The organism is Citricoccus sp. K5, from assembly GCF_902506195.1.
Classification (GTDB): Bacteria; Actinomycetota; Actinomycetes; order Actinomycetales; family Micrococcaceae; genus Citricoccus.
The window spans coordinates 3,684,915-3,742,585 of the sequence record NZ_LR732817.1; the positions used below are offsets into that span (position 1 = coordinate 3,684,915).

Here is a 57,671-nt window from a genome sequence, read left to right on the forward strand (position 1 = left end):
CCGACGCCCAACCCGACCAGCTCGGGTTCGTGGGCTTCTTCCTGCCGACTTCTTATACGGGAGAGGACGGGGTGGCCGTCTCGATCGACCCCGAGCTGTTCAACCCGGAGCTGAACCTGAACTCCTACCACGGGGACCTGGGCCTGGACGAGGGGAAGCCGCAGAACGTCTACGTCCTGGACACCGAGAACCTCACCGAGCTGAACAACCGCGATCTCGACACCGGGGGAGTCACCTTGTCGGTGGGGGAATCCTACGAGCTACCCGAAGGCAAGGGCTCGATCTCCTTCGACGGGGTCAAGCCCTATGTCGGCCTGGACATCCTCTACGATCCGGGCAAGTGGGGCGTGGGTGTGTTTGCCGTGCTGGCCCTGATCGCCCTGGTGGTGAGCCTGTTCGTGCGCCGCCGCCGGGTCTGGGTCCGGGGCGCCACCGGGCCCGACGGTTCCACCGTGGTCGAGTACGGGCTGCTGGCCCGCGGCGAGGACTTCAGGTTGCGCGAGGAGAACCTCGCCCTGCGCCGGAAGTTCGAACAGCTCTGGCCCGTCACCGCGCCACAGGAACCCGGGCCGTCCTCATCCTCCACCGCCTCGACGCCCACGGCCTCCAGCACGTCGTCCACCACTGCCTCAGCCACCGCAGGGAGTCCCAGCACCACCCCGGACCACCCCGCCCGTGCCGTTCAGAACCGACCGGAGTAACCCATGCAACCCATTAACTATCAGTTGGCCGGCTACAGCGACCTGTTCATGCTCATCGCCGCGCTGGTCTACGCCGCCGCCTTCATCCTCTTCGCCCTGGACCTGGCCACCTCCTCCAAGACCATCCGCGCCCTGGAGACCGATCTGGCCCGAGAACGCGACATCGACACCACCGACACCACCGAATCCCCGGTACTCCGGGAGCACCTGGTGGGCGCCGGGGGCGGGAGTTCGGCCCGGGAGGCCGGGACGGGCTCGACGACGGTCCCCGGCGCCCGCCCGAACCGCACCGGCGCCGACACCGGTGCCGACGGGAGCGAGCTGGTGGATGAGGACATGGACTACCTGGGCACCACCGCCCGCCCGGTGGCCAACGTCGCGGTGGCGCTGATGGTCATCGCCGCCGCCCTGCACGCCTTCGCCGTGATCGCCCGCGCCGTGGCCGCCTCCCGGGTGCCGTGGGGCAACATGTACGAGTTCTGCACCACCGGCGCGATGCTGGTCTCCGTGGTGTACCTGCTGTTCCTGACCCGCAAGGACATCCGCTTCCTGGGCACCTTCGTCGCCGGGCTCGTGGTGATCATGATGGCCGCGGCCACCATCGGCTTCCCCACGCCCATCGCGCACCTGCAGCCCGCGCTGCAGTCCCCGTGGATCATCATCCACGTCTCCATCGCCGTGCTGGCCTCGGCCCTGTTCACCCTGACCTTCGCCATGAGCATCCTGCAGCTGCTCCAGCATCGCCGCGAGGCCAAGGCCCGCGCCGGCACCACCGGCGGGTTGGTCTTCATGCGGCTGGTGCCGTCCGCGCTGAGCCTGGAGAACTGGTCCTACCGCATCAACGCCGTGGGCTTCGTGATGTGGACCTTCACGCTGATCGCCGGCGCCATCTGGGCCGAGGCGTCCTGGGGCCGGTACTGGGGCTGGGACACCAAGGAGGTGTGGACCTTCGTGATCTGGGTGGTCTACGCCGGCTACCTGCACGCCCGCGCCACCCGCGGCTGGACCGGGGACCGGGCGGCCTGGCTCTCGATCATCGGCTACTCCTGCATCGTGTTCAACTTCACCATCGTCAACACCTACTTCCCGGGCCTGCACTCCTACGCCGGCCTGCCCTCGTAGGGCAGCGGCGAACCATACCGGTGAGGCCCACCCCTGTCGGGAGGCGGATCCGGTCCGGGGCCGGTCCGCTGGCGCGGCGGCCGGGACAGGATCAGCGCGGTGAGCAGGTGACCGGGGTGAAGCCGGCTAACAGCACCGAAATGGCGACTAGTTTCTGATCAGCGACGACCGGCCCCCCGGCGCGGCACCACAGGCGCCGGCCCTGGGCGGTGGGATCCGAGGACGTGCCAGTTCAGTCGTGGCGCACGGTGAAGTGCGAGGAGAACGGGCTCAGTGTGCCGGACAGCTGGCTGGTGTCCAGCGGTTCCTGGGCCGTGAAGTCGTGTTGGCGCAGCAGTTCGCCCAGCACCAGGGACGAGGTCAGCAGGACCACGTTGCGGCCCGGGCACATGCCGGGGCCGGCGCTGAAGGGCACCAGCGGCCAGTCGCTGTCCTCGCGGTCCTGAGACCACAGCTCTGGGCTGAAGCGGTGGGCTTGGGGCAGGTTCTCGTCGTCACGGTGGAAGAACGGGGCGTAGATGACCAGCGCGGTGCCCGGTGGCAGGGTGCCGTTGCGCCAGTGCGTCGCCGCGGTGCTATCGCGCAGGATCAGGGGGGTGGTCGGCCACAGCCGGAGGGACTCCAACACGGTGGCGCGCAGGAACGGCAAGTCCGGAGCGTGGGCCATCTCCGATCGTGCCGTCTCGACAGCGCCCGGATGATTGGTGAGCAACGACAGGGCCCGGAACGTGGCCCAGGCCTCGGCGTCGAAGGCGAAGAGCCACTGCGGGACCTGCTGGTGGGGGACGGCCTCGTCCGGGGCAGGGGTCTGCGCGACCAGGGCGGCCAGGCTGCCGGGCTCGGCCAGCTCGATGTAGTGCTGCAGTCGGCGCAGGAAACGTTCACGCAGGCGGCGGTTCTGCGGCATGAGGTACGAGAAGTTGCCGCGCTGACGCAACCGGCGCAGGTCGTCGGTGACCTGGTCGTCATCGCGGGCGCTGGCGCCCAGCACGATGCGCCGGACCAGGCGCCCCCACATCACCGCGAAGGCCTCCCAGTCCAGGGTGCCGGTGAAGTCCACGTGACCCAGCAGCGCGGAGACCTCTTCGGTGATGACCTTCGTCATCGCTGTGGCATGGCTGTGGACGGGGCGCGGGGTTTCCAGGACCTGTTCGTTGAACGGACGGCGTGAGAGCCGTTGCTGCGGGGTCGAGACGAGGGCGCCGGCCGGCTCGAAGTGGTTCAGCGCCCCGCGCTTTTCCAGCGTGGCCGGTGAGAAGGGGGTGGGGCTGTCGTTGAGCACGCGGTGCACATCGGCGGGGTCCAGCAGCAGCGCGATCCGGCGGCCCGGGATCCGCAGCTGGACCGGGCCGGTGCCGTAACGGGACCGCAGGCGCTGCATTTCGGCGACGCCGGCGGCATCGGTATCGAGGCGTTCGGCCAGGCCGACGGCTGTCGGCCTGCGCACGATCGGCCCCTTGACCACCGGGCCCAGGAGCACCCGGGTCAGGACGCGGAGGTGGTCTACCGCGCCCAGGGTCGGCACTTCTGCTTCATCGCCGCTCCGCGTTGTACGAGGCATGCCCCCAACCTGTCACACCGTTCCTGCCCAGACAAGACATCCCTGTAGCCCCATCCGACGCCCACGGGCTGGCTCCGTGGGGTTGCCGGCCGCTGCAGGGGGCGCAGGGGCGTCCAGTTGGCGGTTACTGTGGGGCTTCTGCGGTGTCGCGGTCGGGACTCGTGGCGGTCAGCAGGGCCACGGTCAGCATCCCGCCGACGATGAAGATGTCCGCGATGTTGCCGATGAACCAGTTCCCGTAGGCGATGAAGTCCACGACGTGGCCTTGCCCGAACGAGGGTGGGCGCAGGAGCCGGTCGCCCAGGTGGGAGGTCACCGCGCCGCCGAGGCACCCGATCACGATGGCCCAGAGCACGGTACGGACCCGGAGGGTGAACCAGATCGCCGCGGCGACTGCCACAGCTGAGATGATGGTGAAGATCCAGGTCGCGTCGGTGCCGAGTGAGAAGGCCGCGCCGGGGTTGTAGGCCAGCTGGAGCCCGAGCAGGTCCCCGAGGAGCGGGACTCGCTCCCCCGTGGACAGGTTGCTCTCCGCCCACCACTTGGTCCCCTGGTCCAGGACCGCTACGCCGGCCCCGATCGCAATGGTCAAGAGCACCAGGGGGTACCTGCGCTGGTGGTTCATTCGTGTCCTTTCGCGATGCGCCCGTTTCCCGGCGACTCAGTGGATCTGCTGCCCTCCGCGCGACCTGTGGAGTCACTGGAGGGTTCCGGATGGCCCGACATGTCAGCTCCCACCGTGCCTGCGGAGTCTCTGTTCCGCAGGCACGGTGGGAGCTCATCCCACGGTGGCGGGCTGAGCCTGCCGGTCAGCAAGGGGCTCCAGGGTGGTGCGCCGGCTGGCGGCAGCGCGCAGGCCGTTGAGGATGACGATGACCTCGGCGACCTCGTGGACCAGCACCACGGCGGCCAAACCCAGGACGCCGGTGATAGCCAGCGGCAACAGGACGGCGATGATCAGCAGTGACAGGACGATATTCTGGTTGATGATGGCCCGACCGCGGCGGGCATGCGCCAGGGCCTGGGGGATCAGGCGCAGGTCGTGGCCGGTGAAGGCGACGTCGGCGGATTCGATGGCCGCGTCCGAGCCGGTGGCGCCCATGGCGATGCCGACCTCGGCGGCGGCCAGGGCGGGGGAGTCGTTGATGCCGTCACCGATCATCGCGGTGGGGGCGGTGCCGGTCAACTGGCGGACGGCGGTGGCCTTGTCCTCGGGGCGCAGTTCGGCGCGCACGTCGCCGATGCCGGCGTCGGCGGCGATGGCCCGGGCGGTGCGGGCGTTGTCGCCGGTGAGCATCGTGATCCCGATGCCCTGGCCGGTCAGGGTGGTCACGACGGCGGGGACCTCGGGGCGCAGCTCGTCCCGGACCCCGATCGCTCCGGCCGGCGACCCGTCGCGGTGGACGATAACCACGGTCATGCCCTGCCCTTCCAAGGCCTGGACATCTTCGGCGATGGACCCAGGGTCCAACCAGCGGGGGCTGCCGACAGTGACCGGGGCCCCGTCGAGGCGGCCGGTGATGCCGTGCCCGGCGGTCTCGGTGACGGCCTCGGCCGCAGGCGCATCAGGGGCGGCGGCGGTGATGGCCGCGGCCAGCGGGTGGGTGCTGTGCTGCTCCAGCGCCGCCGCCCAGCCCAGCACATCCTGCTCAGAGGCGTCTGCGGTGGTGAGCACGGCGGTGACAGTGGGCTGATTGCGGGTCAGGGTGCCGGTCTTGTCCACGGCGAGGTGGCGGACCCCGCCGAGGCGTTCGAAGGCCGCCCCGGACTTGATGACGACCCCGAACCGGCTGGCCGCGCCGATCGCCGAGACCGGCGGAAGGAGCCTAAGCAGGTGGCTCCGAACGACAATAACGGTGGCTCCGAAGACAGCAAATGCGTCAACCGGCCACCGGCTCCCAACCCCAATACGAGTGGACCTCAGTACTCCGAATATTCATGGAGAGAGCCGTGCTTCGACGACACAGGGATTCCTGACCGGGCAGGACGCGCGATCGCAGGCCTGGGGAACGTGTCCCCGGGTGGAAGAAGGAAGAATCGATGATCCGGTTCGGTGGATACCAACGTCCTAGGGGACGGATGGGGGTGGCGCGCGCGGCGGTCTGGTCGAGCTCGTCCTCTGCGTGAGGGCCGCTGCCGGGCGCGACCAATTGCCGGCAGGGGTCGTCTGCAGCCCGCCAGAGGGGGATCCGCCGGGAATCGGGTATCCACCACCACGGACCGGATCAGCTTCGGTGTACCGGTACCTCTGTGCACCTGACTGTGGGCGCACGGGCCGCCGATCGGCATTGACCGGCGAGTGCTCCCGCCTGAACATCGCGTGGACGATCATCGGCAATCCGTGGAACTACTGGCCTGACTGGCCGATGCCTGCGCGCTGGCATGGTCCTGGAGTGGTGGCAGACGCGCGGCCAACGGGTACTCGCGTGACCGCGGCGATGCCGACGTCCGGTTGGTGCGTCCACGAGTCGAACAGCTCAACCGGAGTGGCAGTCGACACCTCGGTTCCCAGAAGCCAGGTCACTGCCTGAGAACGGCGACGTCTACGGCGGCCCCCAGCGTGACTGCCATGACCGGCCACGCAGAACTGGGGACCAAATGGCGTCTGTCCGAGCTGTGCCGTAGAACGTTCTGCCGCGACGGGAATCCCGGCGTGCGCACCCCCAAACAGGTCGGAAGCGGTGGCTTGGGACGGGTGGCCGCAGGGCGGCGGCGCTTTGGGGACTGAGCCCCGCCCTGCTGACCGATACCCCTCAGTGTGTCTCGGATCGACGCGAGCATCACGGGGCCAGGCCAGGACTGCCCCGGGGCATGACCGTGCCTGCGCCGTGGCCTAAGAGTCAACTGATCGCTTTTCCCGCGAGGGAATCGGGGGAGAAGACGGTGACGGGTTCCGGTGCGATTTCATCGCGCCGGAACCCGTCACCGGAAAAGCTGTGGTCAGCGTCCAGACCACACTGGTTTGCGCTTCTCCGCGAAGGCCTTTGGCCCTTCCTTGCTGTCCGCGGAATTCGCGTAGGCCTCGATCGGCTCGAACCGCGTCGCGAGAGCCACTTCCAAGGGGTACCCTGCTCGCTCGAGGGCAGCGTGCTTGGCGGCCTGCACGGCCAGGGGGGAGGCCGCGCAAATCTTCTCAGCCCAGGCGGCAGCAGCTGCCTCGAGCTCTTCACGCGAGGTCACCTCGTTGACGAGGCCGTACTGCAAGGCATCCTGGGCGCCCAGTCGCTCGCCGGTGAGGATCATGGCCATGGCGATGCGATGGGGCAGCTGGCGGATGGCCCGGTGCACGACCCCGCACTCCCCGATGATCCCGGCCTTGGTCTCCGGCAGCCCGAACTGGGCGGTGTCTGCGGCGACAATGATGTCGGCGCACATCGCGAGTTCGAAACCACCTCCGAGGGCGTAGCCGTGGACGGCCGCGATGAGAGGCTTCTTCAGCTTAAGCAGGGGGCCGCCGATTCCGGTGAGCCCACCCCCCAGGGCCAGGCGGGAAGCGTGCGCCTCTGGTCCACCGCCGACGTCCGCTCCCGCGCAGAAGGCCCGGTCTCCTGAGGCCGACAAAACGGCCACCCAGATATCAGGGTTGTCGTTGATCTCCTGCCACGCCTGTTGGAGCCGCAGGTCCAAGTCGTGGGAGATCGAGTTGAGGGCCTTGGGCCGGTTCAGGGTGAGGTGCGCGACGTGTCCCTTGACCTCGAAGAGCAGCTCCTGCGCGGTGTCCTGCCCCGGGGTGCCGGTGCCATCCGGTTGAGTAGTAGTCGTGGACATGTTCAGGACCTCCGCGCAATCATCGTCTGGTGCTCGGGCTTCGTGTGGAAGTCGATCGTGCCCGCATGCTGCAGCTCCCGGCGCTTGAACCGCCAGCCCTGCGGGGTGCGGACCATCACGTCGTGGTACTGCCCCAGCACGTAGCCATCCGGGCGTTCGCGCTGGTAACGGTGCCATGCCAGAAGGCCTGAGCGGACCCTCGCCGTGTCCTCGTCCTCAAAGTCGATCTTGATGTTGGAGACGTGGTGGCTGGTGCCGGTGAAGAAGGTGCCCACCCCTTCGAGCGTCTCCCGGTACGCGTCGATGCCCTCGGCTCCGAATCCGGGGCCGTAGGCGACGTAGCAGTCATCCGTGAACAGCTGGGCGAGTTCATCGGTGTAATTCATGTCCAAGAAATACGCGTAGTCGTACAGCGTGTCCTTGATCGCGTCCTTGTCCAGCAGTTGCTGGATGGCTTCCTGAGTCGGCTCCGGCCTCATGTCTTCTCCTGAGTTCTTGGGCGCCGATGCTGGGCGCCCCGGTTGTCAACGTGAGTGTAAATCTACAGTGGTGTTGATTGGGAATCAAGGCTTCGTGAATACGCGGAGGAAGGTCACCAGGTGTCGATTCGACGCCGCTGAGCGGGCTCGTCCGAGCAGTCGGCGGTGGCGGTCAGGACATGGGTGATCCACGAGCGTGTTTCGGCGGGGTCGATGACGTCGTCGATCTCGAAGACGGAGGCCGCGTTGATCGCTTGTCCGCGCTGTCGGTACTCCTCGGTGAGGCGGCGGAGTTCCGCATCGCGTTCCGATCCGGTGGGGATGGCCTGTAGCTCCTTCCGGTAGCCCAGGCGGGCGGCGCCCTCGGGTCCCATGGCGCCGATGTCCCCGGTGGGCCAGGCCACGATGGCGTCCGGGGTGCGGAAGCTCCCTCCGGCCATAGCCTGTCCGCCCAGTCCGTATGATCGCCGGATCACCACACAACAGAAGGGCACCGCGAGGTTGGGTGCGGCCACCAGGAGCCGGCTCACATGGCGCACCGTGGCGCGGGTCTCGGACTCGGGGCCCACCATGAACCCCGGGGTGTCGCACAGGCTAAGGACGGGGAGATCGTGGGCGTCGCACAGCTGGAGGAACCGGGCCATCTTGTCTGCCGCGTCGCTGTCGATGGCGCCGCCGTTCACCCGACCATCATTGGCGATGATCCCCACGGGACGGCCCTCGATTCTCCCCAGGATCGTGAGGGCGGCGCGTCCGAATCCGGCACGCAGTTCCAGGGTGGAGTCCTCGTCACAGAGCACCTCGATGAGCCGGCGGATGTCGAAGGAGCGCCGCGGCTGCTCGGGCACCAGGTCCCTCAGCAACCGCTGGTCGGCACTGGACCACCTTGTCGAGGGACCTTGGAAGTAGCCCAGGTACTTCCTGGCCGTCCTGGCTGCTTCCCGCTCGTCCTGGACGAGGACATCCACCACGCCGTTGGGCACCTGAACGGAGACGGGGCCGATCTCCTCTGCGGTGAAACTGCCCAGCCCCCCGCCTTCGATCATGGCCGGTCCTCCCAGGCCGATGTTGGCATCCTTGGTGGCGATGATGACGTCACAGGCGCCCAGCATGGCGGCGTTGCCGGCGAAGCATCGCCCCGAGGCGATGCCCACGGTCGGGACCAGTCCGTTCAGCCGTCCTAGGGCCGTGAAGGTTCCCAGGTCCATACCGGTGGCTCGCGCCTGGTTGTCCGTGTCCCCGGGGCGCCCGCCACCGCCTTCGGCGAAGATCACCACGGGGGTGCCCCGGCGTCGGGCGAGGTCGAGTATCCGCTCGGCCTTCCGGTGGCTTTGCATCCCCTGCGTCCCGGCCAGCACCGTGTAGTCGTAGGCCAGCGCGGTCACCGGGACAGGGTCCCGACCGGCAGTGGCGCCCACCGAGCCGACGGCCGTGACCAGCCCATCGGCAGGAGTGTGGGTTTCCAGGTCCTCCTGTGAACGGCGGGCCCGCTGGGCAGCGACCACGAGCGAACCGTACTCGTGGAAGGCGCCGTCGTCGAAGAGCTCGGCGAGGTTCTCCCGGGCCGTCCGTTTGCCGAGGCTGTGGCGTTTCGCCACGGCCTCGGGCCGGTTGCCGTCCGTGGTCCGGGCCCGGCGGGCGAACAGGTTCTGAAGATCATCCCGCGTGCCGGTGGCGGGAATGGCGGCGGGAACCTCCGGCTGCTCAATGGCTTCAACCCCACGTGATTCGACGGTCAGGAGATGCTGTCCTTCCCGGACCGAGCTGCCGGGGAGGACTTGAACGTCGCACACCGTCCCGTGGGCTGGTGAGGGGATCTCCTGCTCCATCTTCATGGATTCCAGGACCATCAGGGGCTGTCCCCGACGCACCCGAGCACCGGGGACCGTGAGCACGGAGACCACCGTGGCCTGGGTCGGGGAGGCCACGGTAATCCTCTCCCCCTGGTCGACATCGTCCTGGACTGGGGCCAGCAGGGCATCGAGAAAATCGGACGTCGTGGTACCGCAGCGCACCTCCTCCATGGACAGGAGGCGGTCCAGGAGGGGGAGGTTGGTGTGGGGCCCCTCGATGCGGAAACCGGTCAAGACCTCTCGAAGTTCGTCCATGACCTCATGCAGGGACGAACCCTCACGGTGCACGATGACCTTGCCCAGCAAGGGGTCGTAAACGCGGTTGACATCCATGCCCTCAAAACCGTGCGTCTCCACCCGGATCCCCGGACCCGAGGGGGCCTCGAAACGGCTCACCCGGTCGGGGCCCCCGGGCTCCACAGTGACCCGGGCCTCGACCGCGGTCCCGCGAACGGTGACGGTGTCCGCGGGGTCCAGACCGCACTCGGCCAAGGAGGCGCCGGCGGAAATCCGTAATTGGGTGCGCACCAGGTCAACGCCCGTCACCTCTTCAGTGATGCCGTGCTCCACCTGCAACCGCGGATTGGCCTCGATGAAGAAGTAGGCCCCGGGCTTGTCGAGGTCGACGAGGAACTCGACCGTGCCCAGGCCGCGGTACCCCACCGCGCGGCAGAGCTCCACGGCCGAGGCCTGCATCGCAGTGCGCAGATCCTCGGTGAGGAAGGGGGCCGGAGCGATTTCGATCATTTTCTGGTGCCGGCGCTGGATGCTGCAGTCGCGGTCCCCGAGGTGCACCACGTTCGAGCCGTCTCCCACGACCTGCACCTCCACGTGGCGTGCCCGGGGCACATAGCGCTCCACGTAGACGTAGGGTCGACCGAAACTTCGTGCGGCCTCCGACCGGCACCGTTCCAGGGCTGAGGGTAGATCCGCCGGCTCCTGCACGATGCGCATGCCTCGTCCGCCCCCGCCGGCCACGGCCTTGACGATGACCGGCGCCCCGTCCAACGAGGCCATGAACTGTTCAGCCTCCTCCACGCGTGCCACCACTGCGGTCGCGGGCAACACCGGCACCTGCACCCGCGCGGCGAGTCCGCGGGCGGTGCCCTTGTCCCCAAGAAGGTCGAGGACCTCTGGGTCGGGTCCCACGAAGGCCAGGCCCGCCTCGGCGCAGCTGCGGGCGAACAGCGGGTTCTCGCTGAGGAATCCGTAACCCGGATGCACCAGATCGCACTGAGCGTCCAGGCCTGCCTGCAGCACGGCGTCGATGTCGAGATAGGCGGCCACTCCAGCGGCACCCAGCGACCGTGCCTCATCGGCGGCGCCAACGTGGGCCGAATCTGCATCGTCGGTGGCGTAGACGGCCACGGTGCGCAGGCCCAGGCCGTGGGCTGCGCGGATGATGCGCAGGGCCACCTCTCCCCGGTTGGCGATCAGAACTGCGGGCATACCCGCCTCCTTCTGGTCGGACGGGGTGAGAGTCCCGTCCGGCTTCACTTGAGTTCGCGCGCGAGGACCCGCCCGCTTCCGGTGCGGGGGAACTCTGCGTGCACGCGCACCAGATCGGGGACCCCCCGCTTGCCCAGGTGCTCCCGGCACCATGCCAGGAAACCGTTTTCGGACCAGGCGGCGCCGGGGATGACGTGGGCCACAACGACGGCGTCCAAGGTGGGATCCTCTTGGGCGGTGATGGCGACATCGTTGACCAGCGGGCAGGCCTGTAGGTCCAGCTCCAGGGCGTAGGTCGAGAGATTCTCCCCGCCCCGCCGGATGATGTGCATCGCCCGGCCCCGGAACTCGAACCGTCCGTCGGAACGTCTCACCATGACGTCGCCGGTCCGCAGCCAGCAACCGTCAACGATGGTGCGCCCCGTTTCCTGAGGATCTGCGTGGTAGCCGAGCATCAGGGTCTCTCCCGGGATGCCTCGAACCCACAGCTCGCCCGGCTCCCCGTCCCGGGCATCGCTTCCGTCTTGAGCAACCAGCCGGACTTCGTCCACGCCGAGGAAGGGACGGCCGATAGTTGCGCGGTCGTCCGTCTCCCAGACCGCCCCGCCGAGCACACCGGTGACGGATTCCGTTTGGCCGTAGATCTGTCGGGTCTGCACGCCGGGGACCAGTTCATCCCACGCGTCCCAGTCGCTGCGGCTGAGATTCATCCCGTACTGGATCAGACGCAACTGGCCGGGATCGACCGGGCCTGCCGCGTCCATGGCCTTGTGCAGAGCCATCCGCATGGGCGGAGCCACCATGGAGCTGACGGTGCTCCCGGTCCAGCGGGCGGCGGAGAAGTAATGGGTCGCGCTGAACCGGGGAACGACGCTGATCGACCCACCGGTCACTAGGGGCGGAGCACACAGGTAGAGCTGGGCGTTCGTGTGGAAGAAGGGGGAGCACAGATAGTGCCGATCCTCGGAGGTGAAGCCCGAGTTCCGTGCCATCCGTTCACCCGACATCACATAATTGCGGTGAGTGAGTTCAACCAGCTTCTGGCGTCCACTGGTCCCTGAGGTCGGCAACCGTCCGGCAATCATCTCCGCCGTCGGGTCCTGCAATGGGAGCGTCCCCAGGCGATGGTCGGCCAGGGCCCCCGTCGGGTCCCAGAGGGCCTCTTCCGGAGTGACCACGAGTTCGGTGGGGACCCCCGTACGTCGGATGGCCTCGGCGATGATGGGGCCATTGGCGGTTGAGGCGATGGCGAGAAGCGGCTGGGTGGCGACGAGAACTCTCTCGAAGGCCAGCCGGCCAGCGTCGGGATCCATCACCTGGACGATGCCCCCGTTTCCGGGGACGGCCAACCACAGCGATATCAGCAGTGGACAGTTGGGCAGGGCTACGAAGGTGCCCGCCTGGTCGCTGATGCCTGCCGTTGCTAGGCGTCGCCGTAGCACATCGACCGTCTCGGCGAGGCCCTGCCAGGCCATGCGTCCGTAGGTAGCCGGTTGCGCGACGTCGCGCAGGAAGACCAGGGCGTCCTGGCTGGCGCGCTGGGTCGACCAATGCTCCAGGTGCTGCAGCAAAGTGCGGCCCGAGGTCAGGTCGTAAGCCCGCGCAGCGGTGGGCGCGACAGCTCCAGGTGCGTGTTTTGTCATGTCAACGGCCTTCCAGCACGTGCGATCTCCGTCGTCGATGGACCTCTGAACGACGCGATGACCGGCTTGAGACCTTCTTGGCCGATGCGTTCCCGTAGCTCCAGGACCGAGGGAGACAGATGCAGCAGGGCGTCCATCTCGCTCACCGAGGAGGCAGCCTGTCGCACCCCCATGGCTTCCATGGCCCGGTTGATCGAGAGCTTCTTGATGGCCAGCACCTCGGAAGGAACCTGCGCGATCCGCTCGGCCAGGGCCCGTACCGTCTCGAGCAACTGCTGCTCAGGCACGGCATGATTGGCCCAGCCCCACTCCACGGCGGTGCGGCCGTCGATATGGTTGCCTGCCACGAAGGCAAGTTCCTTGGCGCGCTTGGGTCCCACGAGCGGCGCCCACGTAGGGGCGATGTACCCGCCGCCGATGGCGATGGAGGGTTCGCCGATTCGAGCGTCTTCGGCCACGATGGTGATGTCGGAGTAGACGCACATCTGGGTTGCTCCGGCCAGGCAGTACCCGTGCACGGCGGTAATCACGGGTTTCGGGTGGTCCCAGATCGCCAGCCACCGCTCCAGGTTCTTCTGCAGCCGGGCTCGATCAGCCACCGGGTCGGCCGCTTTAGGCGTGCCCACCTGGCCGATGTCGAAGCCGGCGGAGAACCCCTTGCCCTCGCCGCGGATCGCCAGCACGGGTCCGCCTTCTTCACGCAGTCGTTCGAGTGCCGCGCTGAATTCCTCCAGCATCTCCTGACTCATGGAATTTGCCTGATCGGGGCGGTCCAACACGATCCATGTCAGCGGACCCTCATGTTCGATCCGGATGTGCGTCCCAGTGCTCATTTCGCTTGCTCCAGTGCTCCGGCCACGTGTCTGGCATTCGGATTAGGCCGGCGGTCATACTCGCCGGCGCTTGATTGATCTGGTGGCCCAGCCTATGGAGCCGAACCAAGGGCGTCAACCCTAATGTTGACGCCACGTCAACTCATACGTTGACGACAAGCGTGACCCATGTCATAGTAAATTCTGTGAAGGAGGCTCGCCATGAATGATGATGAAGAACTCGCCATGTGGAGTGAGGTAATGCCCCTAGGTGATCTGCTGGTGCGTTCCGCCCACCAGGCACCCGATCGTGATGCGCTGGTCCTGCCCGGGCAGCGTTACACGCATGCAGAGCTGTTCGCCCGGGCGGTCGGGGTGGCCCGCAGCCTGTTGTCTCTGGGGGTGCGCCGCGGGGACCACGTGGGGATCCTGGGCCACAACGGCATCGAATTCATCGAGAGCGTCTTCGGGGTTGCTCTGATGGGGGGAGTGGCCGTTCCTGTCAATGCTCGGCATCGGACCGATGAGCTCGACCACATCGCCGAGAACGCCGATCTGGTCGGTTTCCTTACGCTCGGCTCATCCCCCGGGGCCTATCTGGACTTCCCGAATGTCCTGGCCCAGGCCTTGGACGGCCTGGATGCACAAACCGATGTGCAGAGTCTGCGTCTCCCCCGCCATCCTCGGTTGAGGTTCGTCGTCGCCATGAACGGTGAGGCCGGACCGGGCCTGATGAGCCGGAGTGAGTTCGACGAGTTTGCGGGACGGACCGACTTGATGCAGGTCCACCGCTCCCGGGCCTCCGTGCGCGTCCGAGACGCCGCGATGCTGCTCTACACCTCCGGCACCACGGCCCACCCCAAGGGGTGCGTCCTCAGCCATGAGGCGCTCACGCGGGGTGCTGTGCACCGTGCTCGCCATCGCTACGGCGCCGGTGGCCCTGACGTTACCTGGGGCGCTGGCCCCCTCTACCACATCGGAAGCCTGAGTCCCTTCCTCGGCTCGATCGGCGCCTGCGGCACTTACGTCACGGACACGTATTTTGATGTCGACCGGGCGGTCGACCTCATGGCACAAGAGGGAGTCACGGTGGCGTTCCCGTGGTTTCCGGCCATCATGCAACCCATGCTGGATCACCCGCGGTTCGACGCCCGGGCGCTGCCGCACCTGCGGTCCATCCTCGTCATCGGCCCCCGCCCCCTCATCGAACAAGTGCAACAAACCTTTCCACACGCCGAGATGCTCGCGGCGTGCGGTATGACCGAGGCAGCTGGGATCTACGCACTCAGCGATCGGCTGGAGAGCGTTGAGGAACGCTCGGAAGCTCAAGGCAAGGCGGTCCCCGGTATTGAGCTGCGCATTGTGGACATCGCCACCGGTGAAGACCTTCCCGACGGGCAGATGGGAGAGATGCTGATCCGCGGATACTGCGTGATGACGGAGTACTACCGCGACCCCGCCAAGACGGCCGAAACCCTCAGCGCGGATGGGTGGTTACGCACCGGAGACCTCTACAGCCGCACCCCTGACGGGAGAGTGGTGTTCCACGGTCGCCTCAAGGACATGCTCAAGATCGGTGGCGAGAACGTGGCCACTATCGAGATCGAGTCCTTCCTATGTCGCCACCCCGCAGTCCGCATGGCCTCCGTGGTGGGGCGCCCGGACAGTCGCCTGGATGAAGTGGCGGTCGCCTTCGTGGAAGTGGAGCCAGGTCAGCACCTCACAGAAGACGAACTTCTCGATTTCTGCCGAGGAAAGATCTCCAGCTACAAGATCCCCGCCGAAGTGCACTTCCTCGGAAGTGAGGAGTGGCCGATGTCGACCACCAAGATCAACAAGCGAGGATTGCGCGCCCGCCTGGAAGACTCCAAGGTCGGTTCCGCATGAGTCCTGGACTTAGTCTCGAGCAGCTCAGGGAAGACGCGGAGTTCCTGCTGCAGGGGGCACCCCCCGGCAGTCCCCTGCCGCCACTGACGGCGGCATTCATCCAGTACGCCACGAGGGTGTCCGTGTCCGTGCTGGATGTGGACGCGGCCCGACCCTTCGCCGAGGAGTGCCTGGACCACGGGGCCACGCCCGAACAGCTGCACGAAGTGCTCACATTGGTGGCCGGCCTGGGAGTGCACTCCTTCATGGAAGGCTCCCAAAGTCTGGTCGAGCTCGCTCAGGAACGGGGGATCCATCCGGCCACCGAGGCTCAGGCTGCTAGCGAACTGGTGGAGACGTGGACGGGGGGAGGGGCCTACTGGGAAACCTTTGACGGGTACGTTCCCGGGTTCCTGGACGCGCTGGCCCAGAGTTCACCCTCGGCACTGGAAGGCTTCATGATGATTGGAGCCCTCCCAGGGAAGACCCGCACCGTTCCTGCCGTGACCAAGGAGCTGATCTCCATCGCCGTGGACGCCATGCCCATGCACCGGTACATGCCGGGATTGGCCCTGCACGTTCACAACGCTCTTGAACTAGGGGCTGGATCCACGGAGATTCTCTCAGCCATCGACCTGGCTAAGGCAACTCCGGGCCACCGGGGCGTCCCGGCCCGCGGCGCCGCGGCGGCTATGACTCAGCGCCCCTCCACCGCTGCTCAAGCGGCCATAACGAACAGGTAGTATCGAAATCTATGTCGAAGACAGCAACCCGGGCGGCCAGCAGCGGAATGAGCCAGAGGCGAGAGCTGGCCATCAAGGAAGGCAACTCTGCCTACCTCAAGAAGCGTGCCGAACTCCTTAGGACGGCTGCCGAGGTCTTCAATGAGCAAGGGTACGAGTCCACGACCCTGAATGACGTCGCCGATAGGTTCGGCACTGACAGGGCCAGCCTTTACTATTACGTGGCCAGTAAGGAAGAGCTCTTTCAGGAGGTCTTCCAGAGCTCGGTGCAGGGAGTTCTCGAGGACAACCTCAGGGAAGCTCAACGAATTGAACGCCTTGACGTCACCGCTCGAGAGAAGCTTTCCCTGCTTCTCCAAGTGCAGTTGAACTCCTATGCAGAGAACTATCCTTATGTGTATATATACATAAGCGAGGACATGGGGAAAGTGGCTTTTCAGTCAACCCCCTGGGCCCAGGACATGCTGGCGAAAACCAGGGCCTTCACGTCAATAGTCCGGCAGATCTTGGAGAACGGCGTCGAGGAGGGGGAATTCCGTTCGGACGTCCCCCCCGCGCTGATGTCTCGAGGGTTCTTCGGCATGATCAACTGGACTCACCGGTGGTTCAATCCCAAGACCGGTGCATACTCTGCCGAACAAGTAGCACGGGGCTTCTCGCAGATCTTCTTCGACGGCGTCGCTCCCCGCCCCGGCGACAGCCCGGCGTAGGAGAGCCCGACCGCGGCTTGATACCCGGTGCAGGGAGAAGCCCTCAGTGGGGGCACTGAGCGCTTTCGGCGAACAGGGGCATCCGCGTTGAGCCACCTCCGGTGCCCCTGTAGGGGCCACGCATTACGGGCCGTGCGCGCTTATTGCCCGGCCCCACCCCTCTGCCCCGTGTCGCAGGGGGGCTCGTCTGATTGGCCGGTCTGACAGTTGGGGCCTGACCGCCAAGCTCACGCCTACCCCTCCCATGAACACCGCAACAGACGCGCTGGCCCGCCTGCGACGCGCCCGACATGGCCACGGCATCGTCCGGTCCTGCACCCCGGCGGTCAGGTCTCATAGGCACGGGATCCTAGTGTGGCAAGCTGCGGGCCCATTGCCGACTGAGCGATTGCAGCATGCCCGGTCACTGTCGGGGACCATCTCCGTGGCCGGTCGCCGTCACCGGCTATAGAAAAATCGAGGGATGACCTCTCGATCCGGCCGCATTTGTCCGCCAGTCAACTAAAGCGTTGACAAGATGGCGGTCCGGCATCAGTATGGAACCCGACTTGGCTCACTCTTCGGTGATTCGGTCGCTTTGGGCTCATAGTTCCGCGTGATTCCGGGGTTCTTGGTCGCGGGGTGGGGCACTAGCCGGGGTGGTTCTAGGCTGTTGAGGGTGTACATCCGGCAGGTGAAGACGAGCTCCGGGGCGACCGCGGTGCAGATCGCGCAGAAGCGCCACGGCAAGCGGGAGATCCTTGAACACCTCGGGTCGGCCCACGACGAGGTGACCCTGGCCGCGCTGGAACAGGTGGCGCGGGAGAAAATCCAGGCCGGGCAGATGGCTTTCGACCTCGACCTGCACACCGATGACACCACCACGGCCCCCGCCAAAGGCGTGGATGCCGGTGGCGGGCTGGTGCTGCACGGGACCCGACCCAGGGTGCTGTGGGAAGTGCTGGAGCAGGCCTACGAGAGGATCGGATTCACCGGCGCCGTGAACGACGAGGTCCTCAAGCAACTGGTGCTGGCCCGGGTGATCGAACCAACCTCGAAGCTGGACTCTCTGCGGGTGTTGGCCGAGCTGAACGTGGAGAACGTGCCTTCCTATGCCACGCTCAAGCGCCATCTGGCCCGCTGCGTTCCTGACAACTGGCGGGACCTGCTCTCCTCGGCGGCCTACCGGTTCGCCGCAGACGGTGGCGCGGTCAGCGTGTGCCTATACGACGTGACGACCCTGTATTTCGAGGCCGACGAGGAAGACGAACTACGCAAGTCAGGGTTCTCCAAAGAACGCCGGATCGACCCCCAGATCCTCGTCGGACTGCTGGTCGACCGGCACGGGTTCCCGCTGGAGCTGCACTTCTTCGAGGGCAACAAGGCCGAGACCCGGACCATGATCCCCGTGTTGGACGCCTTCCGGGATCGCCACCAGGTGCAGGACATGCTGGTGGTGGCTGATGCCGGCATGCTCTCCTGGGCGAACATCCAGGCCCTGGAGGAGGCCGGATACCAGTACATCGTCGGCTCGAGGAACGCCAAGGCCCCCATGGACCTGGCCAAGACGTTCGCCACGACGGGCAACCACTTCGCCGATGGCCAGGTCATCGAGACCACCACTGAGTTGAAGAAGGGCACCGAGTCCTCACGGCGGCGCGCGGTCTGGCAGTACCGGCTGGCCCGCGAACACCGCGACCGGCGCAACCACACGTTGCAGGTCCAGCGGGCCGAGGACATCGCCGCCGGCCGCAAGGCCCAGCGCAAGGCTCGGTTCCTAACCACGGGCCAGCGAAAGTCCCTGACCGTGGACTATGAGGCGGCCAAGGCCGCCGAGCAGCTCTTCGGGCTCAAGGGCTACGTGATGAACACCAGCATGAAGGTACTCTCCGGGGCCGAGGTCGTGGCTGCCTATCACTCACTGTTCGAGGTCGAGGCCTCATTCCGGATGGCCAAATCCGACCTGCGGGCCCGCCCGATCTTCCACCACACCCGGGATGCGATCGAGGCCCACCTGACCATTGTGTTCTGCGCCCTGGCCGTAGGCCGACACCTCCAGACGGCCACCGGAATGAGCCTGCGCCGGATCATCAAGACACTCCAACCCCTCCGAGAGGGCCTGGTCGAGATCAACGGGACCATCGCCACCATCCCCGCAGCCCTCACCCCCGAAGCCAAGGAAATCCTCAAGACCCTGCCCGAAAAATCAGGGCACTAGGAATGAGCCAAGTCGGGAGGGATGACCTCTCGATCCGGCCGCATTTGTCCGCCAGTCAACTAAAGCGTTGACAAGATGGCGGTCCGGCATCAGTATGGAAGGCGTCAGTACCCAATCAGTACCAATGTTGCTGACTGCGGGTGAGAAGCACCGACCCGGGCGAACCAAAGCAGGACGAGGAGCCTTCGGCGTGTCCCATGCAACCCTGGCCAAGGCCACCACGACCTCGCTGGCACAGGAATCCGCCGTTGCGGGCCGGGTCCTGATGGGAGGCAATGGCATCCTGTCCGGACACGAAATGGCCCGGCTCTTCAACGACGTCAAGATCTTCTACACCTACGAGGGCACCTACGAGATCAACGCCCTCATCGTGGGCCGAGCTGTCACCGGCGTGTCTGCCTTCGTCTGAGCGCTATCCTTCCCCACCCCTATAGATAGGAACCCTTCATGGACATCAACAACTCTTCGGCTCTGGTCACCGGCGCTGCTTCCGGTCTGGGCGCGGCGACCGCTGCGATGCTCGCCGCCCGCGGCGTGCGTGTGATTGGTGTCGACCTGCCCGCGGGTATCAGCAAGGCGCCGGCCGTGGAGGGCGTCACATATGTGCCCGCGGACGTGACGGATGCTGAGCAGGTGCGTGCCGCGGTCGCGGCCGCCGGCGAGGCCGGGCCGCTGCGCATGGCGGTGAACTGTGCCGGCATCGCTCCGTCGGCCCGGATCCTAGGGCGGAATGGCTCCCACGATCTGGGAATGTTCGAGACCGTGGTACGGGTCAACCTCATCGGGACGTTCACCGTGATGACCCTGGCCGCGGAGGCCATGGCACAGACTGATCCCGTCGATGAGGACGTGCAGCGTGGGCTGATCGTGAACACCGCCTCGGTCGCCGCCTTCGAGGGCCAGGTCGGCCAAGCGGCCTACGCAGCGTCCAAGGGCGGGGTGCACAGCCTGACCATCACCGCCGCTCGCGACCTGGCCAGTTTCGGCATCCGGGTGAACACGATCGCCCCGGGCATCCTGGAAACCCCCATGCTCGCCACCGTCGGCGAGGACTACCGGGCCGGCCTGGCCGCCGGGGTGCCCTTCCCTGCCCGGCTCGGCCGGCCCGAGGAGTACGCCCAACTGGTGGGCTCGCTCCTGGACAGCGACTACCTCAACGGGGCCACCGTGCGCCTGGACGGTGCCCTGCGCATGGCCCCGCGCTGAGCCATCAGCGCCCGGCAAGACAACACACCATCACGTACCTGGAGGAATCCCATGACTGAGGCCTACATCATCGACGCGGTCCGCACCCCCGTCGGGCGGCGCGGTAAGGGACTGGCGGGCGTGCATCCGCTGGACCTGGCGGCGGCGCCGATCGCCGAGCTCGTGGGACGCCAGGACATTGACTCGGCGGAGTATGACGAGGTGATCCTGGGCTGCATCGACCAGCTGGGCCCGCAGGCCATGGACATCGCCCGTAACGCCTGGCTCGCGGCCGGACTGTCCGAACACGTCCCCGGGACGACGGTGGAGCGCCAGTGCGGGTCCGGCCAGCAGGCGATCCATTATGCCGCCCAGGCGGTGATGAGCGGGACGTCGGATCTGGTCGTGGCCGGCGGGGTGCAGTCGATGTCCGCGATCCCGCTGTCGGCGTCGAATCGGGCTGGGGCCGGGTTCGACGACCCGTTCACCGGGTCGGCGTGCTGGGCCGACCGGTACGGGGGCCAGGAGATCTCCCAGTTCCGGGGCGCGGAGATGATGGCCACCCAGTGGGGCTTCCCCCGGGATCAACTGGAGGAGCTGGCGGTGAGCTCGCACGAGCGGGCCCTGGCCGCCCAGCGGGATGGTCGCTTCGAAAAGGAGATCGTGGCGGTGCCGGGGGCCCCGCAGGTCACCGCCGATGAGGGGCCACGTGCCCCGGACCTTCAGAAGATGCGGTCGCTGGATCCAATCATCCCCGGTGGGCTGCACACCGCGGCGACCGCCTCGCAGATGTCCGACGCCGCCGCGGCCCTGCTGATCGCCTCGCCGGCCGCTGTGGAGCGGTACGGGCTCACGCCGCGGGCGCGGATCCACCACGTCTCGGCCCGGGGCGATGATCCGGTGATGATGCTCTCGGCCCCGATCCGCGCCACAAAGTACGCCCTGGCCAAGACCGGGATGTTCCTGGACCAGATGGACGTGATCGAGATCAACGAGGCCTTCGCCGCCGTCGTGCTGGCCTGGCAGCGGGAACTGGACGCGGACATGGCCAGGGTGAACGTCAACGGCGGGGCGATGGCGTTGGGGCATCCGATCGGGGCCACCGGCGCCCGGCTGATGGTCTCGTTATTGCACGAGCTCGAACGGTCCGGGGGCCGGTACGGGCTGCAGACCATGTGCGAGGGCGGCGGTCAGGCCAACGTCACCATCATCGAATGCCTCTAGGGTCTCTCGTCGGGCGCGGCAGGCGCCGCCGTCGCGGCCCCGACCGCGCGATCGACATCGACCACTTACTCGACCAGAAGAACAGCAAAGGAAGACCGTGACACAGACTGAGAACACCCTGGCCGTCCGCGTCGAACACCGTCCCGGCGTCGTGCGTCTCGTCCTTCAGCGTCCCGCGGAGGGCAACGCCCTGAACCTGCAGATGGCCCGCGAGGCACTGACCGCCCTTCGCGCGGCCGAGGCCGACCCGAACGTCTACCTGCTGACACTGACGGGGGAGGGCCGGTTCTTCTGCGGCGGTGGCGATGTCAGGAGCATGGCTGCCCGTGAGCCCGAACTGCGACCGGAGTTCCTCAGCACCCTGGCCGAGGCCGCGCACGAGCTGGCCCTGGCCATGACGCAATCCCGGCTGCTCATCCTCGCAGGTGTCAACGGCATCGTGGCCGGCGCAGGACTGGGTCTCATGCTCAACTCGGACTGGGTCCTGGTGACCGAGGACGCGCCCTTGATGGCTGCCTATGCCAGGATCGGCCTGACCCCGGACACGGGCGTGTCCTACTGGTTGCCCCGGCTCGTCGGTCACCAGCGTGCCGTCGACCTGACCCTCGGGGGACGACGGCTCACCGGCTCCGAGGCCGTCGACTGGGGACTGGCGAACCGGTCCGTGCCGGCCGCAGAGTTCGCCCAACGACTGACTGAGACGGAGGACCGCTTCCTCCATGGCGCCCGGCACGCCCTCTTCCCCACTAAGCAGCTATTGCGCAGCGAGCATGATGGGTACGAGGCGCATCTGAAGGCCGAGTCCGCGAAGATCGCCGAACTCTCTGGCCACCCAGATTCGATCGAACTTGTGGACCGATTTGCTGGGAAGTGACATCCCACCACGACGCTAACCACCTGCCACCTAACAGCACCTACGTGCGGCAACCCGGGCGGAACCATCAAGCGGCATGCCCTCGTCGAACCTGCCCAATGAGGAAGGACTGCAGTCATGTATCAGATCACCGAGGACCAGCAGGCACTGGTGGAAGCCGTCCGCGACTTCGCCACTGAGAGGATCGCTCCGCACGCGCTGGAGTGGGATGCCGAGAAGCACTTCCCGGTCGACGTCCTCGCCGAGGCCGGTGAACTCGGCCTGGGCGGCATCTACGTGGACGAGGAGCATGGCGGCGCGGGGCTGGACCGCAAGGACGCCATCCTCATCTTCGAGGAGCTGTCCAAGGCCGATCCGGCGCTGGCGGCCTACATCTCCATTCACAACATGGTCGTCTGGATGATCGACAGCTTCGGCACGGACGAGCAGCGCGCCCAGTGGGTACCCACCCTGGCCTCCATGGAGCACCTGGGCAGCTACTGCCTGACCGAGCCCGGCGCGGGATCGGATGCCGCGTCGCTCACCACCCGGGCCGTGCGGGACGGCGACGACTACGTCCTCAACGGTGTCAAGCAGTTCATCTCGGGTGCCGGCACCTCCGAGTACTACGTGGTGATGTGCCGGACCGCGGACACCGGGTCCAAGGGCATCTCCGCGCTCGTGGTCCACAAGGACACCCCCGGGCTGTCCTTCGGTCCGAACGAGAAGAAGATGGGCTGGAACACCCAGCCCACCCGGCAGGTGATCTTCGAGGACGCCCGTGTCCCGGTGGTCAACCGCCTGGGTGCGGAGGGCGACGGGTTCCACATCGCCATGAAGGGCCTCAACGGCGGTCGCATCAACATGGGGGCCTGTTCCCTCGGGGGCGGCCAGGCGGCATTGGAGAAGGCGACCGTCTACCTCAAGGAGCGCACCGCCTTCGGTGCTCCGCTGACCACCAAGCAGTCCCTCGTGTTCGACCTGGCGGACATGGCCACCGACCTGGAGGCAGCCCGCACGTTCCTGATGCGGGCGGCCGACGCCCTGGAGCGCAAGGACCCCGACACCGTGCGGTTGTGCGCGATGGCCAAGCTACTGGCCACCGACACCGGGTTCGAAGCGGCGAACAAGTCGCTGCAGCTCCACGGCGGCTACGGCTACCTGCACGAGTACGGCGTGGAGAAGATCGTCCGGGACCTGCGGGTCCACCAGATCCTCGAGGGATCCAACGAGATCATGCGATTGATCGTCGGCCGCATGCTGGTCGACGCCTGAGACAGTGCCCCGGAGAGCCGGACCGGCACCGATCCGACTCGGAGGAAAGGAAACCATGAGCATCGACGCATCGTCGCCGACGTCATCGGCGCAGCCGACCGAACCCGAGGTGATCGTCCGCAGGGCCGGTCACCTGGGCCATATCGTCCTGAACCGGCCGAAGGCCCTGAACGCCATCACCCCCGGCATGGTGGACACCGTCCGTGCCGCCCTGGACGAGTGGCGCCAGGACGACGGCGTCCGGACCGTCCTCGTCTCGGGCGCCGGCGAGCGGGGGCTGTGCGCCGGCGGGGACATCGTCAACCTGCACCGCACCGTGACGGAGGGCCACCCGCAGGACGCCGACCACTTCTTCGACATCGAGTACACGATGAACGGGGAGATCGCGGACTACCCCAAGCCCTTCGTGGCGTTCATGGACGGGATCGTCCTGGGTGGCGGCGTGGGGATCTCCGCCCACGGTTCCCACCGGATCGTCACCGAGCGGACCCGGCTGGGCATGCCGGAGACCGGCATCGGCTTCTTTCCCGACGTCGGCGGGTCCTGGCTGCTGGCCCGCGCACCCGCCGGGTTCGGCACCCACATGGCCCTGACCTCCCAGCACGTCACCGGGGCGGACGCCCTCGCCCTGAGCTTCGCCGACCACTTCGTCCCCTCGGAGTCGCTCGGGGACCTGGCCCGCGCACTGGAGACGCAGGAGGCACACGAGGCGATCACCGCCGTCGCCGTCCAGGCCCCGGCCGCACCCCTGTTCGAGCACCGTCGGTGGATCGAATCCGCTTACGCGGCGGCCACCGCGGAGGAGATCGTCGCCGCACTCGAGGCCGACGGAGACCCGGCCGCCGTCGAGGCGGCCACACAGATCCAGGCCAAGTCGCCGACGTCGGTCAAGGTCACCCTGGAACTGGTCCGCCGGGCGGCGCAGATGTCATCCGTCCACGAGGTGCTGGACCAGAACCGCCGGGTGGCCTACCACCTGATCCGCAGTGACGACATGAGCGAGGGCATCCGCGCCCAGCTCGTGGACAAGGACCGCAACCCCCGGTGGAATCCCGCCACCCTCGAGGACGTGCGCGACGAGGACGTCGCCCGGGTCTTCGCCGGGGCCGACACCGACCACTCATCCAGTACCCCCGCCGTTACGGCCCTCAAGGAGACCTTGTCATGACCGAGACCACCGACACCCCTGGCAATACCGGCGCGTTGCCGGACATCGCCTTCATCGGACTGGGCCACATGGGCGGCCCGATGGCCGCGAACCTCGTCAAGGCCGGATACCGGGTCACCGGCTTCGACCTGGTGCCGGAGGCCCTCGACCAGGCCCGCGCCGCCGGCATCGGGATCGCCGGTTCTGGGCCCGACGCCGTCCGCGAGGCCGACCTGGTGATCAGCATGCTGCCCGCCGGACGCCACGTCCTGGACGCCTACCAGGGCAAGGACCGATCCGATGGCGGAGAGCCCGTCGAGGGCCTGCTGGCCGCGGCGCGGCCCGGGACCCTGTTCATCGACTGCTCCACCATCGCGGTGGAGGACGCCAGGAGCATGCACGAGATCACGACGGCGGCCGGGCACCGGTCCCTGGACGTGCCCGTCTCGGGCGGCACCGTGGGCGCCGAGGCCGGGACCCTGGCCATGATGGTCGGTGGGTCCGCGGAGGACTATGCCGAGGCCCTGCCCGTCCTGGAGGTCGTCGGGCGCCGCGTGGTGCACTGCGGCGAGGCCGGTGCCGGACAGGCCGCCAAGGTCTGCAACAACATGATCCTGGGCGTCTCGATGATCGCGGTGTCCGAGGCCTTCGTGCTGGGGGAGAAGCTGGGCCTGAGCAACGAGGCCCTGTTCGACGTGGCCTCCAACGCCACCGGCCAGTGCTGGGCGCTCACCACCAACTGCCCGGTGCCCGGCCCCGTGCCGACCTCACCGGCCAACCGTGACTTCATGCCGGGATTCTCCGGGGCACTCATGGCCAAGGACCTCGGCCTGGCCCGGCACGCCATCGAGTCCACCGGCACCCAGAGCCGGATGGGCCTGCTCGCCGAGGAGATCTACGCGGCGTTCGGCAAGGGCGAGGGTGCCACCAAGGACTTCTCCGCGATCATCCAGCAGATCCGCGACCACTCCGACGCAGTGTCCAGCCCTCCCGGGGCCTGACCGCGACCGCGCCCGAACACACCGGAACCTGAGTCCAGGAGAACCACCATGACAGAGCAGACTGTGACCACCGAGAGGGCACCCATGATCACCGAGTACGAGACCATCCTGGCCACCGTGGAGGGCCGGGTCGCCACCATCACCCTGAACCGGCCGAAGGCCCTCAACGCGATCAGCAACCAGCTGACCCAGGAGGTCATCGACGCCGCCGTCCGCTATGACCGCGATGAGGACATCGGGGCGATCATCATCACCGGCTCGGAGAAGGCGTTCGCGGCCGGGGCCGACATCAAGGAGATGGCCACCCTTAGCTTCGCCGAGGCCTATACCGCGGACATCTTCGGCATCTGGGAGCGGTTCACCGCCCTGCGGACGCCGATCATCTCCGCGGTGGCCGGGCACGCGCTCGGCGGCGGCTGCGAATTGGCGATGATGGCCGACATCATCCTGGCCGCGGACAACGCGAAGTTCGGCCAGCCGGAGATCAAGCTCGGCATCATCCCGGGAATGGGCGGCTCCCAGCGCCTGACCCGGGCGATCGGCAAGTCCAAGGCCATGGAGATGGTGCTCACCGGCCGGACCATGGGCGCCGAGGAGGCCGAGCGCGCCGGGCTCGTGGCCCGCGTGGTCCCGGTGGCCGACCTGCAGCGCGAGGCAGCCGAACTCGCGGCCACGATCGCCGGGATGTCCAAGCCGATCGCGATGCTCGCCAAGGAGGCAGTCAATGCCGCGTTCGAGTCCAGCCTGGCCGAGGGCGTGCTGCTGGAGCGCCGTCTGAACTACGCCTGCTTCGCCACCGAGGACCAGTCCGAGGGCATGGCGGCCTTCGTCGAGAAGCGACCGGCCACGTTCACCCACTGCTGACCTGTACCAGCCGCGGCCCAGCTTCAGCCACGGCACACCCCCGGCCCCCTTCGGCCACCCCCGGACCGCTGCGGACGCCCCAGCCCCGGAACCCGATTCGACCCGAGAGAAGGACCCCATGACTGAGATCACCCTGGATTCGAGGGGCAGTGACATCCTGGCCGATGTCGAACAGTTGCTGTGGATCGACGGCCGCGCTACCGAGGCCTCGACCGGCGAATGGCGGGATGTGCGCAACCCGGCCCGGCGCGGTGAGGTCATCGGCCGGGTGCCGGCCGCCGGGGTCGAGGATGTGGACCGCGCGGTGGCCGCCGCGCGTCGGGCCTTCCCGGACTGGCGCAGTGCGCACTTCACGGGCCGGGCGAAGGCGCTGTTGGCCATCGCGGACGACATCGAGGCCGAGGCTGAGAAGTTCGCCCAGCTCACGGCCCTGGACACCGGCAACGCGTTGCGCTCCCAGGCCCGTCCCGAGGTCACCACCCTGGTGTCCCTGTTCCGTTACTTCGCCGGTGTGGCCGGTGAGGCCAAGGGCGTCACCCTGCCGGCGGGGGACCAGCAGCTGCAGTACACCCGCCGCGAACCGCTCGGCGTGGTCGCCTGCATCCTGCCGTGGAACTCCCCGCTGATGATCGCCGCCTTCAAGGTCCCGGCCGCCCTGGCGGCCGGGAACACGGTCATCCTCAAGGCCGCGGATGATGCGCCCCTGACCATCCAGTACCTGGCCCAGGTCTGCCAGCGGCACGTGCCGGCCGGCGTCGTGAACTCCCTGACCGGCCGCGGCTCCGTCATCGGCAACGCGCTGTCCACCCACCCGGGGGTGGACAAGGTCTCCTTCACGGGCTCCACCGAGGTGGGCCGCGGGGTGGCCGCGCAGGCCTCCGAGCGCCTGGCGCACCTCTCCCTGGAGCTGGGTGGCAAGAACCCGTCCATCGTGTTCCCGGACGCGGTCGAGGACGAGGGGATCCTGGACGGGCTGATGCTCTCCTCGCGCTTCGCCCGCCAGGGTCAGTCCTGCACCGCCGGCTCCCGGCTGTTCCTGCATGAGGACATCTATGACGAGATGCTGGAGAAGCTGGCCGCGCGACTGGGGGCGATGGTCGTCGGCGACCCGCTGGATGAGGCCACGGACATGGGCGCGGTCATCAACCAGTCCCAGTTCGACCAGATCTCTGGCTTCCTTCAGGACGGCAGGGACCACCCGGACCTGACCACCGTCCTCGGCGGCTCCGCACCCACTGAGGGGCCCCTGACCGAGGGCTTCTACCACGTGCCGACCATCTTCGGCGGGGCCCGGAACGACTTCCGGCTGGCCCAGGAGGAGATCTTCGGCCCCGTGCTCGTCGCGATCAAGTGGAAGGACGTGGACGAGGTCATCCAGATGGCCAACGACTCCCACTACGGCCTGGCCGCGTACGTCTGGACGCACGACCTGGACAATGCCCTGAACACCGCGCACCGGATCGAGTCCGGCTGGGTGCAGGTCAACCAGGGCGGCGGCCAGGTGGTGGGCCAGTCCTACGGCGGGTACAAGCAGTCCGGCATGGGCCGGGAGGCGTCCCTGGAGGGCATGCTGGAGGGCTTCACGCAGATTAAGCAGATCAACGTGAAGCTGCGGGGTTGAGCATGGCCGGGAACAACATGGCCGGGAACAACGCCCTGCCCGACGGCGGCGGGTCACCCGCCGCTGCCGGCGCGGCCCTGCCGCTGGACGGGATCACCGTGATGGACCTGTCCCGGGCCCTGGCGGGACCGTACTGCACGGCGCTGCTGGGTGACCTCGGAGCCGACATCATCAAGGTGGAGTCCGCCAAGGGCGGGGACTCCACCCGGTCCTGGCCACCGTTCGAGGACGAGCACTCGCTCTACTTCGACTCGACGAATAGGAACAAGCAGTCGATCGCGGTGGACTTCTACTCGGAGCAGGGACGGACGCTGCTGTGGGACCTGGCCGTGCAGGCCGACGTGCTGGTGGAGAACTTCCGTCCCGGCGTCCTGGCCACCATGGGCCTGGACCCGGACCGGCTGCGGCTGGTCAACCCCGGCCTGGTCATCGCCTCGGTCTCAGGCTTCGGCACGGTCGGCCCGCTGGCCCAGGCCGCCGGTCTGGACCAGGTGGCCCAGGGCATGTCCGGACTGATGTCCGTGACCGGTCCGGACGCCGACTCACCCACCCGGGTGGGTGTACCGGTGATGGACATCTACGCCGGCGTCTTCACCGCCGTGGGCATCTGCGCGTCCCTGGCCGGCCGGGCGGGCAACGGGGGCGAGGGCCACCAGGTGGGAACCTCCCTGCTGGAGGCCGGCCTGGCCGTCTCGGCGTTCCAGGGACAGAACTACCTCAGCACCGGTGCCGTCCCGGTGCCGCAGGGCAACAACCACCCCGTGCTCTCGCCCTATGGTGTCTTCCGGACGGCCGACATCCCGGCGATCATCGCGGTGGGCAATCAGGCGCATTGGCAGAAGTTCTGCGGAATCATCGGCGCGCCCGAGCTCGAGGAGGATCCGCGCTTCGCCCTGGGGCGTGATCGCTCGGAGCATCGGGCCGAGCTGACCGAGCTGATCGAACAGAAGCTGGTGCACCGGCCTGGGCTGGATTGGATCGAGTCCTTCCGCGCCGCGGGGATCCCCACCGGGCCCATCTACACCTATGCCCAGGCCTTCGAGGACCCCCAGGTGCAGGCCTTGGACATGGTGCAGACCGTCCAGCGGCTGGACGGCTCGGCGCTGCCACTGCTGCGTGGGCCGCTGAGCATCGACGGCACCGCCGCCGGCGTGCGCAAGGCACCACCGGCGCTGGGCGAGGACACCAGGTCCGTGCTCGAGAACCTGGGTTTGGACGAGGGGCAGATCGCCGGCCTCGTCGAGGCGGGCATCGTGCAGGAGCACGCTGTGGAGGCGGCTCGGTCATGACTGAGTCCACGGCAATCGGCGGCTCGGTGGACGTCTCCCAGTCGGGGTCCATCGCCACCCTGACGCTGTCCAACCCCGGGCGGCGCAACACCATGACGGAGGCCATGTGGCGGGCCTTGGAGCCGGCCTGCGCCCGGCTGGCCGATGACGCATCGGTGCGGGCCGTCGTCGTGCGCGGGGCCGGGACGGATTTTTCTGCCGGGGCGGACATCTCCGATCTGCGCGCCATCCTGAAGGATGAGGACTCCGGACATCACGACGGTGGCGCCGTGGCCGCCGGCGAGGCGGCCCTGGCCGGACTGCACAAGCCGACCATCGCCGCCGTCGAGGGCTACTGCCTCGGTGGCGCCTGGCAGATCGCGGCGGCCAGTGACATCCGGCTGGCCTCGTCCGACGCGACCTTCGGGATCACCCCGGCGAAGATCGGGATCGTGTACCCGACAGCCGGGATCGAGCGGCTCGTGCGCATCGCCGGGCCGGCCACCGCCAAGTACCTGCTGTTCAGCGGCGACTTCGTGGACGCCGAGCGGGCCCGCGTGCTCGGCCTGGTCCAGGCGGTCCACCCCGCCGAGACCTTCTGGGACGAGGTGGACACGTTCGTGCAGCGGCTCGCGGCCCGCTCCCAGCTGTCCATCCAGGCCATGAAGGACATCGTGGACACCGTGGTCTCCTCGGGCACCGGGGAAACCGGCGCGGGGGATCTGCAGGCCGCCAGCAACCACTGGCAGCACCTCATGGCCACCACCGGCGACGCCCAGACCGGCATCGGCGCCTTCCTGGCCAAACAGACACCCGAGTTCACCTGGAACGGGGGGCCGGGTACGTCACGCCGCAGTGCAGAGCATGGTGCCAAGGAAGGCGTCCATGCGGACACTGGCGCAGGCATCAGAACCGCGCCTGACACCGATGCCGGGCGTGGAGTCATGAGTGAGCCGTGAAATTCGACTCGGTGGCGCGGGCCCCCCGGAACAGGACCGAGCGGGGGTGGGGCGAGACCACCGACGGCATGGCCTCCGTCACTGTCCTGTTCCGGCTCCGGCAAATCATGATGGCCCGGACCATCGCCAGGGCGAAGTCCCGACCCCGCTGCTGATGCTGCATCCATCCAACACCACGCGCATCACAACGCACGACGCACCGGCAGAGACTGCGCTGGCCTGAGCCTCAACAGGGAGACTCACGGCGTTACCCGAAACCTCCACATGTGCGAGAAGTGCACATGGTTAATCTTCTACTCGACGTAATCGCGCTTAGCGGCGTCCGGAGCCGGGCATTCCGTCCCTGCTGACGCACTCGCGCTCAGCGCCCGCAAGTGACGCTAGCGGGGATGCGGGGAGAACCGATCGCCCCACCACCCTGTCGCCACCTTGGCAAGGAAGCAGCACAGGTGATCTGCACCAGCGGGGGAGTCCTCATGCGTTTGGCGTGTCGACGGTCTGTGAGTCCGACGCTGACGACAGCGATATGGCAGAGCAGGACTCAGGGTTGGTCTTCTCCAGGACATCACATGGGGGCCCTGGTACCGAGATGAATCCCACGATGGTACCATTTGGGCATGACAACACAGATTGCCGTCCGGCTGCCGGACGACGTGGTTGGATATGTCGACACCCTCGTGAAGGAGGGAGTCGGGTCCCGTGCAGCCGTGGTCACCCGCGCGCTGAGGAGGTACCAGCAGCAGCAACAGGCGGAGCGGGACGCCCAGATCCTGGAAGAGACCGGCGATTACGAGGACTTTGCGACCTTACCAGGCTACGCCTCGGTCGAGGACTGATGCGGGACATCCATGTCGCCCACCTGGACAAGGCACGCCCGGTCCTGGTGCTGACCCGCGAGGAGGTGCGCGAGGCCATGAACCGGGTCACGGTCGCGCCGATCACCTCCACGGTCAAAGGCCTGACCACCGAAGTACCCCTAGGTCCGGAGAATGGCTTGGATCACCCGTGTATCGCCAGTTGCGACAACATCATCACCATCGACAAGGCCGCCTTGGGGCACCACATCGGCTTCCTGTTCGACCGCCAAGAAGCCGAGCTGTCCAAGGCCATCATCAGTGCCTTCGCCCTCAGCGTCGACAGCGCCGGCTGAGTGCCCCAGGGCGGGGACTGAGGCAGGCCCCTGTCGGAAGGATCACCGTCAAGAACCTGCCGGACAACGGTCAAACCCGTCAGTGTCCTGTTTCGACCGCGGGCATCGACGACCGGCTGAACCAAGAAAAGCGCGGGATGGATCAACACGGACCCAAAGACAGAACGTCCACTTGATGGGAAAGTACGTTATCAGTTTCCTCGGTGATCGCCGATCGGTGGGCATGGGAGTGCGGCCTGGACGGGTAGGTCTTCCATGAGGGCATCGGCTCCGGCTTAGGGGATGGTGATCCAGCCCTGCTGGCCGCAGAACGGGCATCGTGAGGTCAGGATGTCGGCGCAGTCGTCCTGAAGGCTGTCGTAGATCGTGTGTCGGGTCATGGTCGGTCCTTTCCGAGGCCTCGTCCCGTGCTCAGCTGGTCGGGGTGATGTGGCGTAGGAGCGTGTTGGTCTTCCCCCGTTGCTTTTTTGCCTGCTGGCGACACGCAGTGAGCTGTCCTGGACGGAGCCGGCATCAACCCGCAGGGCGGTACCGACGGAAGTTTCGGAAGGAAGTAAGTGACGAAGGAGCGCCGAGTGAAAGTTCTGACGGTGCCGGCCCCGACGCAGGAGGGGCTTGTGCCGGTGGAGCCAGGACGTACTATCCGCAGGACAGCAGCAAAAAACCGTGGTCCCGGCCCGTCAGGGTCGGGGTCCTGGTCCGCCGTGGTTGTGGGGGGTGCCCCTATGTTCTTCGTCAAGCCGCGGCTGGTGCTTTGATCTCGTAGAGGGTGCCGTCGCGGAGTGGGATTGCTCGCGAGAACGTCAGTGCATTGCTCACTTGTGTCAGTAGATTTCTCACCACTGTCAGTGATCTGATTACACATGTCAGTGCATGCACGGTCGCCTGCCGACGGGGCTGGGCGCACGAGCGCAGAGGAGCCTGGGAGTTGGAAGCAGACGAGCCAGTTGTCAGTGCTGACCTGCCGCGGGAGGCGGTGGTACGGCTGCTGCTGTCCTTGGACGCCGTGGGGCGGTTAACCACTGAGGATGTGCGGTTGGCCGCGGAAGGATCCAATGTCAGCGAGAGGGCCGTGTGGCGTTGGCTCGCCCAGACACGGTCCGAGGAGAAAGTACAGTCACCTCGGGAGCGGTTTGAGGTGACTGATGAGGTCAGGGAGCGGCTGGCGTTCTGGCGTGGGAACGTCTCAGCGGTGCATCGGGAACTCGTCGCCGCCGCAGGTGAGTGCGGGAAGCGCCCGAGCCGAGCGACGATCCAGCGGGCCGTGGCTCGCGACGTTCTTCGTGGCGAGCTTGCCGGACTACGTGGTGGCGAGCGTGCCCGACGCGCACACGAAGTGTTCCTGCGCCGACCGCGCGTGCACCGCAATGAGGTATGGGAGGCCGATCACGTGGAGGCGCCGGTCGAAGTGCTCTTGCCCGACGGTCGGCTGGTCAAGCCTTGGGTGACGTGGTTCATCGACGTGGGAACTGACGCGGTGTGCGGTGCCGCGGTACCGCCGGGCCCACCGAGCCGGGAGAGCATCTTGGCTGCGCTTCGCGCGGCGATCAGTCTGGAGGAGCCCTACGGGCCGCCGGGCGGATTGCCTGGTGCCGTTCGGATCGATCGCGGCAAGGACTTCCTGTCCAAGACGGTGCACAGCGTCCTGGCCGGGTTGGCGGTGCGGGTGGTGGCACTGCCTGGGTACACCCCGCACCTGAAGGGCACCGTGGAGTCACTCAACAACGCGGCCGAGACCATGTTCTTCGCTGCCCTACCGAGGTACACCCACGCGCAGCAGGGTGCCAACGGGAAGCCGACCGATCCCGATGCACCTGCATTGCCGTTCGAGGCGTTCGTTGCCGAGTTCCTTACCTGAGTCCGCTGGTGGAACGGCGAGAACGAAGAGCACACCATAGCGGCCTTGGAGGGCCGGACGCCGTTGCAAGCCTGGGCCCAGGATCTGACCCCGCTGAGCACTGTCCCGGCTGCTGACCTGCGGCTGTTGATGCTGGAGGATGATGGCCGCGCTCGGACGATCACTCCCAAGGGGGTGTCGTGGCGCGGACGGCACTACGTGGCGGCCTGGATGACCGGCCAGGTTGGTCTGGCGGTCCGAGTGCGTCACATGCCGCACCACGAGCACGAGATCGAGGTTTTTGGCGCGACCAGCGGCAAGCACCTGGGCTCAGCAACTTTGGCCGATGCTGCCAGCGCGGAGGAGGTCGCGGCACTGCACCGGGCCCGGAGCGAGCAGCAGCGCCGCCTACGAGCCGATCTGCGGGCCGCGGAGAAGGCACGCAGGGTCCGCTACGCCGCGGCCACCGAGGCGGCGCCGCTCCAACCGGTTCAGGCGGTCACCGCAGAGGCGGCACGAGCCGAGCTCGCCACGGCCCAGAACACCCAAATGCAGGCCGCGGCCCGGGTCGATCTGTTCGCCCCGGGCCCGCCGTCGCCTGAATGGGTACTGCCCCACGCCTCCCAGACCGGCCCGAAGCCATGACCGCCTGGGCCGCCGTGGACGGGGCCGAGGACCACTACCTCGCGCTTCCCGGAGCGAACGTAGTGGCCACCGATGCATTGCTGGCACTTCGGGACAACCTGGTCGACGTCATCACGGCTCGGGCGATGATGTGCGTGCACGGTGACGCCGGACTGGGCAAGACGCTGTCAGTCAACGCCGCTCTGCGGGCGCTGGCGCCGGCCGACGTGTGCCGGGTGCAGTTCCGTGCCCGGCCAACCCCTCGCGATATCCGGCACGTGCTCTTCGAGGCACTCGGAATCGGCGGCAGCCCGCCGAGTCGTCCGATCGAGTTCGACGCGCTCCTCAAAGACGTTCTCGAAGAACGGTTCCGGGTGCTGGTCTGCGACGAAGCCCAGTGGCTCTCACGCGAATGCTTCGAGTTGTGGCGACACCTGTGGGACGACCGCCGCACCAACATCGCCATCGTCTTCGTCGGCGGCGGCGACTGCTACCGGGTGCTTCGCCGTGAACCAATGCTATCCAGCCGCGTTTATGTCTGGCAGGAGTTCCGTCGCCTCACCCCTGAGCAGGTACTCGAGGTCATCCCCGCCTACCACCCGATCTGGGCCGATGCGGACCCCGCCGATATCGCCTTCGCCGATGCTCACGCCGGGCATGGCAACTTCCGTGCTTGAGCCAAGATCACAGCCCACTCGGTGACCGCGCTCGGTCGCCTTGGCCGTCCGACCGGCACCGCGCCGGACCGGGATGTGCTGCGCTGGGCCTTCAGCCGACTCGGCGGCAGCACCTGAGAACCGGCTTCGATAATCCTCCCGCCAGAGCCGTCACGCCGAGCCGTCCGGCGGTGGTGCGGGTGCTTCTGGACCGCACCGACGATATCGCGGTCACCGCTGGCTTACTGCGACGGCATGACCCCACTGCCGGCCTCGTCGTCGTGCACCCGACCCCGGCCGGTATCACGTCCCAGGACCTGGGCCACGACCTGCTGCGCGCTCTGGGAAGACCGATCCATCGGCTCGCCGCTGAACGCCTGCAGGGCTCCCGGCCCGCGTGGCGCGCCGTGGCCGCATGGCTCCACGCAGACCAACTCTCCGATCTCATCGTGCTGCGCGCCCACTTGCTCGGCGCCGACCGCTGGAGCCAGCTCATCGAGCTCAGCCGCGGCACTGGCACCCGGTTGACCCTGGTCTGCCACACACGGTCGATCCCCAGTCCCTTGGCTCAGGCGCTTACCAAGATCGACCACCGGATCCTCACCAATCTCGAGCTCCTCGATCTGCCGGCGGGTGGGCACCGACCCAGCGCCCCTCCGGCGGCCGATCCGGGGATGGCTTCCCTGCCGCGCGTCACGTACCCCGGCGTGATCAATTTCCGCCGCTACGCTTTCGACCAACTCGGGCCGATCGAGTTCGCCCGGTTCGATACCATTTACCGGTCGGCCCAGGAGACGACCCTGGCCTGGCTTGATGGCCGCCCCGACGCGGCCACGTCCGACGACGAACGAGAAGCGGCCATGGGTCTGCTTTCGGAGCTGGTCCACGACAGTCCCAGTCGCACCCACACGCTGGCCCGGCTTCGCGGCGCGCAGGCCGCTTTCCGGTGGCACGGATTCAAGCTGACTCTGCCGGCATCCCGGGATCTGCTCGACGTCCTGGCGGGCCCGGGGCTGACCAGCCAACCAGTCACCGACCAGCTACTCGCCCAAATCCGCGCAAACGTAGCGCACAAAGCGATCGCCGCCGCGTTGGCCACGAGCTTGTTTACCGGCCTGGCGCCGACGAGCTTGATGCCCCTGACGTGGAAGTCGCTGACACCGGGCGCCGACCGTCTTCGGATCATCAATCGAGTATCGAGGCTGCAACGTCCAGCGCCGAACGTGTGGCCCCGGCGAACACTCGTTCGCGTCCCGGCCACCTTCTACGTGCCGACCGCCGTCCGGCCCCTGTTCCAAGCCGCCCGAGCATTCATCCCGCCCGACGAGAACATCCGTCATCGCCTCTTCTGGGGCGCCACACCACACCAGATCGAGGCCATGGCCTCGGAGTGCGCCATCACGCTGCCCCACCAGGAGGCCCCGGCGATCGCCTGGCAGGCGTGGATCGAGATCGAACGTGTCGACTATTTCGGCGGCCAGTACGACGTCGACTTCAGCGCCGACCAGCAGTTCCAGCCGCAGCCCGCCCCTATCGAGCCCTCAGCGACCTTGGAAAGGTGAGACCCGAACGGGATGCCCAACCCTCACCTTCCGCTTGAAGGCACTGACACAATTGAGCAATCCGCTGACAAGATCGCGAGCAATCCCAATCGGGACGAACCGGTCCGCGATCGGCACCGTCATCGAACGCAAGAGCCGCTCCACGCTGTTGGTGCATCTGCCCAGACTCGAGGGCTACGGGGAGGTTCCACGAGTCAAGAATGGTCCTGCGCTGGCCGGCTACGGGGCCATCGCGATGAACGCCGCACTGACAACGTCGATGACTCGCCTGCCGGAACAGCTGCGCAAGACACTGACCTGGGATCGCGGGAGGGAACTGTCCGCGCATGCTCAATTCACCCTCGATACGGGCACGAAGGTGTACTTCGCGGATCCGCACTCCCCCTGGCAGCGCCCCACGAACGAGAACACCAACGGCTTGCTGCGCCAGTACTTCCCGAAGGGCACCGACCTATCGCGGTGGACAGCCGCCGACCTGGAAGCCGTCGCGCTGGCGGTCAACAGCCGACCCCGGAAAGCACTCGACTGGAAAACACCTGCAGAGGTGTTCGCCGAGCAACTACAGTTACTCAAACAAGACGGTGTTGCGACGACCGGTTGAATTCGCCTTGCGATCCAGCGTCGCTGTGATGGATCAAATCCCCTGGTGAGACGGGGTGTCCTTCCCGATCACGTTGCCACAGCGCGATTCGTAGCGGGGTCATGACCAGGTCCACGCGCATGCTGGTCGATGCGTGCCAGCCCACGATCCGCTGGGCGAACACGTCCAGGACGAATGCGACGTAGACGAATGCGACGTAGACGAATCCTGCCCAGGTCCGTACGTAGGTGAAATCCGTAACCCACACCCGGTTCGGCACCGCCGCGGTGAAGTCACGATTGAGTAGGTCACCAGCACGCTTTCCATCTGCTCCGGGGATGGTGGTGCGCAGCTTCTTCGCCCGGACGATGCCCTCAAGGCCAAGGGTGCGCATGGCCCAGTCTACTGCACCGCGAGATGTTCCGGCCAAGCCTGGTCGACGTCGGAGAAGGGCGAGCATCTTGCGGCGCCCGTAGAGTCCCTCCGGGGTCATCTGACGACAACCGGTGACCTCGTTGAACTCCCAGGCGAGCTCACGGATCTTGTCTTCGACCAGGGCGTCGGTGACGGTGCGGTCGGCGATACGGGCGGGGTTCTTCCAGGCCCGATAGGTCCGTGCAGCGATCTTCAGGCCCTGCTGGCGCAGGACCCGGAGGATCGACTCGACTGCGTGGCCCTCGGCCCTCATCTCGTCGATGAACGCGACGATCAGCGGTTGCGGGGGTCGAGCTCCCCCGCGAAGAAAATCGAGGCCCGACGCAGGATCTCGTTGTCCTCCCGCAACCGCCGATTCTCGGCCTTGAGCCGCTTGACCTCGGCAGACTCCTCACTGGTGACACCAGGTCGGGTTCCGTCGTCAACCTCGGCCTGCGCGAGCCAGCGCCGCACGGACTCACGCGAGACGCCCTCCTGACCGGCGACCGCGGTAACCGCGGCGGTCTGAGTGGGGTACTCCTGCTGGTGCTCACGCACTAAGCCTTGATCCACCGATGAGCATGCTTGGTACTGGTGCGTAATTAAGAACGAAATGCCCGTCTGACCGGGAAGAATGGCACTTGTCTAAGGTTCCGTTCCACCGCGATGAGAGGGCATCTCGTAGATGCAAGTTTCCCACACCCGGTCTGCACTGTCAGTTTCCTTCGACGAGCCGAACCTCGTCGGCTCTGCTAGGCTGGTCCCGGTGATGGAACTGGCCGCCGAGGCGGGCCTTCACCAGCTGGCCAACAAGCGGTTGACGGTGCCGACCGACAAAGGCGCCAACGCCGGGGCCAAGGTCGCGGCGCTGGTTGCTGGGATGTGCGCCGGAGCGGATTCGATTGATGACATGGCCGTATTGCGACACGGGGCGATGAGGCGCGTGTTCACCGGTTGCTACGCGCCCTCAACGCTGGGGTCATTCCTGCGTTCGTTCACTTTCGGGCACGTGCGCCAGCTCGACGCGGTCGCCTCCCGGATCCTGAACGGCCTAGCTGGACGGGCTCCTCTGCTGGGCAGCCCCGGCGCAGGACAGTTCGTTTATGTTGATGTGGACGACACGATCATCGAGGTCCACGGGTACGCCAAGCAGGGCTCCGGATACGGATACTCCGGGGTCCGCGGACTCAACGCCCTGCTGGCCACGGCCACCACCGACACCACGGCCCCGGTGATCGTGGCCCAACGGTTGCGCAAGGGTGCGGCGAACTCGGCCCGCGGCGCCGGGCGACTGGTCGGCGAAGCCCTGGCCAACCTGGCACGCGTGCGCACTGGCCCTCCCGTGCTGTGCCGTTTTGACTCGGCCTACTACGGACACGGCCCGGTATCGGCGGCCCTGGCCGGCGGCGCTGATGTCTCGGTGACCGTGCGGATGGACCCGGCCGTCAAGCGCGCCATCGCCGGCATCGGCGACACCGCGTGGAGGGCCATTGAATACACCGATGCCGTCTTCGACGAGGCCGCCGGGACCTGGATCTCCAAGGCCGAAGTCGCCGAAACACCCTTCACGGCGTTCTCCTCCCGCAAGAAAAGCGAACGCATCGCCGGAAGGCTGGTAGTACGCCGCATCCCGGAGCTGAACCGGCAAGCAGGCGATGGGCAGCCGACCTTGTTCGACACGCACCGGTTCCACGCCTTCTTCACCACCGTGGACCCGGACGTGTTGGACACGGTGGCCGCGGACCGGACCCACCGGGGTCACGCGGTCATCGAGCAGGTCAACGCCGACCTGAAGGACAGCGCCCTGGCCCACCTGCCCTCCGGACACTTCGGGGCCAACAGTGCCTGGTTGGTCTGCACGGGGAAAAGCCTACAACCTCACCCGCACCGCCGGGATCCTCGCCGCCGGGGCCTTCACCAAAGCTCGCACCGGCACCATCCGGGCCAGGCTCGTGAACATCCCGGCCCGAATCGCCTCCAGCTCCCGCCGGATCCGGATCCGCCTGCCTCAGGCCTGGCCTTGGCAACAGGGACTCGATCGGCTCTTCGCCGCCATGCACCCGCCACCGCAACCGGCATAGAAATCCGTCCGCCAGCCGATACCGGCACGACCGAAGGAACAACAGTGGAACACCCCCGGCAGCGAGGCCGGCTACTTCCCCACGCCCAAAATCGACTCACCCGGCGCTTCCGAAACCACCCTCCAGCCTGAACCCACGTCGATGGATCGAGGCTAAGCGCACACACCTCGAGCGCAGCTGGGCATCAATCTTCTTCGGCATGCTGTCCATCCTTCCGGACTCAAACAGCAGCGGCATCAAACCTGGGACGGTTCAAGTTGCCTCCAGCACCTTCTGATCGGACTGCTGCCCTTCGGCCGCCAACTCATCGCGCGTACGTCGCCATAGAATGAATGCGACGATCGCGGCGATGGCGATGGGCACCACTGCGGCCACATACAGCGTGAGCGGAGTGAAAACCGTAAGCGCGTAACCGACGATGATTGGCATCAATATTGCGCCGACACGACCGAACCCGATCATAGACCCATAACCGCGCGCCCTCAGATCGAGCGGATAGAGCGGCGGCGCCATCGACGTTCCGGCGGCAACTGCCATCATCGCGAAAGTCCCGAGAATTGCGGCGGCAACCAGGGCGAGGGGTGTAGAGATGAGCAGCACGAACGCAATCAGACAGAACGCAGAAATTAATGAGGCAATCCAGGCAATCTTGGTGGCCAGCATCCGAAGCCCAACCACTGCGAAGATCAGTGCGCCAAGCATCCCGCCGAAACTGATCACCGTCCCGACGATCCCCCCGAGGTCGTTCCGTCCCGTCACATTAGAGATCAACTGCGGGGTCCACGAGGTGATGAAGTACTGGGTCGTCACCATGCCACCGAACGCCAACCAGAGAAGGATCGTCCGTTCCCTGAACCGGGGGGAGAACAAACGCGAGAACGAGGCCGTTGTAGTCGGTTCCACCTCTCGAGCCGCTGGTGTCGTGACCGGTGCATCCGTGCGGGCGGCTTCTGCCACTGCCCCGCCGATGCGATCGAGGATCGCAGCAACCCGCTTTCTGGAGTCTTCGGTGTCCTTGGTCTTCAGGAACTCAATCGACTCGGGCAACATGACGATGGTGAGTAAGAGAATTGCCCCACTCAGCACCGCGCCGACAACGAACAAACCCTGCCACCCACCGTAAACATCGATCACTGTCAATCCCACCGCACCGGCGATAGTGCTACCCAACGGGAGTCCGAGAACGATAATTCCGATGGCAAAGTTGCGTTTTTTCGCGGAGGCATACTCCGTAGCGAGAACAACGATTATCGTGGTCATCACACCAACACCGAGGCCAGTGATGAATCGGCTTGCGGCCAGCGTCTCGAAGCTCGGGGAAAACGCTGCCAGGATCATCCCAACGAAGTTCAGCGTCAGGCCGATTAGAGCGAGTGGGCGCCGTCCATAGCGATCTGCCAGGGGAGCGATCAAGATCATTCCAAGTGCCATGCCAAGGAATGCTGAACTCACCAGGTAACCCTTTTCGGCAGGAGCGGCGAACCCTTCAGGTAAATGGGGGAGTGCGAAACCCATTACGAACAGGTCGTAGCCGTCCATAATATTGCACAGTGTACAAACGGCTATAACTAACCATTGATATAGACCCATTTTTGATGTTCGTATGGCGCTTCCGAGTTCCATTATATCTCCCTTCAGCCGGCGCATGTGACGCGAGCTGCTAATGCTTAGATGGCCTGCGCCAGCGGTGATGACATTGGCGCATGCGGGAAAGGGTGTGACCAGCGGGCCGAACAGGTGGATGAGGGGCAGATTTGATAGATGCGAGTTCTCGATGGACGCCCGCCGCCGGTGTCGCGCTCGATATACAGAATGAGAGCCAAGTCACATCGAAGACCGTATCGCTATGTTCGAATAACCGCAATAGGTTTCGAGACCTCGAAGGCTGGGGCCTCCGGGCTGGACCATCGGTCGCCATGGTGCGCATAGTTCCGGAAGGCCAAGCCAGGGCGATCGACCCGCAGGAGCGGAGCCGCAGCACCATCCCCGTATCGGAATCTCGGAACCCTTTTCGCACAAGCGAATGCCGGTTAGTATTGCCGAGATGCGTCAGGCCGCGTTCGGTGGTGAGCGGTGATCGGAACCGTTTGGGGCGCTGGACCCCGTGTCCCTGACGGCGTTCAAGCGGCCGAGCGCGCCACGACTGCCAGCCGACGGATCTACCGAGCGGTTGCGGGACTGTCTTTACAGCCCTGCAGGATTGACGACCAAGGAGAGCTATGACCAGGGGTACTGAACTACTGCACGAACAACTGTCGGCCACCGCGGCGCGATATCCGGATAATCCGGCCATCATGCACCGAGACAGGCGGTTGACCTGGTCGGAAGTCGACTCGCGAACGGACGAGATCGCGCGGGCATTACTAGCTGTGGGGATCTCCAAAGGGAATCACGTTGCACTGTGGTTGCCGAATCATCCTGAATGGCTACTCCTGTGGATCGGTGCAGCAAAGATCGGCGCGGTTGTGATTCCGATCAACACCAGGTACAAGGCCGGGGAAGCCGAGTATGTTCTTCGGCAATCGGACACCTCGATCCTCTTCATCCCCGAGCCATTCCTGGGTATTGACTACGCCGCAAGATTCGCTGAGATCTGTCCGTCGTGGGATGGAACCGGGTCGGCTGAACTCCCGATGCTGCGCAGGGTTGTCCAAATGGGCGACAACCGAACCGCAGGTATCAGCATCTACGAGGAGTTCTTCGACAGAGCACGCGAGACTTCGGCCCAGGAGCTGGCGCATGCCAAGTCACTCGTCACCGTCGATGACACGCTGATCATCGTCTTCACCTCGGGGACGACCGGGCATCCCAAGGGCGTTGTTCACACCCATCAGGCGCTCCGTATGATGAAAGCGGTGACGGCCTGGCTCGGAGTGGGTTCCGAGGATCGAGTGCTGGGCCACCTCCCTCTGTTTCACGTGTCAGGCGTCTTCAGTAGCTTCTTGCCGGCTCTGATTTCGGGCGGCGCGATCGCGCAACTCGACCAGTGGGACACCACAAAAGCGCTCCAGGTGATCGAGAGCCGAAAAGTCAGCGTGCTGTCGGGCATTCCGACACATTTCTATGATCTGCTCCATCATCCCGAACTCGCGGACTACGACACGTCTTCGCTGCGCACCGGATGGATCGGCGGCGCGAGGATACCGGCGGAAATCGTTAGCGGTGCTCGCGACAAGCTAGGCATGGTCTCGCTCATGCCCGTGTACGGCCTGACTGAGACGACCTCGACGACCACATTGGGGCGGCCGACCGATCCGGTCGAGAGCATTCTCGCCGGCAAGGGTGTCGTCATCGACGACTATGAGATCGCGATAGTGGACCCGGTAACCAGGCGCCCCCTCGGCGTTGGTGAGGACGGGGAAATCGCGGTCCGCGGTTACACGGTGATGCGGGAGTACTACAAGAATCCGCAGGCGACGCAGGCGGTCAAGGATGACGACGGCTGGTTCTATACCGGGGATATCGGACGCCTTGATGATGCCGGCTATCTTTCTGTCACCGGGCGACTCTCCGACAAATTCATCGTTGGTGGAAACAACGTCCACCCGGCCGATGTCGAGAATGTGCTCGCACAGTACCCGGGCGTGAACGTGGTTCAGGTAGTCGCCGGCCCAAATACGCGGTTGGGTGAAGTTCCGGTGGCAATCGTGGAGCTCGAGGCTTCCGATAGCGCGACCGCGGAAGAGATCATCGAATTCTGTCGGGGACGTCTGGCCTCTTTCAAGGTGCCGGTCGACGTCATCTTCGTCGACGCGTGGCCGATGACTCCCACTGGAAAGATCGCAAGATCGATCCTGAAGGATAGCGTCCGATCGATTGTCGGCACCACCGAGGCGTGAAGTGATGACGACTTCCCCGGATGGAAGCCTCTCCTGCTGCCCCAGGGCAGCCCCAAAAGGGACTCCTTAAAAGGCTCTTCACAATCCAGGGTGTAGTCGGGGCCTGAATCCTCCGGATTCCAGCAGTGATCTGGTCACATAGTTGGTGAGGTTTCGGAAGCCCAGGGCGGATCCGCGGAGGTGCTCGAGCCGGCCATTGATGGCCTCGGTGGGTCCGTTGGAAGTGCCGGACAGGTCGAAGTAGGCCAGGATGTCCGCCGACCTCTTCTTCAGCGTTCTGCCCAGCGCGGCCAGTTCGGTGAGCTTGGCCGGCACCGCCCGGCCTAGCTTGGCGATGAGCGTGGCCATCATCGTCTTGCCCTTCGTCCGGTCCGGCTGTCGGTAGGCGGCGACCATGTGCTGGTAGAACGCCCAGGTGGCCTCGACCTCCACGTGGTCGTCACCGTCAAAGACGTCCTGGATCCGCGAGTACTGCCTGTCGGTGAGCAGCCCGGCCCCGGTGAGCAGGGTGCGTCGGGCTTTGTAGAGAGGATCGTCCTTGCGGCCACGGTGGCCGTGGACCTGTTGCTGGACCCGCCGCCGGCACTTGTCCACGGCATCCCCGGCCAGACGGACCACGTGGAAGGGATCCATGACGCGGTGGCCTCGGGCAACTCCTCCTCCGCGGCTGTCTTGAATCCGGTGAACCCATCCATGGCCACCACCTCGATCTGGTCGCGCCAGGCCTGGTCGCGTTCGGCGAGCCAGGTCTTGAAGGCCTTCTTGGAGCGGCCCTCGACCATGTCCAACAGGCGGGCCGGGCCGGTGCCGGCGCGTAGCGGGGTGAGGTCGATGATCACGGTGACGTATTTGTCCCCGCGCCGAGTGTGGCGCCACACGTGCTCGTCCACGCCGATGGCGGTGACCCCGTCGAACCGGGCCGGGTCGTTGATGAGCACCCGCTTGCCCTCGGCCAGCACGGCGTCGTTGGCCGTGTTCCACCGCACCGCCAGCGCTTCGGCGACCCTTGCGACGGTCAGATGCTGCATGACCAGGGCCTCCAGGGCCCAGCGCAGTGCGCGGCGGGAAATCTTGGCCTTGGGTTCTGCCGCGGCGGTGGTGTCCTGGCGCCAGACGTGGGCGCAGTCATCGCACCAATAGCGCCGGACCGTGATGTGCAGGGTCGTGGGCCGCCAGCCCAACGGCTCGTGCGCCAGCCTCCGTACCACCGTGCCCCTTGGGGTGCCCTGAGATCCGCAGCGGTGGCACCAGTCATCCGGGTCCGCGACCTTGCAGGCCAGCACCGCCCGGCCGGGTTCCAGATGCTGGCCGGTGGCTTCGAGGCCGATCTCGTCCAGGCGGCAGAACTTGGTCAGGTCATAGTCGTCGAAGGTAGCGTTAGGCACGTCGAGGTCTTTCAGATGGGCAGTGTGAGAACTTCCATCTTCGGAAGGCCTCGACCTCTATCCAGCTATCGACGCGCCGCTACACCGAGAACCCCGTCTACACCCTCATTTGTGATGAGCCATCAAACGCACCGGGCGTGGCTACCGCAACCAGACCAACTACCAGTCACGTATCCTGGGACGGAGCTTCCAGCGGACACGCCGACGCTCCCAAATCCACCCTCGAGCAGGACTCCACGCTCAAGTGTGAAGAGCCTGTAATGGTTTCTCGGTGCTGGCTGAAGGTCTGAGTTAACGCCTTCCCGTCTTCAGGCCCTTGCGCCCCGCCCTCAGCCGGTCCTTATTTCCGGCGGGGCGGGGCGCGTCTGTTTCCTTCGTGGTGTGGGTCCGATACTGGCACTGGACGGTCCGGCAAAAAGAAGCCTTGTTCTCGCCGGGCCGGGGCCGTAAAGTAGCGTACTAAATGATCAGTAAGTTGGTTAAATGGTGCCTGTTCCCGAGCGAGGATTAGTAGGAGTAGAAGTTATGCCGAATGAGATAACAGAAGTGGAAGCCCCGGACGGAGAGGTGCTTCGGCAAGCGCTTGCAGAAGCGAACATCCCGACCCTCCTCATGGTGCTGGTTCAGATGACCGGGGACCTGCGATGGCTTGAGGACCCGTACCGGCCTACCCGAAACCGAGGACTGGGCGACAACGATACGGGCGGCCTCGATGGCCACATTCAGGAGCAGATCCGTTCCGCTGCCTTCGACGCAATTAGTGCGTGGCAGAACGGAAAGCCGCTCGCGGCGCCCGCACCGTCGCGACGGCTGCTTGCAGACATGCTGAGTGTGTCGATGGGTGAGCCAGTGCCGCTGGATTATGCGGACATGATGGCTCACGAGTTGGGTCTCGAGGACCCCGAGCAGGATGAGCAGGCCGTCACTGTGGCGACCGGGGAGCCGGCCACTGCTGGCGGCGTCCAGTTGCGTGCAGCGATCATCGGAGCCGGTGCATCCGGTCTGTGCGCCGCGGTCCGACTCCAGGAAGCGGGCATCCCGTATGTGATTTTCGAGCGCAATGACGAGATCGGGGGCACGTGGTACGAGAACCACTATCCCGGAGCCGGAGTTGACACTCCCAGCCACCTGTACTCGTTTTCCTTCGCAAAGAACGACTGGACTCGCTACTTCGCAGGCCAAGCGGAGATCCGTGACTACTTCAACCGTATTGCCGATGAGTTCGGCATTCGTGAGCACGTCCGATTCGGTTCGGAGGTGACGTCTGCCGTCTTCGACGAGCACGCGCAGGAGTGGGAACTGGCGGTGGCTACCGGCGATGGTGAGTTCGAGACGGTGCGCGCCAACATGGTTATCAGTGCGGTGGGAGCATTCAATAAGCCTAAGTGGCCGACGATCGACGGGCTGGAAGAGTTCGAGGGTCCGGTGGCGCATACGGCGCGGTGGCCCGAGTCGCTGGACCTGACGGGGAAGCGGGTCGCAGTCATCGGCAATGGCGCAAGTGCCATGCAGCTGGTTCCCGCGATCGCGGATACTGTGAAGTCCATGACGGTCTTCCAGCGTTCGCCGCAGTGGGCCGCACCGTTCGAGCAATTCAAGACGCCGATCCCCGATGGGGTTCGTTGGCTGTTCAGCGCGGTGCCGCTGTACGCGTCGTGGTATCGGCTCCGGCTCGCTTGGACCTTCAATGACCGCATCTACGAGGCGCTCCAGAAGGATTCGGAATGGGAACACCCTGACCGTTCGATCAACGCTATCAACGACGGTCACCGCCGATTCTTTACCAGGCACGTCGTCTCTGAACTCGGAGAGCATCAGGATCTGTTGGACAAGTGCCTGCCGACGTACCCGCCCTACGGCAAACGAATGCTGCTCGACAATGGCTGGTTCCGGACGATGACCCGGCCGCACGTCGAGTTGGTGACCGATGGCGTTAAGTCGATCTCAGCCAACCACATCGTGGCCGACGACGGCGCTGCCTACGAGGTGGATGTGATCCTGCTGGCCACCGGGTTCGATGTGGTGCGATTCCTGGCGCCCATGACGGTCACCGGGCGGGGGGGCACGAAACTGCACGACGTATGGCGAGGAGATGATCCTCGCGCGTACCTCGGGCTCACGATGCCGAAGTTTCCGAATTTCTTCTGCCTCTATGGCCCCAACCTCCAGTTTGGTCACGGGGGAAGTCTGCTGTTCATGCTGGAAATGCAGATGCATTACCTCATGGATTTGGTGCGCCAGATGCAGCAACAGCAGATCGCCGTAGTGGAATGCCGGCAAGACGTGCACGACGACTACAACGAGCAGGTGGATGCCACCCACGAAGGCATGATCTGGACGCACCCAGGTATGGACGTCTACTACCGGAACTCCCATGGCCGGGTGGTGGTCAACAACCCGTTCCGAATCGTCGACTTTTGGAAGAGGGTCCAGAACGCGGACCTGAGCGAGTATCTTGTTGAACCGGTCAAGCAATCCGAAGAACCGGTGCTCGCATCGGCGGGTTCCTAGGCGGGCGTCTTCGCTCGGCGAGGGTGCGAGACCGGTAGGTCGCGCCCTTGAGCGAGGCGGATCCGAATGTGCAGTTGGGGCCGGCGCCATCATTGGCGCCGGCCCCAACTCACCTTCGCCATAACATCGACCGTTCCACCCCGAACACACGGCGGGCAAGTACGCTTACTGTACGGTTAATGAGGTCAGATGCTCGGCGGTTCCGCAGGCATCAGCCTGAACGGCGCGCGGGCTGACTCGAAGGTGGAAGATGGGGAGGAATCCGGCCCGTTGTCGAATTCGAAGCCTGCGTCGGGTGGGTACGGTCGCCGACCGGCAGCCGAGACCATTCAGGCATTCATCGCCACCGCTCAGGATCTTTTCGCTGAGCGCGGGTATAATGGCACTTCCATCTCCGACATTGTCAAGGCGATGGGGCTGACCACAGCGAGTCTCTATTATCATATATCGAGCAAACAGGAACTGCTCTATAAGGTTCTGACCACGGGCATTGCGCCGTGGGTCGAGCAACTCGAGAAGATTAACGCCACGGATCTCGACCCGATGAAGAAGTTGCGCCTGGCGGTGGAAAACCATCTGAGCTTCGTGCTTGACAACCCCAACGGCGTGATCGTCTTTCAGCGCGAGCGGCGCTTTCTCGGAGCGCCCTATAAGGACAACTATCTCAAGCAGATCAATCGCTACGACGAGCTGTTCACCGAGATCATCGAGGCAGGCATGCCCGGCGGGGTAACGGGCGATCCACGCCTCATGCGTCTGGCGATTCTGGGGATGATCAATTGGACTGCCGAATGGTACAACCCCGAGGGACGCCTTGGCGCCGATGATATTCGGCGGGCTTTTAGCGAGATCGTCATGGACCGGATCCTGGCTTCGGACGACCCAACGAAGTGAATGACGGCCGCTCTCATATCCGGGCTTAGAACGAGCGGAGTGTGGCCAGAAGTCCACCAGTCGCTTCGTGACGCAGTTGGTGTCCGAGCCGGCCGCACTCCGCTCGGTCTCAGCTGAGGAAATCCCAGCCTTTTCGCCCAGCGGTGCAGACTTCGAAGGCCACCGGGTCGATGGTCTGGTAGATGCCGAGCACTGATGTGCCGTCATCGCGGGTGACGCGGCATAGATGCTCGTCGAGTCCCCGGATGGCAATTCGTGTTTCAGGCCGGTTGACGTCGTAGGTCTCGCCTTCGGTCATCGCCGGTCCGTCATAACTGCCCTGGTGAATGTCGCGGTCTGGGGTGCCTCCGTACATGCCGCAGCGTAGGTATAGGGTCTGCTGGCCGATCTTCTCGTAATGAAGTTGGGCGCTCTCACCGTTGGCGAAGGTGTAGTCGACGATGCCTTCGGTGAAGATATCCGTGTCTGGCTCGAAGCGCAGCCGCCGCGTGGGTTTGTGCGCGGTGGTCCAGGGAACGGTGTCTTCACCGAATGGATAGAACAGCCGGTCGCCCCAGAGGTTCCAGTCGGGGAAGGCGACAAAGGCGTTCCCATTGGTTCCGACGTGTAGACGCCCGCCAAGGGAGAGGCGCGGACCACCGACGCCGCGTCCGGTGCCCCAGTGCCGGTCTCGAGTTCCCGCAGCGTTGGGGCCGAGGGTGATTCGTTCACCGTCGATCTCGACCCAGCCGGAAACGGTTCCGAAACACTCGAACCCGCTAGTGACGTCGTTACGGCGGCCGGGGGGAGTGCCGGCCGCGGAGTTAGACAGCGGTTCGCGGAACGCTTGCCTAGTGGTGTCGGTGAAGGCCAGATCGTAGCTGATACCCCACTCGTTCGGCTCGAGAATGTAGCGCCATTCCCGCAGGCCTCGGACGATGACAGGGACGATGGGGCCGACCCGGAGGTCGTCACGATCGGCGCCGATTGGCCGATAGCTCCGGACACTGGTGTGCCGACCTTTTGAGTTGACGATGGCGTAGGCCTCGGCGCGGTCTAGATTGGGGTAGAAGCTACCGCCGGTAGCGATGGTGAGGTCGCCGGTGTCGTCGTGGATGACGACCCAGTGCCGTTCATATGCCCGGGGGTCACCAGTCCACATGACCCGCACCGGGTCCGGGGTTTGATGGACGAAATGGTCATCGATCGGTGCCAGTGGGAAGTGCTCCGCGAACTCCTCGTAGGAGCGGTCTGCGGGGAGGGTGTCCGAGGCCATTTGGTTTCCTTTCAAGCGGTTGAGTCAGGTCGGGTCGGTCGCGGCGCGCCATTGCGAATAGCTGCCGATCTCGGTCCTGCGACGGACCTCGGATGGGTCCTCGCCCAACGTGGAGATGAGCCGGCTCAGGTTCTCGCGCAGCGATTCGTTGCGGTCGGCGATCACTTGGAGCCCGCTAGCCGGAGAGGCCGGTTCGGAGTCGTCACCCAAGAGTTCGCTGAGGCGGGCATTGTCCTCGAGGAGGAACGGTAGCGTCGGCTCCCAGGAGGTCCGCACGCGCTTCAGTAACCGTCGGGCGTTGGTGATCAATTCACCCGCTGCCGCGAGTTCGGTCTCGGTCTCGGCCAATGCGAGCAGACGGTCCGCACCAGATAGTTGTTCGTCGATCGTCGGTCTCATGAGAGGTCCTCCATCGCGTGGTCGAGCAACGTGGTCAGGACGCGCCGGGTCGGCCGGAACGGTTCGTCACTGCGGCCTTCTAGGAACGATCGCAGGCCACTGACCTGCATCACAGCAGTCTTGAACGTTGAGAATGCTTGCCACCAGCGAAGACTCGCCCGGTCAATGGTGTGCCCCGATACGTGTTCATAGTGGGAGATCAGATCGTCGGCCTCCCAGCTGCCGTCGATGAGGTGCTCGACACGGCGCAACGGCTGGGTAACCCAGCCGAGGTCTTCGAGTGGATCGCCGAGGTGGGCGAGTTCCCAGTCCAGGAGTGCGGTGATGTCCTGGCCCTCGAGCAGGATATTTCCGGGTTTGAAGTCGGCATGGACCAAGGTGGTCCGGCTGGGCCTCGGTGCCGACCGCGTCAGGTAGTCGATCGCGAAGTCCAACTCCGGAAGTGGCTCAAGCTGATCCTGCCTGAGGATACGTACCCAGGCGGCGAGCTCGGCCGCTGCACCGTATCCCGCGTCATTGTGCAGGACGGTCTCTAGCCCGAGTGATTGCCAGTCGACGGCGTGTACCTGCACCAATAGTTCGCAGAACTTTTCGGCGAGTTCCCTCTTCTCTGCGGTGGTGCGTCCCGGATCGGACAGTACGCGGTAGTCGCAATCGCCCGGGCACTGCTGCATGATCAGTGACGGGCGTCCGAGCCAGGTGCCATCGGCATCGATCCACCGGGCCGCCGGCGTGGGTAAATCGCTCTTTTCCAGCAGCCCCAGCACTGTGAACTCGACCTGGCGGTCAGTTTCGACCAGCCCTCCGGGAGGATCGGTGCGAAGGATCAATGGCTCAGTCTGTTCGGCACTATCACGCTGGAGCGTCAGCTCGAACTTCCAGTTGTCCCGTGATCTACCGACACCGATGCGTTGCAGGCCGTTCACCTGCGGATCGGCGCCGTTGAGTCTGTTGCGGAAGAACCCGTCGAGCCGGGATCCTACCTCGGCTGGTGCTGTCATCTGTCGTATCCATTCTGCTCGAGAAGCTGTTGTCGATGCTGTGGTGCGGCGACCGCGGCGATCGCCTCGGCGCGTTCTGGCAGGGTTCGTCCGCGTAGGTCGGCGACGCCAAATTCCGTGACTATGTAGTCGATTCCTGACCGCGGGGTCGTCACTGTCGCCGGTGTCAGTCGGGACACGATGCGTGAGCTCGAACCACCGTGTGCTGTGGCCGGGAGCACGACGATAGACGCTCCTCCGGGAGAGCGTTGCGCGGCTCGGAAGAACTCGGTCTGGCCGCCGATCCCTCCGATGTATCCGCTGTCCGTTTCCTCGGCGTTGACCTGTCCGGAGAGATCGACTTGCAATGCGGAGTTAATCGCGAAGTACTTGGGGATGGACCCGGCTGCCGCCGGCGCCACCACCTCGGAGATCGGGCGCAGCAGAAAGTCTGAGTCGGATACCAAGTGGTACAAGTCCTCAGACCCGGCAGCTTCGCTCAGGACGACCGCATCGGGCTCGTCGCTCAGAGCCCCGGCAGTATGCAGATCGAGCAGCCAATCGCCGATGAGGGTTGAGCGGACTCTGAGGTCGCGTCGGGTTCCCAGTGTCTTACCCAATATCCCGGGAATAGAGCCGATTCCGAGCTGGATTGTGGCGCCGTCAGGAATGAGTCGAGCGGCGTGGTGCGCGATTCGCTGGTGTTCCTCGGCTACTGCCGATGGCGGTACGGTGGGCAGAGGTCGTCTCGTGTGGACCACCGCGTCAAAGCTGTCGGCCGGAATTGTCGGTGCCGTTGTGGTCGGCACCGCCGCATTCACCTCGGCCACCACCACATCGGCGCGGTCGAGGAGTTCGTAGGTGTAGTCCAGTGATATCCCGGGGCTGTGATTGCCGTCGTGGTCGGCAGGTCCTACCTGGAGGACGACGACGAGATTTCCTTTGACGCGCAGTGGCAACACCCGGGTCAGGTCGGTGAACGCGCATGGGATCACCTGGACCTGCCCGACCGTGGCGAGTTTGCGCAGGGGCCCCATCGCGCCGAAGGAAATCAAGGGGCGCGCCGGTGAGCTGCCGGTGAGCGCGTCGCTGTGGCTGAGACCGACGAAGATTTCCACTTCAGGGAGATCAGCGGCCAGGAGCTGATTGAGTAATCCGGTCGGTTCTCCGACACCTTGCGCCACGACGACCAAGTCGCCGCAGTGGATATGCGTTGTGATCCAGTCGGAGTTCATAGGACGGCCACGGGCGTGACCGGCGCACCGGTGGAGCCAGACAGGGGGATGGGCGCGAACACCAGCAAGAAAGTGGAGCGGCCGAGGTCGTGCAGTGTGGCTGCGAGGCCCGTCAGTTCCAGATTCTCGATCAAGGGCACCCCATGTTGGTGGAGAAGGATGAGATGAGCCGGGAAGCCAGGCTGCTCGGCCTGCTGTTCGATGGCGTAGTTGTCGGAACCGACCAGTGCGACGTCGCGTTCGGCAAGCCAACGGGCGCCCGCCTCGCCAATACCGGGTTCATTTGCGTAGTAGTTGCTCGTTGCGCCTTTCGATTCCCACCAACCGGTCCGAACGAGCACGGCATCACCGGCACGAATCTCCACACCGGATTCAGCGATGCCCCGTTCCAGATCAGACGGGGTGACTTCGACCGTGGGGGCGAGCGGGCCGCCGGCTGACTGGACCAGATCGACGAGTACGCCGCGGGTGGCCACCGGGATCAGTTTCTCGGCACCGCACCGCTGGGCGCCCCGCGTGCTGCGCGTGTTGGACGCCGAGTGCCCGTTGTACAGTTCATCTCCTGCCCAGGCGTGGGCCAGAGCATCGACGTGAGTACCGCTGTGGGTGGGGAACTGTACGGTGTCCTCGGCGAATTTGAACCCACCAACAGTACGAGCGCCGAGAGCGTAGTCGCCGGCATCACGATCCATGAAGCGTGACGGCCGGTGCCGGTGACCCGGTACGTCACTACTCGGTCCCAGGGGTTGAGCCAGGGACATCGTTTGCCCGGTGCTCACCAGGGCAGCAGCCCGGCAGGTGACTTCGGGGGTGACGAGGTTCAGGGCCCCGATCTCATCATCGACGCCCCAGCGGCCCCAGTTGTTGGTCATATCTTGGCCATCCGATCCTTGAACAGTTGTTCTCTGACGCGCTCCTCAGCCAATGCGCGTAGTCTTCGGCGTTGGGCCTTACCGGTAACCGTCTGCGGAAGTTCCGTAACGAACACGATGAGTCGGGGAACCTTGAACCCCGCGAGGCGAGCGACGCAGTGATCGGTGAGGACTCCGGGATCGGAGCCCGACTGTGTGACAACGAAAGCCACCGACACCTCCACGAAAGTCGGACGCGGCGCGCCGACCACCAGCGCACTCGCCGAGGGCGACCTGGTCGCATGGCTATCGACCAGCCGTGAGAGGTCAACAGATTCCGGTCGCGCAACCACCGTGCCCCTCCCTTCGATCCAGCATCGCCGCCCCCGGCCTCACAGGACAGGCGCCTGTCGAAACCAAAGGAGTCGAAATTTCGGAATCTACTTCGTGATTACGAAGTTTAGCGAGCAATCTCAAGCCGGTCAAACTATGATTTCGTGGGCCCGCAGTGTTCGAGCACGTGTTGACGCGGCTCGTCTCGCGTGCAATAGTCCATGGTCGAGAAGTCGATTTCGAGAACTGAAATACTCCTGATGGGGTCCTACCGAGAAATCGGCCGCTGGTCCGGGTTGCGCGTCGCCCGCAATTCCCGCCCATGAGCGATGTTGCGTACTTTGAGCATGGTGTTCGTCCAATTTCGGCTTCCTCTACTTCCGGAGGTGAAAGTCAAGGATCTTCCGTCCGGTGGGCCATGCCGCGAAAAGAAGGGGTGTGATGGTGGGACCGTTGAATGGGATTCGGGTCGTTGAGTTCGCCGGTGTCGGTCCAACGCCGTTCACGGCGATGCTGTTGAGCGACCTCGGCGCCGAGGTAATCCGGGTGGATCGGCTGCCACCCACGAACGGTTCGGCGCCGGATGATCTGGGTCGGATGACCGCAGACGCTTTGGGTCGGGGGCGAAAATCCATTGCAGTGGATTTGAAGTCGTCGGACGGGCTGGGGACGGTACTGACACTTCTGAACGGTGCCGACGGCCTCGTCGAGGGATTCCGCCCCGGTGTGATGGAACGCCTCGGACTGGGCCCTGAGGCGTGTCACACCCAGAATCCGCGCCTAGTCTACGGGCGCATGACGGGCTGGGGACAGGACGGTGAGATGTCTCAGCGCGCCGGCCACGACCTCAACTACATCGCACTCGCCGGCGTCCTCGATCACATCGGTGAGCCGGACCGCCCGCCGACAGTGCCACTCAATCTCATCGGCGATTTCGGCGGTGGCGGACTATTACTGGCCTTCGGTATGGTCTCGGCGATGCTGGAGGCGAAGACCTCAGGGAAGGGGCAGGTCGTCGACGCGTCTATGGCGGAAGGGTCCGCACTGTTGATGACGATGATGTACGAACTGTCCGGGCGCGGCCTGTGGAACCACAATCGTGCAGCCAATATGAACGACGGAGGCGCGCATTTCTACAGCGTGTACGCCACCGCGGACGATAAGCATGTGGCGGTTGCGGCGATGGAGCCGAAGTTCTATGCCGATCTGCTCGACTGCCTCGGCCTCGACGCGCGCGCACTACCCGACCAGTGGGACCGCGAGGGCTGGCCGGCCCTGCGGTCAGTGTTTGCCGACGTGTTCCGTACGCGCACCCGTGACGAGTGGTCCGCGCTACTGGAAGGGACCGACTCGTGCGTCACGCCGGTGCTGTCGATGCGAGAGTCACCGCATCACCCGCACAATATCTCGCGCAACGCCTTCGTCGAGGTAGACGGCATCACCCAGCCGGCACCGGCCCCCCGTTTCAGCCGAACATCGGCGCAGGTACAACGCGGTTTGGCAGCTCCCGGACAGCACACGGTCGAGTTGCTCCGCAATGCAGGATTCGGTGATGAGAAGATCGAGACGTTGCTCAAAAACGGAACGCTAGCAATATCGGACGAGGGGGCCAGACCATGAAGCCGGATCGGTTCCTGCGGACGTTCGACGTCCTCGATGCGCTTGCCGATGCGGCGGAGGGCATGCGGCTGACCGAGCTGAGCCAGGCAGTCAATGCCCCGGTCAGCAGTATGCATAACCTGCTGCAGACGATGCTGGCCGCCGAGCTGATCACCGCCACCGAGGACTTGCGGTACATGGTGGGTCCTCGGGCGATCACCGTCAGCATCAAGGTGATGAACTCCCTAGAAATCCGTACCGTTGGCCGGCGCCATTTGGAGCTGCTGGCCAAGACTCTGGGCAACGATGTTTATCTCGCTGTCAGAGTCGGTAATCGGATCGTCTACGTCGAGCGATTCCGTGGCAGTCAACCGGTTTCAGTTAATATCCGGATCGGTGATTCGTTGGCGCTGCATGCGACAGCGGCCGGCAAGCTTTACGCCGCCTATGACGATGATCTGCGGGAGCGGGCCATGGGGCGGGTCCAGATGCAGCTAACGCCGTCCACGATCACTGATCCGGCGGAATTGAGCGCAGAACTTGACCGGATCCGTCAGCAGGAACTGTCCTTGAGCCGGGAAGAAGGCGCGCCGGGAATCTTCGGGCTCGCGGTGCCCGTCCACGACGCGGAAGGCGGGATTATGGCAGCGATTCACGTCTCCGCCCTCAGCGCGGGCTTGGACGCCGACCGGGAAGCCGAACTGATCAAGTCCACACAGCAGAGCGCCATGAACATCGAAAGCGACTTGGGAGTCCGCTACCGGGCCGGTGCCCCCTTGACTGCCACGGGCCATGATGCCCGAAACTAGCCATCCCGGATTGCCCGACGAATGGCGGATCAACCCCGAGATGCGCAAACCACTGGCCGGATTTCGGAAGGCCCTGGGGCCGCGGGGTTTCGGCGGGATCGACGATCTGAACGAGCGGCGCCGGGTGTATGAGCGACTTGGCCAAAAGGCGAACGCCCGTGCCCCCGAAGCGGCGGTCACCAGACGGGATATCGTCCTCGATACTGATCCGCCGGTTCCCGCCCGAATCTATCAACCGCTGAGGGATCGTGGTGGGGGAGCCCTGCTCTACATCCACGGTGGCGGCATGATCATGGGCAGCATTGAGGCTGAGGACGCCCACGCAGCCGAACTGGCGGCGCAGGCGGGTGTCACCACCGTCTCGATCAACTACCGCCTCGCGCCGGAACATCCTTACCCGGCCGGGCTGGACGACTGCAATGCCGCTCTGTCTTGGTTGGTCGGGGCAGCAAGCGAATTAGATATCCAGCCCGACCGGATCGCCGTCTACGGGGTCAGCGGAGGCGGTGGCCTGGCGGCCGCCCTCGCGCTGCGCTGGCGACACCAGCCGGAGCCTCCACTGTCGCTGCTGATGCTCGCAGCGCCCATGCTCGACGATCGGACCGTGACCCAGGGACCCCAACCTGCCGTGGGAATCTGGAACAGCGAACATAACGCTGAAGCGTGGCGACATATCCTCGGTGGCAACGGTGCAGAGCTGCCGGTGCCAGCGGATGCCGCGGCAGCTCGCGCGACAAGCCTGCACGAGATGCCGCCCACCTATCTGGATGTGGGGTCCCTCGACCTGTTTCTCGGCGAGGATCTGCGCTTCGCCGAGGCGCTGGCCTCAGCCGGCGTGCCGCTGGAACTGCATGTCTATCCGGGTGTCTACCACGGGTTCGACCAGATGGCGCCGGATGCCGCGTGGACCCGACTGGCCTGGGAGCGGCGTGTCGACGCGCTGCGACGGGTGGTGCGCTCCGTATAACACGGTGCGACGACTTGTGCAGATCACACCTCGTGCCGCCGAGGTTAAGTCCCGGATTGTCCGGGTTGCTGAAACCCGCCTCAATCCACCGATTTGAATGGCTGCGCCGCGCAGATCCTCTCCTGTCCCTTGTCTCCTTGGTGGGGGGGAGCTAGCATACAGATTATCTAAATTGGAAACCAACTTCGAAAGTAGGAAATCGTGCCAGCTGAGCGAGTTGCAGTAGTGGGCGCCGGCCCCGCGGGGCTGGCCATCACCAAACACCTGCTGGGACGGCATTGCAATGTGACGGTCTACGAAAAGGGCGCCCACGTCGGTGGCCTCTGGGTCTACGGAAACGACAGTGGAGCCGGCGTTGCCTACCGATCGCTGCGGATCAACTCGGAAGCCAAAGACACCGGTTACCGAGACTTCCCGATCCCCACAGACGCGTCGATTTTCCCGACACATTACAAAATGAGGGAATACTTCGACGCATATGCCGACGAGTTCAAACTGCGGCCGCATATCCGCTTCAACAGCGAAGTGACTAAGGTGTACCCGCTGGGCGAGCGGTGCTGGCGGGTGGCCCTCGCCGATGGCTCCGAATTTGATTACGACAGGGTGGTTATAGCTAATGGGCATCAATCCATCCCCAGCGATCCGCCCTTCGCCGGTGACTTCACCGGTACCTACCTTCACTCACGTGACTACCGGACTCCCGAACCATTCGCGGGCAAGAACGTCCTGGTCGTGGGTACCGGCAACAGCGGTCTGGACATCGCTGCTGACGTTTGCGTGTCAGCCCGCCGGACGGTCTTGGCGGCGCGTTCTCCGGTGCTCATCATGCCGCGCATGCTTTTCGGTGTTCCGCTGTCGCGGTTCCTCGCGAAGGTGGAACGGCCATGGCTTCCTTGGCCGCTGGCCCGGCGGCTGCGGGAAATGGTTACCTATATCGTGCATGGGCGGATGGAGCGATGGGGATTCGAAACCCCCAAAGGTCGTACCCACCCGGCCAGCCACCCCACTGTAATGGCTCACATCGCCTGGAATCGGATTGCAGTCCGCCCCGGCGCCTTTGGCGCAAGAGGCATCACCGTGCGTTTTGATGACGGATCCGAAGAGGACTTCGATGCGGTCATTGCCGCTACCGGCTATGCATACGACATTCCGTTCCTCGATGACGAGGTGACGCCGATCTCGGACGGCCGAATCGACCTCTACCGACGCATAGTTACACCGGAATGGCCCGGCCTCTACTTCATCGGTCTGTTCGATGTCAGCGGTGGTGCCAACATCCGAATGATGGACATCCAGAGCCGGTGGCTCGGAGCACTGATCGCCGGGGATATCGAGCTGCCGAGCATCGACGCGATGAAGGAGTCGATCACCGAGGAGCATGCCCGGATGGCGAAACTGTATCCGTCCAC

Annotated in this window: 41 protein-coding genes and 7 pseudogenes (2 of these 48 cut by a window edge); 31 read left to right on the forward strand and 17 right to left on the reverse strand. The window is 65.5% G+C overall.

Going from position 1 to position 57,671, the window contains the following annotated elements:
* Both BOSE125_RS16690 and ccsB read left to right on the forward strand, forming a co-directional pair.
* Positions 1 to 701, forward strand: the 3' end of a protein-coding gene (locus tag BOSE125_RS16690) for a cytochrome c biogenesis protein ResB (protein ID WP_159554397.1). It extends 1,096 nt beyond the left edge of the window; only the last 701 of its 1,797 coding nucleotides appear in the window; its start codon lies beyond the left edge, outside the window; its stop codon occupies positions 699 to 701.
* A gap of 3 nt (positions 702 to 704) precedes the next feature.
* Positions 705 to 1,823, forward strand: coding sequence for a c-type cytochrome biogenesis protein CcsB (gene ccsB / locus BOSE125_RS16695; RefSeq protein ID WP_159554399.1), 1,119 nt, complete (start codon positions 705 to 707; stop codon positions 1,821 to 1,823).
* 232 nt (positions 1,824 to 2,055) lie between these two features.
* Here ccsB and BOSE125_RS16700 read toward each other — a convergent pair whose 3' ends face one another.
* The 8 genes and pseudogenes from BOSE125_RS16700 to BOSE125_RS16735 form a co-directional block, all read right to left on the reverse strand.
* Positions 2,056 to 3,384 carry a cytochrome P450 gene (locus BOSE125_RS16700; RefSeq protein WP_159554401.1) on the reverse strand — a complete coding sequence of 443 codons (1,329 nt, stop codon included), beginning with the start codon at positions 3,382 to 3,384 and terminating at the stop codon, positions 2,056 to 2,058.
* Between the two features lie 124 nt (positions 3,385 to 3,508).
* Positions 3,509 to 4,009 (reverse strand): signal peptidase II, encoded by a 501-nt coding sequence (locus tag BOSE125_RS16705; RefSeq protein ID WP_159554403.1) that lies wholly within the window; start codon positions 4,007 to 4,009, stop codon positions 3,509 to 3,511.
* A 153-nt stretch (positions 4,010 to 4,162) separates the two neighbouring features.
* A pseudogene (locus BOSE125_RS16710) lies at positions 4,163 to 5,206 on the reverse strand (heavy metal translocating P-type ATPase); the annotation flags it as partial.
* Between the two features lie 1,118 nt (positions 5,207 to 6,324).
* A complete protein-coding gene (locus BOSE125_RS16715; RefSeq protein ID WP_159554405.1) occupies positions 6,325 to 7,152 on the reverse strand; it encodes an enoyl-CoA hydratase-related protein in 828 nt (275 codons plus the stop codon).
* A 2-nt stretch (positions 7,153 to 7,154) separates the two neighbouring features.
* Positions 7,155 to 7,631: a nuclear transport factor 2 family protein gene (locus tag BOSE125_RS16720; RefSeq protein WP_159554407.1), complete on the reverse strand. Its 477-nt coding sequence runs from the start codon at positions 7,629 to 7,631 to the stop codon at positions 7,155 to 7,157.
* Between the two features lie 113 nt (positions 7,632 to 7,744).
* Positions 7,745 to 10,933 carry a carboxyl transferase domain-containing protein gene (locus BOSE125_RS16725; RefSeq protein WP_159554409.1) on the reverse strand — a complete coding sequence of 1,063 codons (3,189 nt, stop codon included), beginning with the start codon at positions 10,931 to 10,933 and terminating at the stop codon, positions 7,745 to 7,747.
* A 44-nt stretch (positions 10,934 to 10,977) separates the two neighbouring features.
* A complete protein-coding gene (locus BOSE125_RS16730) occupies positions 10,978 to 12,576 on the reverse strand; it encodes a class I adenylate-forming enzyme family protein (RefSeq protein WP_159554411.1) in 1,599 nt (532 codons plus the stop codon).
* Positions 12,573 to 13,409, reverse strand: a complete 837-nt coding sequence (locus BOSE125_RS16735; RefSeq protein WP_159554413.1) for an enoyl-CoA hydratase-related protein — start codon at positions 13,407 to 13,409, stop codon at positions 12,573 to 12,575. Before BOSE125_RS16735 ends, BOSE125_RS16730 begins: the two co-directional genes overlap by 4 nt.
* Before the next feature lie 201 nt (positions 13,410 to 13,610).
* On the opposite strand from BOSE125_RS16735, the gene BOSE125_RS16740 reads away from it, so the two are divergent.
* The 21 genes and pseudogenes from BOSE125_RS16740 to BOSE125_RS16840 all read left to right on the forward strand — a co-directional run.
* Positions 13,611 to 15,275: a class I adenylate-forming enzyme family protein gene (locus BOSE125_RS16740; protein WP_159554415.1), complete on the forward strand. Its 1,665-nt coding sequence runs from the start codon at positions 13,611 to 13,613 to the stop codon at positions 15,273 to 15,275.
* Positions 15,272 to 15,997, forward strand: a complete 726-nt coding sequence (locus BOSE125_RS16745) for a carboxymuconolactone decarboxylase family protein (protein ID WP_159554417.1) — start codon at positions 15,272 to 15,274, stop codon at positions 15,995 to 15,997. Before BOSE125_RS16740 ends, BOSE125_RS16745 begins: the two co-directional genes overlap by 4 nt.
* A gap of 11 nt (positions 15,998 to 16,008) precedes the next feature.
* Complete coding sequence (locus tag BOSE125_RS16750) at positions 16,009 to 16,707, forward strand: TetR/AcrR family transcriptional regulator (RefSeq protein WP_159554419.1); 699 nt, start codon at positions 16,009 to 16,011, stop codon at positions 16,705 to 16,707.
* A 658-nt stretch (positions 16,708 to 17,365) separates the two neighbouring features.
* Positions 17,366 to 18,904 (forward strand): IS1634 family transposase, encoded by a 1,539-nt coding sequence (locus BOSE125_RS16755; protein ID WP_236558084.1) that lies wholly within the window; start codon positions 17,366 to 17,368, stop codon positions 18,902 to 18,904.
* A 199-nt stretch (positions 18,905 to 19,103) separates the two neighbouring features.
* A pseudogene (locus BOSE125_RS16760) lies at positions 19,104 to 19,313 on the forward strand (acyl-CoA dehydrogenase family protein); the annotation flags it as partial.
* Between the two features lie 38 nt (positions 19,314 to 19,351).
* A complete protein-coding gene (locus tag BOSE125_RS16765) occupies positions 19,352 to 20,110 on the forward strand; it encodes an SDR family NAD(P)-dependent oxidoreductase (protein ID WP_159554423.1) in 759 nt (252 codons plus the stop codon).
* 51 nt (positions 20,111 to 20,161) lie between these two features.
* Positions 20,162 to 21,313, forward strand: coding sequence for an acetyl-CoA C-acetyltransferase (locus BOSE125_RS16770; protein ID WP_159554425.1), 1,152 nt, complete (start codon positions 20,162 to 20,164; stop codon positions 21,311 to 21,313).
* A gap of 97 nt (positions 21,314 to 21,410) precedes the next feature.
* Positions 21,411 to 22,187 (forward strand): enoyl-CoA hydratase/isomerase family protein, encoded by a 777-nt coding sequence (locus tag BOSE125_RS16775; RefSeq protein WP_159554427.1) that lies wholly within the window; start codon positions 21,411 to 21,413, stop codon positions 22,185 to 22,187.
* 117 nt (positions 22,188 to 22,304) lie between these two features.
* The gene (locus BOSE125_RS16780; RefSeq protein WP_159554429.1) at positions 22,305 to 23,441 is read left to right on the forward strand and encodes an acyl-CoA dehydrogenase family protein; all 1,137 of its coding nucleotides are present in this window, start codon (positions 22,305 to 22,307) and stop codon (positions 23,439 to 23,441) included.
* Positions 23,442 to 23,496: 55 nt separating this feature from the next.
* Positions 23,497 to 24,609, forward strand: a complete 1,113-nt coding sequence (locus tag BOSE125_RS16785) for an enoyl-CoA hydratase/isomerase family protein (protein ID WP_159554431.1) — start codon at positions 23,497 to 23,499, stop codon at positions 24,607 to 24,609.
* Positions 24,606 to 25,589, forward strand: a complete 984-nt coding sequence (gene mmsB / locus BOSE125_RS16790; RefSeq protein WP_159554433.1) for a 3-hydroxyisobutyrate dehydrogenase — start codon at positions 24,606 to 24,608, stop codon at positions 25,587 to 25,589. Before BOSE125_RS16785 ends, mmsB begins: the two co-directional genes overlap by 4 nt.
* 84 nt (positions 25,590 to 25,673) lie before the next feature.
* Positions 25,674 to 26,453 (forward strand): enoyl-CoA hydratase, encoded by a 780-nt coding sequence (locus tag BOSE125_RS16795; RefSeq protein ID WP_159555338.1) that lies wholly within the window; start codon positions 25,674 to 25,676, stop codon positions 26,451 to 26,453.
* Positions 26,454 to 26,571: 118 nt separating this feature from the next.
* A complete protein-coding gene (locus BOSE125_RS16800) occupies positions 26,572 to 28,074 on the forward strand; it encodes an aldehyde dehydrogenase family protein (RefSeq protein WP_159554435.1) in 1,503 nt (500 codons plus the stop codon).
* 2 nt (positions 28,075 to 28,076) lie between these two features.
* Positions 28,077 to 29,363 (forward strand): CaiB/BaiF CoA-transferase family protein, encoded by a 1,287-nt coding sequence (locus BOSE125_RS16805; RefSeq protein ID WP_236558086.1) that lies wholly within the window; start codon positions 28,077 to 28,079, stop codon positions 29,361 to 29,363.
* A complete protein-coding gene (locus BOSE125_RS16810) occupies positions 29,360 to 30,301 on the forward strand; it encodes an enoyl-CoA hydratase/isomerase family protein (RefSeq protein WP_159554437.1) in 942 nt (313 codons plus the stop codon). Before BOSE125_RS16805 ends, BOSE125_RS16810 begins: the two co-directional genes overlap by 4 nt.
* Before the next feature lie 617 nt (positions 30,302 to 30,918).
* Positions 30,919 to 31,137, forward strand: coding sequence for a ribbon-helix-helix domain-containing protein (locus tag BOSE125_RS16815; RefSeq protein WP_159554439.1), 219 nt, complete (start codon positions 30,919 to 30,921; stop codon positions 31,135 to 31,137).
* On the forward strand, positions 31,137 to 31,451 hold the full coding sequence (locus BOSE125_RS16820; protein WP_159554441.1) for a type II toxin-antitoxin system PemK/MazF family toxin: 315 nt from the start codon (positions 31,137 to 31,139) through the stop codon (positions 31,449 to 31,451). The genes BOSE125_RS16815 and BOSE125_RS16820 overlap by 1 nt, the downstream gene beginning before the upstream one ends.
* A gap of 976 nt (positions 31,452 to 32,427) precedes the next feature.
* Positions 32,428 to 33,933 (forward strand): annotated as a pseudogene (locus BOSE125_RS16825) (Mu transposase C-terminal domain-containing protein).
* Positions 33,930 to 34,589 carry an AAA family ATPase gene (locus tag BOSE125_RS16830; protein ID WP_201301238.1) on the forward strand — a complete coding sequence of 220 codons (660 nt, stop codon included), beginning with the start codon at positions 33,930 to 33,932 and terminating at the stop codon, positions 34,587 to 34,589. The pseudogene BOSE125_RS16825 and the gene BOSE125_RS16830 overlap by 4 nt, the downstream one beginning before the upstream one ends.
* A 179-nt stretch (positions 34,590 to 34,768) precedes the next feature.
* On the forward strand, positions 34,769 to 36,130 hold the full coding sequence (locus BOSE125_RS16835) for a hypothetical protein (RefSeq protein WP_236558088.1): 1,362 nt from the start codon (positions 34,769 to 34,771) through the stop codon (positions 36,128 to 36,130).
* Positions 36,131 to 36,200: 70 nt separating this feature from the next.
* Positions 36,201 to 36,731, forward strand: a pseudogene (locus tag BOSE125_RS16840) (IS30 family transposase); the annotation flags it as partial.
* Positions 36,732 to 36,735: 4 nt separating this feature from the next.
* Here BOSE125_RS16840 and BOSE125_RS16845 read toward each other — a convergent pair.
* Positions 36,736 to 37,727 (reverse strand): annotated as a pseudogene (locus BOSE125_RS16845) (IS3 family transposase); the annotation flags it as partial.
* Positions 37,728 to 37,809: 82 nt separating this feature from the next.
* On the opposite strand from BOSE125_RS16845, the pseudogene BOSE125_RS16855 reads away from it, so the two are divergent.
* Positions 37,810 to 39,205 (forward strand): annotated as a pseudogene (locus tag BOSE125_RS16855) (IS1380 family transposase).
* Positions 39,206 to 39,457: 252 nt separating this feature from the next.
* Here the strand turns inward: BOSE125_RS16855 and BOSE125_RS16860 are convergent.
* The gene (locus BOSE125_RS16860) at positions 39,458 to 40,852 is read right to left on the reverse strand and encodes an MFS transporter (RefSeq protein ID WP_371300716.1); all 1,395 of its coding nucleotides are present in this window, start codon (positions 40,850 to 40,852) and stop codon (positions 39,458 to 39,460) included.
* 572 nt (positions 40,853 to 41,424) lie between these two features.
* Here BOSE125_RS16860 and BOSE125_RS16865 point away from each other — a divergent pair.
* Positions 41,425 to 43,044, forward strand: coding sequence for an AMP-binding protein (locus BOSE125_RS16865; RefSeq protein ID WP_159554449.1), 1,620 nt, complete (start codon positions 41,425 to 41,427; stop codon positions 43,042 to 43,044).
* 78 nt (positions 43,045 to 43,122) lie between these two features.
* Here BOSE125_RS16865 and BOSE125_RS16870 read toward each other — a convergent pair.
* Positions 43,123 to 44,429: pseudogene (locus BOSE125_RS16870) on the reverse strand (ISL3 family transposase).
* A 525-nt stretch (positions 44,430 to 44,954) separates the two neighbouring features.
* Between BOSE125_RS16870 and BOSE125_RS16875 the strand changes: the two are divergent.
* Positions 44,955 to 46,940 (forward strand): NAD(P)/FAD-dependent oxidoreductase, encoded by a 1,986-nt coding sequence (locus BOSE125_RS16875; RefSeq protein WP_159554451.1) that lies wholly within the window; start codon positions 44,955 to 44,957, stop codon positions 46,938 to 46,940.
* Between the two features lie 189 nt (positions 46,941 to 47,129).
* Positions 47,130 to 47,834, forward strand: coding sequence for a TetR/AcrR family transcriptional regulator (locus BOSE125_RS16880; RefSeq protein WP_159554453.1), 705 nt, complete (start codon positions 47,130 to 47,132; stop codon positions 47,832 to 47,834).
* 109 nt (positions 47,835 to 47,943) lie between these two features.
* Here the strand turns inward: BOSE125_RS16880 and BOSE125_RS16885 are convergent, their stop codons facing one another.
* The 6 genes from BOSE125_RS16885 to BOSE125_RS18075 are packed head-to-tail and all read right to left on the reverse strand — an operon-like array spanning position 47,944 to position 52,907.
* Positions 47,944 to 49,089 carry a hypothetical protein gene (locus BOSE125_RS16885; RefSeq protein ID WP_159554455.1) on the reverse strand — a complete coding sequence of 382 codons (1,146 nt, stop codon included), beginning with the start codon at positions 49,087 to 49,089 and terminating at the stop codon, positions 47,944 to 47,946.
* Between the two features lie 24 nt (positions 49,090 to 49,113).
* Positions 49,114 to 49,488, reverse strand: a complete 375-nt coding sequence (locus tag BOSE125_RS16890) for a hypothetical protein (RefSeq protein WP_159554457.1) — start codon at positions 49,486 to 49,488, stop codon at positions 49,114 to 49,116.
* Positions 49,485 to 50,489: a phosphotransferase family protein gene (locus BOSE125_RS16895; RefSeq protein WP_159554459.1), complete on the reverse strand. Its 1,005-nt coding sequence runs from the start codon at positions 50,487 to 50,489 to the stop codon at positions 49,485 to 49,487. Before BOSE125_RS16895 ends, BOSE125_RS16890 begins: the two co-directional genes overlap by 4 nt.
* On the reverse strand, positions 50,486 to 51,703 hold the full coding sequence (locus BOSE125_RS16900) for an acetyl-CoA hydrolase/transferase family protein (RefSeq protein ID WP_159554461.1): 1,218 nt from the start codon (positions 51,701 to 51,703) through the stop codon (positions 50,486 to 50,488). The genes BOSE125_RS16895 and BOSE125_RS16900 overlap by 4 nt, the downstream gene beginning before the upstream one ends.
* Positions 51,700 to 52,575 (reverse strand): cyclase family protein, encoded by an 876-nt coding sequence (locus BOSE125_RS16905; protein ID WP_159554463.1) that lies wholly within the window; start codon positions 52,573 to 52,575, stop codon positions 51,700 to 51,702. Before BOSE125_RS16905 ends, BOSE125_RS16900 begins: the two co-directional genes overlap by 4 nt.
* Positions 52,572 to 52,907: an AMP-binding enzyme gene (locus BOSE125_RS18075; protein ID WP_159554465.1), complete on the reverse strand. Its 336-nt coding sequence runs from the start codon at positions 52,905 to 52,907 to the stop codon at positions 52,572 to 52,574. The genes BOSE125_RS16905 and BOSE125_RS18075 overlap by 4 nt, the downstream gene beginning before the upstream one ends.
* 391 nt (positions 52,908 to 53,298) lie before the next feature.
* Between BOSE125_RS18075 and BOSE125_RS16915 the strand changes: the two genes are divergently transcribed.
* The 4 genes from BOSE125_RS16915 to BOSE125_RS16930 form a co-directional block, all read left to right on the forward strand.
* Positions 53,299 to 54,507: a CaiB/BaiF CoA-transferase family protein gene (locus BOSE125_RS16915; protein ID WP_236558090.1), complete on the forward strand. Its 1,209-nt coding sequence runs from the start codon at positions 53,299 to 53,301 to the stop codon at positions 54,505 to 54,507.
* Positions 54,504 to 55,295: an IclR family transcriptional regulator gene (locus BOSE125_RS16920; protein ID WP_159554467.1), complete on the forward strand. Its 792-nt coding sequence runs from the start codon at positions 54,504 to 54,506 to the stop codon at positions 55,293 to 55,295. The genes BOSE125_RS16915 and BOSE125_RS16920 overlap by 4 nt, the downstream gene beginning before the upstream one ends.
* Positions 55,279 to 56,262, forward strand: a complete 984-nt coding sequence (locus tag BOSE125_RS16925; RefSeq protein ID WP_159554469.1) for an alpha/beta hydrolase — start codon at positions 55,279 to 55,281, stop codon at positions 56,260 to 56,262. Before BOSE125_RS16920 ends, BOSE125_RS16925 begins: the two co-directional genes overlap by 17 nt.
* A gap of 201 nt (positions 56,263 to 56,463) precedes the next feature.
* Positions 56,464 to 57,671: the 5' portion of an NAD(P)/FAD-dependent oxidoreductase gene (locus BOSE125_RS16930; RefSeq protein WP_159554471.1), read on the forward strand. The gene runs 127 nt beyond the window's last position; 1,208 of the gene's 1,335 nt are visible here — the first part of the coding sequence; the start codon lies at positions 56,464 to 56,466; its stop codon lies off the right edge, out of view.

Coding starts and splice junctions, on each gene's coding strand:
- ccsB (WP_159554399.1), top strand. CDS start 705: ATGCAACCCATTAACTATCAGTTGGCCGGCTACAGCGACCTGTTCATG.
- BOSE125_RS16700 (WP_159554401.1), bottom strand. CDS start 3,384: ATGCCTCGTACAACGCGGAGCGGCGATGAAGCAGAAGTGCCGACCCTG.
- BOSE125_RS16705 (WP_159554403.1), bottom strand. CDS start 4,009: ATGAACCACCAGCGCAGGTACCCCCTGGTGCTCTTGACCATTGCGATC.
- BOSE125_RS16715 (WP_159554405.1), bottom strand. CDS start 7,152: ATGTCCACGACTACTACTCAACCGGATGGCACCGGCACCCCGGGGCAG.
- BOSE125_RS16720 (WP_159554407.1), bottom strand. CDS start 7,631: ATGAGGCCGGAGCCGACTCAGGAAGCCATCCAGCAACTGCTGGACAAG.
- BOSE125_RS16725 (WP_159554409.1), bottom strand. CDS start 10,933: ATGCCCGCAGTTCTGATCGCCAACCGGGGAGAGGTGGCCCTGCGCATC.
- BOSE125_RS16730 (WP_159554411.1), bottom strand. CDS start 12,576: ATGACAAAACACGCACCTGGAGCTGTCGCGCCCACCGCTGCGCGGGCT.
- BOSE125_RS16735 (WP_159554413.1), bottom strand. CDS start 13,409: ATGAGCACTGGGACGCACATCCGGATCGAACATGAGGGTCCGCTGACA.
- BOSE125_RS16740 (WP_159554415.1), top strand. CDS start 13,611: ATGAATGATGATGAAGAACTCGCCATGTGGAGTGAGGTAATGCCCCTA.
- BOSE125_RS16745 (WP_159554417.1), top strand. CDS start 15,272: ATGAGTCCTGGACTTAGTCTCGAGCAGCTCAGGGAAGACGCGGAGTTC.
- BOSE125_RS16750 (WP_159554419.1), top strand. CDS start 16,009: ATGTCGAAGACAGCAACCCGGGCGGCCAGCAGCGGAATGAGCCAGAGG.
- BOSE125_RS16765 (WP_159554423.1), top strand. CDS start 19,352: ATGGACATCAACAACTCTTCGGCTCTGGTCACCGGCGCTGCTTCCGGT.
- BOSE125_RS16770 (WP_159554425.1), top strand. CDS start 20,162: ATGACTGAGGCCTACATCATCGACGCGGTCCGCACCCCCGTCGGGCGG.
- BOSE125_RS16780 (WP_159554429.1), top strand. CDS start 22,305: ATGTATCAGATCACCGAGGACCAGCAGGCACTGGTGGAAGCCGTCCGC.
- BOSE125_RS16785 (WP_159554431.1), top strand. CDS start 23,497: ATGAGCATCGACGCATCGTCGCCGACGTCATCGGCGCAGCCGACCGAA.
- mmsB (WP_159554433.1), top strand. CDS start 24,606: ATGACCGAGACCACCGACACCCCTGGCAATACCGGCGCGTTGCCGGAC.
- BOSE125_RS16795 (WP_159555338.1), top strand. CDS start 25,674: ATGATCACCGAGTACGAGACCATCCTGGCCACCGTGGAGGGCCGGGTC.
- BOSE125_RS16800 (WP_159554435.1), top strand. CDS start 26,572: ATGACTGAGATCACCCTGGATTCGAGGGGCAGTGACATCCTGGCCGAT.
- BOSE125_RS16805 (WP_236558086.1), top strand. CDS start 28,077: ATGGCCGGGAACAACATGGCCGGGAACAACGCCCTGCCCGACGGCGGC.
- BOSE125_RS16810 (WP_159554437.1), top strand. CDS start 29,360: ATGACTGAGTCCACGGCAATCGGCGGCTCGGTGGACGTCTCCCAGTCG.
- BOSE125_RS16815 (WP_159554439.1), top strand. CDS start 30,919: ATGACAACACAGATTGCCGTCCGGCTGCCGGACGACGTGGTTGGATAT.
- BOSE125_RS16820 (WP_159554441.1), top strand. CDS start 31,137: ATGCGGGACATCCATGTCGCCCACCTGGACAAGGCACGCCCGGTCCTG.
- BOSE125_RS16830 (WP_201301238.1), top strand. CDS start 33,930: ATGACCGCCTGGGCCGCCGTGGACGGGGCCGAGGACCACTACCTCGCG.
- BOSE125_RS16860 (WP_371300716.1), bottom strand. CDS start 40,852: ATGCGCCGGCTGAAGGGAGATATAATGGAACTCGGAAGCGCCATACGA.
- BOSE125_RS16865 (WP_159554449.1), top strand. CDS start 41,425: ATGACCAGGGGTACTGAACTACTGCACGAACAACTGTCGGCCACCGCG.
- BOSE125_RS16875 (WP_159554451.1), top strand. CDS start 44,955: ATGCCGAATGAGATAACAGAAGTGGAAGCCCCGGACGGAGAGGTGCTT.
- BOSE125_RS16880 (WP_159554453.1), top strand. CDS start 47,130: ATGCTCGGCGGTTCCGCAGGCATCAGCCTGAACGGCGCGCGGGCTGAC.
- BOSE125_RS16885 (WP_159554455.1), bottom strand. CDS start 49,089: ATGGCCTCGGACACCCTCCCCGCAGACCGCTCCTACGAGGAGTTCGCG.
- BOSE125_RS16890 (WP_159554457.1), bottom strand. CDS start 49,488: ATGAGACCGACGATCGACGAACAACTATCTGGTGCGGACCGTCTGCTC.
- BOSE125_RS16895 (WP_159554459.1), bottom strand. CDS start 50,489: ATGACAGCACCAGCCGAGGTAGGATCCCGGCTCGACGGGTTCTTCCGC.
- BOSE125_RS16900 (WP_159554461.1), bottom strand. CDS start 51,703: ATGAACTCCGACTGGATCACAACGCATATCCACTGCGGCGACTTGGTC.
- BOSE125_RS16905 (WP_159554463.1), bottom strand. CDS start 52,575: ATGACCAACAACTGGGGCCGCTGGGGCGTCGATGATGAGATCGGGGCC.
- BOSE125_RS16920 (WP_159554467.1), top strand. CDS start 54,504: ATGAAGCCGGATCGGTTCCTGCGGACGTTCGACGTCCTCGATGCGCTT.
- BOSE125_RS16925 (WP_159554469.1), top strand. CDS start 55,279: ATGATGCCCGAAACTAGCCATCCCGGATTGCCCGACGAATGGCGGATC.